Origin of the sequence: Pseudoalteromonas sp. (genome assembly GCF_041613455.1) — a bacterium.
Lineage (GTDB): Bacteria > Pseudomonadota > Gammaproteobacteria > Enterobacterales > Alteromonadaceae > Pseudoalteromonas.
In genome coordinates this window covers 1-41,176 of the sequence record NZ_JBFJHD010000010.1, presented here as the reverse complement: position 1 = coordinate 41,176, position 41,176 = coordinate 1, and the positions used below count along the sequence as shown (strand labels likewise).

35 protein-coding genes are annotated in these 41,176 nt (G+C 43.6%); 12 read left to right on the top strand and 23 right to left on the bottom strand.

Annotated features, from left to right (window positions below):
• Window positions 1-22: 22 nt before the first annotated feature.
• Entirely contained in the window at window positions 23-991 is a 969-nt protein-coding gene (locus ABYB02_RS02310) for a dihydrodipicolinate synthase family protein (protein ID WP_372760669.1), read from the top strand.
• A gap of 121 nt (window positions 992-1,112) precedes the next feature.
• Here the strand turns inward: ABYB02_RS02310 and ABYB02_RS02305 are convergent, their stop codons facing one another.
• The 3 genes from ABYB02_RS02305 to ABYB02_RS02295 are packed head-to-tail and all read right to left on the bottom strand — an operon-like array spanning window position 1,113 to window position 3,852.
• On the bottom strand, window positions 1,113-2,609 hold the full coding sequence (locus tag ABYB02_RS02305; RefSeq protein ID WP_372760667.1) for an aldehyde dehydrogenase (NADP(+)): 1,497 nt from the start codon (window positions 2,607-2,609) through the stop codon (window positions 1,113-1,115).
• A gap of 13 nt (window positions 2,610-2,622) precedes the next feature.
• The gene (locus tag ABYB02_RS02300) at window positions 2,623-3,624 is read right to left on the bottom strand and encodes a 4-hydroxyproline epimerase (RefSeq protein ID WP_372760665.1); all 1,002 of its coding nucleotides are present in this window, start codon (window positions 3,622-3,624) and stop codon (window positions 2,623-2,625) included.
• 3 nt (window positions 3,625-3,627) lie between these two features.
• The gene (locus tag ABYB02_RS02295; RefSeq protein WP_372760663.1) at window positions 3,628-3,852 is read right to left on the bottom strand and encodes a hypothetical protein; all 225 of its coding nucleotides are present in this window, start codon (window positions 3,850-3,852) and stop codon (window positions 3,628-3,630) included.
• A gap of 261 nt (window positions 3,853-4,113) precedes the next feature.
• Here ABYB02_RS02295 and ABYB02_RS02290 point away from each other — a divergent pair, with 261 nt between their 5' ends.
• Window positions 4,114-5,382, top strand: coding sequence for an NAD(P)/FAD-dependent oxidoreductase (locus ABYB02_RS02290; protein WP_372760661.1), 1,269 nt, complete (start codon window positions 4,114-4,116; stop codon window positions 5,380-5,382).
• Between the two features lie 43 nt (window positions 5,383-5,425).
• On the top strand, window positions 5,426-6,646 hold the full coding sequence (locus tag ABYB02_RS02285; RefSeq protein ID WP_372760659.1) for a M24 family metallopeptidase: 1,221 nt from the start codon (window positions 5,426-5,428) through the stop codon (window positions 6,644-6,646).
• Between the two features lie 108 nt (window positions 6,647-6,754).
• Here the strand turns inward: ABYB02_RS02285 and ABYB02_RS02280 are convergent, their stop codons facing one another.
• Window positions 6,755-8,092, bottom strand: a complete 1,338-nt coding sequence (locus tag ABYB02_RS02280; RefSeq protein ID WP_372760657.1) for an NAD(P)/FAD-dependent oxidoreductase — start codon at window positions 8,090-8,092, stop codon at window positions 6,755-6,757.
• Between the two features lie 105 nt (window positions 8,093-8,197).
• On the opposite strand from ABYB02_RS02280, the gene ABYB02_RS02275 reads away from it, so the two are divergent.
• Window positions 8,198-8,764, top strand: a complete 567-nt coding sequence (locus tag ABYB02_RS02275) for a GNAT family N-acetyltransferase (protein WP_372760655.1) — start codon at window positions 8,198-8,200, stop codon at window positions 8,762-8,764.
• Window positions 8,765-8,873: 109 nt separating this feature from the next.
• Here ABYB02_RS02275 and ABYB02_RS02270 read toward each other — a convergent pair whose 3' ends face one another.
• The gene (locus ABYB02_RS02270; RefSeq protein WP_372760653.1) at window positions 8,874-9,767 is read right to left on the bottom strand and encodes a DMT family transporter; all 894 of its coding nucleotides are present in this window, start codon (window positions 9,765-9,767) and stop codon (window positions 8,874-8,876) included.
• 108 nt (window positions 9,768-9,875) lie between these two features.
• On the opposite strand from ABYB02_RS02270, the gene ABYB02_RS02265 reads away from it, so the two are divergent.
• Window positions 9,876-10,784, top strand: coding sequence for a LysR family transcriptional regulator (locus tag ABYB02_RS02265; RefSeq protein ID WP_372760651.1), 909 nt, complete (start codon window positions 9,876-9,878; stop codon window positions 10,782-10,784).
• A gap of 73 nt (window positions 10,785-10,857) precedes the next feature.
• Here the strand turns inward: ABYB02_RS02265 and ABYB02_RS02260 are convergent, their stop codons facing one another.
• Window positions 10,858-12,621 carry an MFS transporter gene (locus tag ABYB02_RS02260; RefSeq protein WP_372760649.1) on the bottom strand — a complete coding sequence of 588 codons (1,764 nt, stop codon included), beginning with the start codon at window positions 12,619-12,621 and terminating at the stop codon, window positions 10,858-10,860.
• Between the two features lie 68 nt (window positions 12,622-12,689).
• On the opposite strand from ABYB02_RS02260, the gene ABYB02_RS02255 reads away from it, so the two are divergent.
• Window positions 12,690-15,167: a hypothetical protein gene (locus tag ABYB02_RS02255; RefSeq protein ID WP_372760647.1), complete on the top strand. Its 2,478-nt coding sequence runs from the start codon at window positions 12,690-12,692 to the stop codon at window positions 15,165-15,167.
• A gap of 122 nt (window positions 15,168-15,289) precedes the next feature.
• On the opposite strand, the gene ABYB02_RS02250 is transcribed toward ABYB02_RS02255, so the two are convergent.
• The 9 genes from ABYB02_RS02250 to ABYB02_RS02210 form a co-directional block, all read right to left on the bottom strand.
• Window positions 15,290-15,982, bottom strand: coding sequence for a cupin domain-containing protein (locus ABYB02_RS02250; protein WP_372760645.1), 693 nt, complete (start codon window positions 15,980-15,982; stop codon window positions 15,290-15,292).
• A 160-nt stretch (window positions 15,983-16,142) separates the two neighbouring features.
• Entirely contained in the window at window positions 16,143-17,615 is a 1,473-nt protein-coding gene (locus ABYB02_RS02245) for a carbon starvation protein A (protein ID WP_372760643.1), read from the bottom strand.
• A gap of 255 nt (window positions 17,616-17,870) precedes the next feature.
• Window positions 17,871-18,785, bottom strand: a complete 915-nt coding sequence (locus ABYB02_RS02240) for a carbohydrate kinase (RefSeq protein ID WP_372760641.1) — start codon at window positions 18,783-18,785, stop codon at window positions 17,871-17,873.
• A gap of 2 nt (window positions 18,786-18,787) precedes the next feature.
• Complete coding sequence (locus ABYB02_RS02235; protein WP_372760639.1) at window positions 18,788-20,311, bottom strand: mannitol dehydrogenase family protein; 1,524 nt, start codon at window positions 20,309-20,311, stop codon at window positions 18,788-18,790.
• A gap of 48 nt (window positions 20,312-20,359) precedes the next feature.
• Window positions 20,360-22,078 (bottom strand): cytosine permease, encoded by a 1,719-nt coding sequence (locus ABYB02_RS02230; RefSeq protein WP_372760637.1) that lies wholly within the window; start codon window positions 22,076-22,078, stop codon window positions 20,360-20,362.
• A 53-nt stretch (window positions 22,079-22,131) separates the two neighbouring features.
• A complete protein-coding gene (locus ABYB02_RS02225; protein ID WP_372760635.1) occupies window positions 22,132-23,097 on the bottom strand; it encodes a sugar-binding transcriptional regulator in 966 nt (321 codons plus the stop codon).
• Window positions 23,097-23,777 (bottom strand): HAD family hydrolase, encoded by a 681-nt coding sequence (locus ABYB02_RS02220; RefSeq protein WP_372760633.1) that lies wholly within the window; start codon window positions 23,775-23,777, stop codon window positions 23,097-23,099. The genes ABYB02_RS02225 and ABYB02_RS02220 overlap by 1 nt, the downstream gene beginning before the upstream one ends.
• Window positions 23,778-24,361: 584 nt before the next feature.
• Window positions 24,362-25,282, bottom strand: coding sequence for an aromatic amino acid DMT transporter YddG (gene yddG / locus ABYB02_RS02215; RefSeq protein WP_372760631.1), 921 nt, complete (start codon window positions 25,280-25,282; stop codon window positions 24,362-24,364).
• Window positions 25,283-25,483: 201 nt separating this feature from the next.
• Window positions 25,484-27,988 carry a S8 family serine peptidase gene (locus ABYB02_RS02210; RefSeq protein ID WP_372760629.1) on the bottom strand — a complete coding sequence of 835 codons (2,505 nt, stop codon included), beginning with the start codon at window positions 27,986-27,988 and terminating at the stop codon, window positions 25,484-25,486.
• A gap of 563 nt (window positions 27,989-28,551) precedes the next feature.
• Here ABYB02_RS02210 and ABYB02_RS02205 point away from each other — a divergent pair.
• Genes ABYB02_RS02205 through ABYB02_RS02190 form a run of 4 tightly spaced genes read left to right on the top strand, consistent with a single transcriptional unit; the run spans window position 28,552 to window position 31,685 of the window.
• Window positions 28,552-30,057: a curlin repeat-containing protein gene (locus ABYB02_RS02205; RefSeq protein WP_372760627.1), complete on the top strand. Its 1,506-nt coding sequence runs from the start codon at window positions 28,552-28,554 to the stop codon at window positions 30,055-30,057.
• Window positions 30,058-30,098: 41 nt separating this feature from the next.
• Window positions 30,099-30,500 carry a curli production assembly/transport protein CsgE gene (locus tag ABYB02_RS02200; protein WP_372760625.1) on the top strand — a complete coding sequence of 134 codons (402 nt, stop codon included), beginning with the start codon at window positions 30,099-30,101 and terminating at the stop codon, window positions 30,498-30,500.
• Window position 30,501: 1 nt separating this feature from the next.
• Window positions 30,502-30,912 (top strand): curli assembly protein CsgF, encoded by a 411-nt coding sequence (locus ABYB02_RS02195; protein WP_372760623.1) that lies wholly within the window; start codon window positions 30,502-30,504, stop codon window positions 30,910-30,912.
• Window positions 30,912-31,685: a CsgG/HfaB family protein gene (locus ABYB02_RS02190; protein ID WP_372760621.1), complete on the top strand. Its 774-nt coding sequence runs from the start codon at window positions 30,912-30,914 to the stop codon at window positions 31,683-31,685. The genes ABYB02_RS02195 and ABYB02_RS02190 overlap by 1 nt, the downstream gene beginning before the upstream one ends.
• Before the next feature lie 118 nt (window positions 31,686-31,803).
• Here the strand turns inward: ABYB02_RS02190 and ABYB02_RS02185 are convergent, their stop codons facing one another.
• The 5 genes from ABYB02_RS02185 to ABYB02_RS02165 form a co-directional block, all read right to left on the bottom strand.
• A complete protein-coding gene (locus ABYB02_RS02185; RefSeq protein WP_372760619.1) occupies window positions 31,804-32,490 on the bottom strand; it encodes a response regulator transcription factor in 687 nt (228 codons plus the stop codon).
• 328 nt (window positions 32,491-32,818) lie between these two features.
• On the bottom strand, window positions 32,819-34,387 hold the full coding sequence (locus ABYB02_RS02180) for an EAL domain-containing protein (RefSeq protein ID WP_372760617.1): 1,569 nt from the start codon (window positions 34,385-34,387) through the stop codon (window positions 32,819-32,821).
• 85 nt (window positions 34,388-34,472) lie between these two features.
• Window positions 34,473-35,087 carry an SGNH/GDSL hydrolase family protein gene (locus tag ABYB02_RS02175; protein ID WP_372760615.1) on the bottom strand — a complete coding sequence of 205 codons (615 nt, stop codon included), beginning with the start codon at window positions 35,085-35,087 and terminating at the stop codon, window positions 34,473-34,475.
• Window positions 35,087-35,611 (bottom strand): DsrE family protein, encoded by a 525-nt coding sequence (locus ABYB02_RS02170; protein ID WP_372760613.1) that lies wholly within the window; start codon window positions 35,609-35,611, stop codon window positions 35,087-35,089. Before ABYB02_RS02170 ends, ABYB02_RS02175 begins: the two co-directional genes overlap by 1 nt.
• Before the next feature lie 119 nt (window positions 35,612-35,730).
• On the bottom strand, window positions 35,731-35,982 hold the full coding sequence (locus ABYB02_RS02165) for a DUF1294 domain-containing protein (RefSeq protein ID WP_372760671.1): 252 nt from the start codon (window positions 35,980-35,982) through the stop codon (window positions 35,731-35,733).
• A gap of 159 nt (window positions 35,983-36,141) precedes the next feature.
• On the opposite strand from ABYB02_RS02165, the gene ABYB02_RS02160 reads away from it, so the two are divergent.
• Window positions 36,142-36,669: a hypothetical protein gene (locus tag ABYB02_RS02160; RefSeq protein ID WP_372760611.1), complete on the top strand. Its 528-nt coding sequence runs from the start codon at window positions 36,142-36,144 to the stop codon at window positions 36,667-36,669.
• A gap of 48 nt (window positions 36,670-36,717) precedes the next feature.
• Here the strand turns inward: ABYB02_RS02160 and ABYB02_RS02155 are convergent, their stop codons facing one another.
• Window positions 36,718-37,260 (bottom strand): carboxymuconolactone decarboxylase family protein, encoded by a 543-nt coding sequence (locus ABYB02_RS02155; protein ID WP_372760609.1) that lies wholly within the window; start codon window positions 37,258-37,260, stop codon window positions 36,718-36,720.
• A gap of 108 nt (window positions 37,261-37,368) precedes the next feature.
• Here ABYB02_RS02155 and ABYB02_RS02150 point away from each other — a divergent pair, with 108 nt between their 5' ends.
• Window positions 37,369-37,953 carry a TetR/AcrR family transcriptional regulator gene (locus tag ABYB02_RS02150; protein ID WP_372760607.1) on the top strand — a complete coding sequence of 195 codons (585 nt, stop codon included), beginning with the start codon at window positions 37,369-37,371 and terminating at the stop codon, window positions 37,951-37,953.
• 84 nt (window positions 37,954-38,037) lie between these two features.
• On the opposite strand, the gene ABYB02_RS02145 is transcribed toward ABYB02_RS02150, so the two are convergent.
• Window positions 38,038-40,158: a methyl-accepting chemotaxis protein gene (locus ABYB02_RS02145; protein WP_372760605.1), complete on the bottom strand. Its 2,121-nt coding sequence runs from the start codon at window positions 40,156-40,158 to the stop codon at window positions 38,038-38,040.
• A 61-nt stretch (window positions 40,159-40,219) separates the two neighbouring features.
• Window positions 40,220-41,176, bottom strand: a 957-nt coding sequence (gene arsJ, locus ABYB02_RS02140; protein WP_372760603.1) for an organoarsenical effux MFS transporter ArsJ, incomplete at its 5' end; no start/stop codon positions are given.

Genomic DNA, 41,176 nt, shown 5'->3' with positions numbered 1-41,176 from the left:
CTTGTTTATAAGAGGAATAATAATGCAAACAAACAGTAAAGATTGGCGCTATACAGTGATGCCGGCTGTATTTACATGGTTAAAAGAATCAGCATCTGGCGATCTTGAAATTGATCTTGCGGCAACACAAAAATACGCGGCAAAAATTTTAAAAGTTCAAGGCAAGGGGGGCACCAGAATGGGAGGGCTAGTCGGCTCTGGTACACTGGGTGAAAACAGCTACCTCAGCACTCAGCAGCGCCTTTCTTTACTCAGCGCGCTTTCTCGTGTTGCCAAAGAATACAATGTTCCATTGATCAGTGGAGCAGCAGCAGAAACCAAAGAAGAGCTTGCCAAAATAGTAACAGAGCTGGCGACAGTGGGTGTAGATACCGTCATGGTAATGCCACCAAAAACCCAAGAAGCGCCTTCTGATGAAGAAATGTATGCCTATTACGCACTTGCTGCATCAGCAGCCAAAGAGGCCGGTATTACAATAATGCCGTATAACAACCCTGACGCAGCGGGCTATCATGCGCTTTCAACGCAACTACTTACACGACTTGCAGCGCTACCTGAAGTGACTGCACTTAAAATATCAACAATCGATGTGTCAATAATTGAAACAATGATGTTAGAGAACAAAGAGTTAAAAATATTGGCGGGTGTTGACACTGTCACTGTTTATGCTGGGCTTGCTGGCGCATGCGGTGGAATTACAGGTGTTGGTTGTATTTTTCCAAAAGCGAGTCTCACTATGCAGGAGCACATAAATAACGGTGAATGGGCCGAGGCAAACAAAATTTCTCAGGCTATGAACTCAATTTCATACCTTGATGCACAGCCGCTACTCATGGAATACCTTAAATTTGCTTTTGGAATTCATCATAATGATGCAACTGGCGGGCTTCGTACCTTAGGTAAAGCATTAACCCCACAGCAAGTTGACGATGTTCACACCCGATATACTTTAGCAAAACAAAGGCTCGAAATTTTGGGTTTAATAGACTGATTACAAACATGCTAAAAGCATATAATTTGAGGTATGAAGCGAACGTGTTCGTTTCATACCTCAAGCTGTGGCGTTAATCATCTACATTAACAATACCGAGTTTAGCGTATCACCTTTAATCTTATGCTTGATAACAAATGGGTCGCATAAATCGCAACATTGCATTTGTGCCCACAGAAGTACTGCGCACATCCGTTGAACTTGGGAACGGCCCGCCGTGGTTCATTGAGGCACACACTTCAACGCCTGTTGGCAGCTGGTTTTTTATCAAACGCCCTACTTTATACTGCAGTGCTTCGATAAGGTTATCGGCTTTATTTAAATCAGCTTCAGTGCCATGAATACTGGCGGTTAGCTGCCCTTGTAATTGATTTATCAATGTCATGAGCTGGTGTTCACTGTCGTAGCGCACCACTAACGCCGCAGGGCCAAATACTTCTTCTTGCAAAGTAGCGGTTGCTAAAAAGTCCTCAGTATTGCATGCGAATACATGCGCATTAGCATGAAACGCATGTTCCAGCTTGCCCTCAGCTAACAAACTGAGCTGTTCAAGCTGTTTACGCTCGGCTATTTGCTGTTTAAAGGTTTTAACAATCTCTGGCGTGAGTAACGTGTCTGATGGCGCATCATTAATGCACGCAGTAATGTGTGCTTCAAGCTCGTCACACCCCGTTGGCACTAACCATAGCCCTGGGCTGGTGCAAAATTGGCCGTTCCCCATAAGCATTGACTGACAAAGTGACTGAGCTATCTCTTTGCTATGTTCAATCGCTTTGTTAGGTAAAATAACTTGTGGGTTAATACTGCCAAGCTCACCATAAAATGGAATCGGCTCTTCACGCTGCGCAATCGTTGCTTGCAGCTTGCTTGCCACATTAAATGAGCCGGTAAAACCCACGGCTTTTATTGCCGGGGCGCTGACCAATTGATGCGAAAGCGCATGCTCTGCACTTTGTAGCATTGCAAAGACCCCTAAAGGCATCGCACATTCTTTAATAGCAGCAAGCGCCGCTCGTGCCATTAACTCACCGGTACCCGGATGGGCTGGATGATTTTTTACAATCACCGGGCAACCCGCAGCGAGTGCTGCAGCCGTATCACCACCGAGTGTTGAAAAGGCGTATGGAAAATTAGATGCGCCAAATACAGCCACGGGTCCAAGCGGTAAGTAGTTAAGCTCTGTGTGTGGTTTTGCTAATGGGGCCCTTGCAGCATCGGCCTCGTCCACTATTTTTAAACCCAGCGGTGATGCTGGGTTTTCGCGTAATGCATTGGCGAATGCTTTAAGTTGATTGACAGTGCGCATGCGCTCGCCTTGTAACCGTGCAAGCGGTAGGTTGGTTTCTTGATGTGTTTGCTCAAGTAACTCATCCCCAAGCACTAATATGTGCTCAGCAATGCACGTTAAAAAATCAGCACGTTGTGCAAAGCTGGTTTTACGATACTCAAAAAATGCCGCTTGTGCGGCCGCTATTGCGCCGTCTAATTCAGTGGCACTGAGATTAAAAAAGCGCGTTGCTAGTGGTTCGTTGCGTGCTGGGGAGAATGCGTTAAATTCGCCATTTTCTGAATCACCCAGCCATTGTCCTGCTACTAAGCTTTGTCCTGTTAATGTCATGTGTTGCTCCTGATTAAATTACTTGAAACCCAAATGCATATGGGTCATCGTCATCTACTGTAATGGCGCTGCTGCCTGTTACCCTAGACCAGCCTTGAATACTGGGCAGAATGGCCGTTATGCCTGCGATTTCTGTTACTTGTTCAATGCAACCAATAAACTGGCTACCGATATAACTTTCGTGAACAAAACTTTGCCCTTGGGCCAATTTACCTTTTGAAAATAGTTGTGCCATACGCGCACTGGTACCTGTTCCACATGGCGAACGATCAATAGCTTTATCACCATAAAAAACAGCGTTTGCGGCGTCTGAGTTGGCATTTTTTGGTGTCCCTGTCCATAACACATGGCTTGCACCTTGAACGGTTGAGTCAAGCGGGTGAACACATTTCATTTTTGCGTTTATGGCATTACGTACCAACGGGCTGTACTGTAAAATTTGCCCAGCCGTTAAATGTTCAATGCCTTTATAATTACCCTGAGGTTCAACAATAATGTAGAAGTTGCCACCATAGGCAATATCTACTTTAAGCTCGCCTAACTCCGGCACTGAAATCACGACCGACTCATGTGCTAAATATGCAGGAACATTATAAATTTTTACCCACTGGACTTTGCCATTACTCATTTCATAGTTGATCTGAATACGCCCTGCTGGGGTGTCTAACAACAAAGTACCCGGCACTTTTGCATGTAGTAAACCGTGCTCTAAAGCAAACGTAACAATGCCCATGGTGCCGTGACCACACATAGGTAAGCACCCTGATGTTTCAACAAATAAAATAGCAGCATCACCATCTGCTGTGGTGGGTGGATATAAAAATCCGCCCGACATCATATCGTGACCACGAGGCTCAAACATCAGCGCTTGACGGATCCAATCGTGATTTTGTAAAAAGTCTTGGCGTTTATCACTCATGCTTAGCCCGTTTAACTGTGGGTGACCACTGGTTATCAGCCTTACAGGATTGCCACAGGTATGGCCGTCAATACAAAAAAAGGTCCCTTTTTGCATAACTTAGTCCCATTTAAATTTTGTTAAGGCAATACGGCTTGCCATCGATTTTGTATAAAGCGAGATAATAGTTGCGTTATCGTCTGGCGTCCCTGGTGCAATAATGCTGGGAACGTCTTGGTTATTAAGTTCAGCAATCATTTTCGCGGTGGCTGCAAAGTTAATGGCGTTGTCTGCATTAAGTTGCGTAGCTACTGCGGGGGAAACGCCTTGCCCATTTACTTTCATTATTATTTTTCCTTATTGATGATTACTCTTGATACAATAAATATATTGTATACAATAAGCAATGTTCTAATGCGAATTTATTGAAAAAAAGGACATAGCGTGCTTTAAAATGCTTAATTAGAGTTATAACTAATTGAAATTAAATTAATTAAAAATAAATAGCGCGCTCTTTTTATCTTGACTCGTTTTAACCGTTACACCGTGATTGTTAACAAACGCAGGTTTACTAATGATCCCGTTTTGCATAGAAGGTAAATTAACTTGCTTAACAACAACCCCCAACAGGTCGCAGTTATAGGTGCGGGTATTATTGGTATTTGCAGTGCTTTGCAATTACAACGCGCTGGCTTTGCGGTGACATTATTTGATCAACACGGCTTAGCGCAAGGCTGCTCCAAGGGAAATGCCGGGCACTTTGCCACTGAGCAAGTGTTTCCGTTAGCAGAGCGGGCGTTATTAAAATCGTTACCCGCTATGCTCTTTAATCCACTAGGGCCGCTGCGAATTGACTGGCGCTATGCGCTCAAGGCCAGCCCTTGGTTTTGGCAATTTGTTAAAAATATGCGCACCGCAAAATATCAGGCGCACACGCGCGCTTTACAAGCACTCAACACACAGGCAATTGAAGCCTACGAACGCCTTGTCAGCGATTATAATCTCAGCCATTTGATCACTAAAAAAGGCAGCTTGCTTACCTTTGAAACCACTTCATTAGTCAATATTAAGCAAGTGTTGGCGCGCTACCAAAGCGCTGGGGTTAAGGTGCGCTTACTCAATCAAGCGCAAATACAGCAATTAGAACCGAGTTTAAGTAAAGCGGTTAACTATGCGTTATTATTTTCTGAGGTGGCGCATAGCGTAGACCCACATTGGCTCTGCATTAATTTAGCCGAACAATTTAGTGTATTAGGCGGGCAATTTTGTCAGCAGCAGGTGAGCGCAATTAAGCCGCAGCAGCAGGGCTATCATATCCTTTGCGGCGCACAGCATTACGTCGCCGATAAAGTAGTGGTTGCTGCAGGGGCATGGAGCGACCGCTTAATCACGCCGTTAGGGTATGATGTACCCCTTGATACCGAGCGAGGTTATCATTGCATGTTAGATATTAAGCATGGCTTATCACGGCCGGTGGCTTCTGCAGAGCGCAGCTTTATTATGACACCGATGAGCCAAGGATTAAGAATCGCCGGCAGCGTTGAATTTGCTGGGGTTGATAAACCAATGAACAACAAACGCGCGTTGGCTTTAATCCCCCATGCGAACGCACTGCTGAGCCAAGGCGCAGCTAGCTCAACACTCAGCAGCACGTGGATGGGTTGTCGCCCTTCATTACCTGACTCGCTTCCTGTAATTGGTGAAGCCCCTTTGCACCCTAACCTCTACTTTGCGTTTGGGCATCAGCATTTAGGGCTCACTCAAGGGGCTATCACTGCTGAGTTGATTGCCGCATTATGTTTAAAGCAGACCCCAGCTATTAATTTACAGCCCTATTCTATCAGCCGTTTTTCGGCGCAAGCCACTTGCAGTTAAGCAATGCAGCAAGCACAATAGCCGCACAAAAGAGGAGAACATCATGACCACAGTTGGTATTGGCACCCAAACCAAAGAGCAAGCCCTCGCAAGTTTAAGTAATATGACTCGCGATTTAACCCCTATTCAGGCCGATGAACATTTAGCGCGCATTGCCAAAGCGCAAGCCTATATGCAAACCCATGGCATTGATGCTATTTATTTAAATGCTGGCACTAACTTGGCTTATTTTACTGGCATGCGCTGGTATGCCAGTGAGCGTATGGTAGGCGCTATTTTACCCGCGCAGGGCGCTGTGCAATACATTGCCCCATACTTTGAAATTGGCTCACTGAATGGCTTCAAAGTGATTGATGGACCTATTCGTGGCTGGCAAGAGCATGAAAACCCATACCAATTATTTGTTGATGTGCTAGCCGAAATGGGCATTGCCGCTAATGGCACCGTAGGGATCGATGAAAGCGCGCAATTTTTTATTTTTGATGGCATTAGTAAAGCACAAAGCGGTTTAACCTTAGTTAATGCGCAACCGGTAACCGCGCATTGTCGCATGCATAAATCGGCCAATGAACTGGCGCTGATGCAACGTGCTATGGATATGACGCTGGCGGTTCATCAAGCAACCGCCAGCATGCTTCACGAGGGCATTAGCACGGTTGAAGTTGAAGAGTTTATTAAACTTGCTCACCAAAAAGTAGGCGCGCCGGGCAACTATTTTTGTATCGTGTTATTTGGCGTGGCAACGTCATTTCCACATGGGGTGAAAGATCCACAAATCCTGAAAAAAGGCGACATGGTACTGATTGATACTGGCTGTAAAGTCCATGATTACCTGTCGGATATTACCCGTACTTACGTGTTTGGTGAAGCAAACGAGCGCCAACGTCAATTTTGGCAAAATGAAAAAGACGCACAATTAGCGGCGTTTGCTGCAGCCAAAATTGGTGCCCCTTGTGAAGCCGTTGATGCTGCCGCACGCAACTATTTAGCCGCACAAGGATTAGGCCCTGAGTACCAAACACCAGGTTGTCCGCACCGTACCGGTCACGGCATTGGGTTAGATATTCACGAATGGCCATATTTAGTGGGGGGTAATAAAACCCCACTGGCAGCAGGCATGTGTTTTAGTAACGAGCCGATGCTGGTTATTCCCGATGAGTTTGGCGTGCGCTTAGAAGATCATTTCTATATGACCGAAAACGGTCCAAAATGGTTTACCGAGCCAAGCCACAGTATTGACAACCCATTTGGTTTAACTGAGTAACACCGCTAGCTAACACTGCCTGTCAGCATGACTGCATGGTCATGCTGACAGGCTGCTTAGCGCTGCAATCTACTCATTCTCTTAATTACCTAGCCCCTACGCAACACGCTAAAACCATTGATCTTTTATTTTTCCGTAATGAAAATACCCCCACTGCCCAACACGACGTAAGGGCGCCAGCGGGAATTTAGGCAAGGCTTTATTATACAAAGGTAAATTGGGTACTGAACGGCCTGCGACTTTTTCAGCTAAGCGTTTACCCGCCTGCACTGAAAATGACACGCCACTGCCGCAATAGCCCATACTGTAAAACACCGACTGCTGCTGGTTTTGATATATATGCGGTAGATCATCAAGCGCCATGCACACCCAGCCCGACCACGCATAACTATAATTAATGCTCGCTAAGGCCGGAAAGCTGGTTTTGAGCACAGCCAGTAATCGCTGGGCATAATAAGGATCCGCGGCGCTTTTGCCAGAAATTGCTCCACGCCCACCAAATAAGAGTCGATTATCTGGCAGCTTGCGGTAATAATACTTCAGGGCGCGAGTGTCCATCACCACATTAGACGTTAACAAGTTGCATGCTGCCAGCTGCGCGTCACTAAGTGGCTCGGTGACGATAATTTGTGATAACACCGGTAAAGTACGGCCGTTGATCAAACCATGAAACCCCTTTGGCGTATAGCCGTTGGTAGCAATCACCACCTTTTTGGCGCTGACGATCCCTTGCGCGGTGTGCAATACTTGTTGTTTACCGTCGCTATGCCAATCAACTACCGCCGAGCCACAGTGCACCTTTGCTCCGGCTTGACGCGCTAAATTTTGATAGCCCCACGCGAGTTTTAAAGGATTTAAACCAAAACCTTGTCGGTAGCGAATAGCCCCATAAGCATTCTGATCGTCCATATATTGCGAGCGTAACTGCTGCTGAGACAATACCTCGATTTGATCGCCAAAGCGGCTTTGTTGCAACTTGGCCTGTTCAATTAAGGCGTTCATTTTGCTCGGCTTATGAGCAACTTTTAAATACCCTTTTGCTTGTTGATCGCACTCTATGCCTTCATTGATCAACGCATTCACCGTATCCACCCCTGCCAGCATTTCTTGGTGAATACCGCGCATCACCTCATCGCCCCACTGGGCTGCCATTTGACTAAAAGGTTTACGCCCAGAAGAAGGTAAAATAAAGCCCGCATTGCGGCCACTGCAGCCCCAAGCGGTTTGATTCGCTTCTAGCACATGGGCTTTAATGCCGTGCTCACGTGCTAAATGCAATGCACACGATAAGCCGGTATAGCCTGCGCCAATAATCACCACATCCGCGGTTAAATCTGCATTAATGGCACCATCATGCGCAGGCGCAGGCCCAGACACATCGGCCCAATAACTAGCTGGATACGGTTCGTTACAACCTGGGGTTAAATCATGTAAAGGATCGTACATTCTGTTCTACCGTTGTAAAAAATACTATAAAGTTAATAACTTGTAGTGCTAAAGTAACTTATACTCAGTAACACAGTACAGTACTTTATAAAATAAGCTAACCCTATGAAGCTAAATCTTAACTACCAAAACCTCACCCCAGCAGACTTTAACGCCGTTATTCGCTTAGCGAATGAAGTGCATGGCGACGGCTATTTAGATAGCAGCAGTATGCAAGCATGGTATGAAAAAGGCTTAAAAAGTAATATTAATGCCAGCTTTGTGGTTTATCATGGCGATAAGTTAGTTGGCTTTCGCATTACCTACGCCGCTGAACAATGGCATATTGACGCTTGGTGTACCCCCGAGCGTTGGTTATTGCCCCGCGAGCAGGTTTGTTATTTTAAATGCAATACCGTTGATGCTGACTACCGTGGCCAAGGCATCGGCAGTGAATTACTACAGCGCTCTATTGTAGCGGTGAAGCAACAGGGGGCATTAGCAGGTGTCAGCCATTTATGGAAACAAAGCCCAGGTAATAGTGCGGTAAAATACTTTACCAAGTGTGGTGGCGTGTTAATCAAAACTCACCCCGACCGTTGGTATAGCCTAAGCTTAGCTGGCTATCAATGCACCGTCTGTGCAACCGAGTGTCATTGCGAAGCCGCCGAAATGTTACTAACCTTTGATTAATGAGGCGCTGTAGTACTTTGTATCATTAAACGCGTTATGCTGAGTCTCCTTCGTTAACAGCATAACTAGCACGCATTACGTCGTCATGCTGTTAACAACTCAATTGCCACTATGGCTCTATTGATTTGGCCTCAGCAAACTGGCGCTTAGCTAAACGTTGGTTATTTTTTTGTAGCTTTGCCAACCACACTAAGGGCAATATAATTAACGACGCCCCTACAATCAAGCTCAGCGTAGGCACCTCGTTAAACCACAACATACCCAGCGCCACCGCTGCCACTAAGCCACTGTATTCAGCACTGGCCACTTGGTTGGCAGCAACGCGCGTATACACATAGACGCAAATACCCGCATAAATTAAAATAAACACGGTAGACGCCAATGCGGTAACTAACGCAGCCCAATGCCAAGGCGCGTTTTCCCACAGTGCCAGTGCTAACCCCATGGGCATACCCACCAAGTTTGTGAGTAACAAGGTTTGCAAGATAGTATGATGCGTGGGTAATTTTCGAATTAATACATTGTTTATTGCCAAGGTGATTGCCACCACAAATGCAAATATGGCAGCCCAATTAATATCGCTAGGTTGGATCACAATAAGCACGCCAATAAAGCCAATTACCGCCACGGCTACACTGGGCACGCTCAGCTTTTCACCAAAGATCATCACTGCTAACGGCAACATCAGTAACGGGGCGGCGTAAAAAATAGCGTTTGCCGTTGCCAGCGGTAAAGCCTGTAGCGCAAACACCATAAATACAATACCAAATAACCACACATGCGCCCGCACGGCATGCCACTTTAACCCTACAAATAACTGTGTTTTACCACGGCTTATACAAAATGGGATTAAAATCAGCACCGCGGTGAGCTGGCGCATAAACACAAACTGAAATGTAGGGCTATCGGCGGGTAACGTTTTGATAATAGCATCAGAAAATACCGCAATTATATTGCCCACCACTAACAGGGTCATGCCTAACCCTAAAGAAATTTTTTGCATAACAACTAACCACTCCTCGTAGCTACAGCCAACTAAAACGCCAGCATAGAGCAATTCATTTAATTATGTATAATGATATAAATATTTTTAGTATGAACTTAACTAATAATGAAATTACCCCCGTTACGCGCGGTACAATGTTTTGCAGAGGTGGCGCGGTTAAATAGCTTTTCTAAAGCAGCGCAGCAGCTTAATGTGACGCAAAGTGCCGTAAGCCACCAAGTTAAACTGCTGGAGCAGTATTTAAACGAGCCGTTATTTAACCGCAATGGCCGCACCTTTTCGTTAACCGATGCGGGCACTCGTTACTATCAAGAAGTTAGTCAGTCATTAACCAGTTTGGCGTCTGCGACACAAAAAATGCGTTACGGCGAGCCGGGTCACCTGCGGTTGGCGTTGTATAGTTCGCTGGCAGTAAAATGGTTAATTCCCCGCTTAGAAAGCTTTAAGCATGCCTCGCCAGATATTGATTTAACGCTAAACATGATTGTTGATGACACTGACTTTAGCGACCGCGTGGCCGACTGCTTTATTACCACCACGCCACCGAAGGGCGAATTTGAAAGTGTGTTTTTATTTGCAGAAAAGCTATATCCCGCCTGTGGTAAAGGGCTGTGGCAACAGTTAAAAAACCAGCCCTTGCCAAGTGAGCTGTTCAAATACCCGTTACTATCGGTGCAATATGATGAGTCAGCGCAACGTACTGCCGATGATTGGCGGCAGTGGTGTAGTAGCGGAGGCTTTGAATTACCTAAAAATGTGCGGATTAATCACTTTAGTCATGTGATATTGGCTGCAGAAGCAGCACGTTACAATTTAGGTATTACCCTAATTGATGCGTTTTTTATTGCCTCACAGCACGATAACCACTTAGTTAAGTTGCCATTGCATGGGGTTGAAACCGGCTGTAAATTTTATTTTGTGTATAAAAAATCGCGAGCCAAACAACACGATATCATCACGCTGAGTCGCTGGCTCAAAGCGCAGTGGGCCGATGTAAAAACCATAACCAGCTAGCCCGTTATGGTTTTTAGCCGCGACTAGTAGGCCGTACTGCGCAGCGTGTGCCGATAGTTACAACAGCAACGACTTAGGCGCTGCTTTTATTGGCATTATTATATTTTGCTAATAAATAAAAGCCAACGCCGGTAAGCAGCGCAATAGCGGCAAATAATAACCACATTAACTCGGGGCGCTGTAACGTTTTTACTAAATAACCATAGCTCCATCCCGATAAAAACCCAGCAAACAAAAAGCCCAACGCCATCGAGACAAAGTAATAGCCCATAAACATCGCGGCGCTGTCTTTAGGGGCAATACTGGCTACATACTCTTGGCTTTTCGGTGAGGTAAGCATCTCACCAAACGCAATCAATAAAATAACGGTGATAATCACTAAGCCACCAAGTTGCGTCATTAATAGCCCCGCACTCATTAACAACAACACTAAAAATGCCGCTGCAGTCACAATCAGGCCGCTGATCAGCACCGATATGACTTTAAAACGTTGGCACTTTAAACTAACAATAATTTGTAATAATACAATGGCGGCAAAATCTAAATTGATCAGGTATTCAGGGTTTACTTGTCGATACACAAGCCAACGCTCGCTTAGCTGTTGCGCTTGCTCAGCAGTCAGTGGAGAATGCGCTAATTCATTGGTAAACATTGCGATTTGCGCTACCGGCACATTCACTTTTAGATGCACCAGCTCTAACCGTATCACTTCTAAATCGATCCCACTTAATGGTGCTGCAGCCCGATAACGCTCAGCAAGCTGAAGCAGTTTGTCAGTTAAGGCACTGTGATCGACATAGGCAAAAAAATCCACCGCTGATTGACCAAAATACGCCAGCAACGTCACCAAATCTTGAGTATCTATATAATCGCGAATAAATAACGGTAAGGTATAAAATAGCTGATTATACACAGTCCAAAAACCGGTCAAAATAGCTAAATATATGGCAAAGTTACGGTTACTGACACGCACGGGTTGTAAATACCAGCGGGTATCGGCACGCTGTTTTAGCTGGCTATCCCACAACCAATTCGCGACCAGCCACAGTGCAATGAGCGAAAAGGCCTGCGTATAGCTCAACCAACTCACTCCCGCGGTCATTAAGAGCATCACACTGGTAAATAACAACAGCGCAAAGCGGCTGTTGCCTAACACATGCTGTGCGTGTTGTAACACCTGTTTTAAGCTAGTGGTTGCTTGTGTGGTAGCGCTTTGTTGACGGTATAACAGCAGCGGAATAAAGTTGAGCAAAATCCAAACCGAGGACATAATAAATACCGCATCCCAACTAATGGCGCGCAAATACCCCGCCACTAAAGGCCCGATAAACCCGCCTAAGTTCACCATAGTATAGAAAATACCAAATCCTAACCCTCGGTTACTGTCGTTGGTACTACGACTAATAGTACCCACCACCACAGGTTTAAAACAAGAAGCACCGAATGCCACCATTAATAAAATCATAAAAAATGCGCTAAACTGCGTCACTTGGCCCAAAAAGTAATAACTGGGCGCCATTAATATAAACGACACAGCAAACATTTTTTTATAGCCATAGCGGTCGGCTAAAGCGCCGGTAAGCACAGGTAATAAATATAAAAAGAAGGGAATAATACCCTGTACCGCGCCGCGCTGTGGTTCAGTAAAACCCACTCCCCCCTGCTCAATGGGGGTGGTCATATACACCGAAGACACCGCAAAAAAACCATACCATGCAAGGCGTTCAAAAATTTCCATAATATTGGCAATGTAAAATGCCAAACCAAAGCCACGTTGGCTACTTTGTGGGCTATACCCGGGCTGGAGTGCTGTAGGGAGTAATTTATTATTGTTCATCGTTTACATTCACAGTTAAACACAGTATTTTATATTGCATACAATATGCATAAAAAACAACTCTAAATATGAAAAACTTAATTCTTACTTTAGCGCTACTATTGTTAGTGGCTTGTCAGCATCAGCAGCCCCCTAACGGCAACGATAGCGAGCATCGCAATACCACCACTGACGCTGTTGCGCCGTCTCCAAAGCATATGCGTGCTGATATCTCAGTGCAGGGATACACCAGCACATTACGCCATATTGACATTGCTTATTTAGGCAAAACAATTCCTTATACCTATAGCGCTGGGAAAATTGGCAACAGTCGTGGTTATAATTGGTGGGTGAGTAAACACTTTGCTTTAAAAAGTGATTTACCCGCGCATAAAGTAACACTGTACCTAGAACTATTAGAAATGGCCTACCCACACTATGTGGCGTTATTTGGTATGCAACCGCCTAATATTGAGCGTCAACGTATTGCAGTGGTGTATGGCAGTAGTCGCGAAAGAGTACGTGAAGCCATGCTGGATGATGGTTTTTTACGTGGTGTACATGCAACCGCAGGCGGCGAAACCATGTTTTATAATCGTGCTGGCTATAATTTTCCCAGCCACCGCCAACATCATCAACGCTATATTGTGATCCACGAAACCATGCACGCCTTTCATATGGCATTAAATGGCCACTCTACCTGGGCGCCAAGTTGGATCACCGAAGGACTTGCAGACTCTGTGGCGCACCATGTTTATGATGCCGATAAAAAACAGCTAAACGTCATGGTGTTTGACCGTGCGCCGATGAACTATATTGAAACCGGTTTAAAACAGTATTACAGCGCCAATAAACCCAGCATTGAACAAATTAACGATGATACTGCGCTTAAGCGCGGGCTTAACTTTTTTATCATTCACTATTTTTTAAGCTCGCCACAACGCGCGCAGTACTTTAGTCATTTTTTAAGCCAATTGCGCTTAGCTAATCCACACAGCGAAGCCACATTAACCACCGCCAATACTCTACTAAAAAAGACCTTTGCTGACTGGGCTGCTGTAGAAGCGGGGTTTGAAGAGTTTGTCACGAGTATTAAGCCGAGCTTTCATATTGTCTCGGGGCCATGGGAGCAAGATGGTAATGCCTATTGGATCCGTAATAGCAAGGCCACACAACTGGCTCGTTTAGATATTAATCCTGCCGATGCAAACACAGTGCCCCACCCTGTGATGGACTTTACGGCGCCCGCGCCTAGCGCATTGATCACGCTAAACGATAATAACCAAGTGGCCGTACTGATTGAATTTGCTGCATCACAACTAGCACGGGGTGAAATTGGCATGGCATTGCAAGGCTCGCTCAGTGCCGCTAATCAACAGTATCGCCGCACCTTTACCAGCCAAGAAACCCCAGAAGACGATCAATTGCTGAAACTGTTAATTGTCGATGCGCAGCGCTTAGTGATCAGCGCCGCTAACATCACCGAGGTTACTGAGCAACAACTCGCCCTCACCCCTGCGCTGCAACAGGCTATTAGCGAACGGCTGCAATTAGCCATCACAGTGAATATTACTGATACTGAATTATTAGTAACATTAACCGCTGATGAGGGGGAAAAGGTCATAGCGCAAACATTTACTATTACGCTTAACAGTCAGCTGTTAGCGCAATTTAATACGCGTAAAATTAGCTTATTAGCGAAAAATAACAATCATAAAATAACGCCGTACTTTGCAACCGGCAAAACGACTGCCACTCCCTCAGGGCAAATAACTAATCCGTGGCTCTTTAACGACTACGCTAAACTCACTCGCTTATTTCAGGCTTGCCAATTAGCCGCTAAACAACTGCCTAATTGTACATCGGAGTTAGCTTCTTTAATGACGCAATTAGATAATACCGCCCAGCATGCCGCGCTCAGTCATTCGCTGCACAACCTGCTGTTGCAGTATAAAAATAACCTAGGCAGTGAGGCAATACAGCAACTGGCGGGAATTAATAGTCAGGTTTATTATCATCAGGATGCTGCCTTTTTACGGGTAGTGAATCCCTCTGATGATGCTTTAAAGCTGACTGCAACGGTGAGTTTATTAGACGCGAGTGGACAAACCTTAAGCCGTGACATCGTTGCGCAACAAATAACCCCGGGGATCGCTAATATTAGTTTGCCGCAGCACCCAGATGCTCACTCTATCGTTATCGAACAGCAATTTAATTGGCAAGATCTCGTTCATCAGCAACGCATTCAGGCAGCTACGAACGCGTTTGACGGAGTACAACTGAAGGTTGCGCAGCAGCTTACTTCAGCGAATAGCTTACAACTTACCGCGACATTATCAGGCCCCTACTCGGGTGCCACACAGGGCACGATTACCTTAACCGCGCTACCGTTTTCGCAGCCAATGACGGTAATACCACAACAACATATGGTGACACTAGCGCCTTATCAGCAGCAAAGTTATCACTTTAGTGTCCCTGTTAGCGCGCAGCAGCAATTATTTACTATCACCGCGCATTTAGATGTTGATGGTGAGGAAATACGATTATTAAAGCAGCTTACTTTATAATCTCTGTGCAGCAATAGAGCAGCCAAAGCAAACACGTTAATGCTTCAACCTTTAGGCATTAACGTGTAGCTCCAGCGATTGAGTGGCGCCTGCCAAAAAGTGCGGGGCACTGCGCAGCTAACCTAGGCGTTTTTTAGTCGTGCAATTTGCTGTTCAACATCACTTAAATAACCGGTTTTTATCCATACTGTTGCGCCATCGCTGCCCGCGGTGGCGTTTATTTCACTATTAACTGGCACTCTAAGCCAGCTGTGTTTTTCAAGTGTGTCGTTATGCTCTTGTAAAGTGCCATCCAAAACCAGCAACTCGGCGCCACCCGCAACCTGAAGTGATAGCGATTCATTGGCAGCAAACTCGATAATACTCACTTCTTCAAAGCTATCCTTATATAAAGGGATCACCGTTAAATTATTAAATGCGGGATTTCTCAGCCCTTGCAGATGCTGTGTTTGCATACACACATGTTGCCGATCTGCTGGTTGAAACTGCCACAACTTTACAAATATTACACAGCCATTTGCCGATCCGGGTTTATGCTGTGACTGCGGAGGGTTACGAATATAACTGCCTACTGGGTAATCGCCGTGCTCATCTTGAAACACGCCCTCAAGCACTAAAAACTCCTCACCCCCATGATGTATATGCGGCGAAAATTCACTGCCGGGTGCATAACGCACAATACTGGTTGCGCGCGCGACTTCGCCCCCCACCCGATCTAAAGGGCGTCTATCAACCCCTGCCATCGGGGATGCCAGCCATTCAAGTGATTCGCTATGTACGACAACACGCTTATTAAAGTCAGCGGCTATTTTCATCTGTGTTACCTAACTTGGTTAAAGCAAGTTGCAAATAATAACAGCTATACCCGTGGCAATAAATTAACTTGTGCGACTTAGCTGTGACTAGGGTCTGTTATATTTGGCATAAAAAAACGAGCAGAAATAGCTGCTCGTTTTTATCAACACTGACGTTAGTTTACTGAGTGACTTTTACTTTGTCTTTGTGTTTAGCATGTACAATCGTCAAGCTAATTAAACCAACCACAGCGACGACAACACCAATTGGCTTGCCCATATCGCTTGATAAGTTAAGACCAATGGCCGCAGTCATAATGTACGAAAGCGTTACGGCTGTCGCTATTACGGCGGGCACGCTGGTGATCCAATGGAATGCACCTCGGTCAAACAAGTACTTAGTGGCAAGCCATAATACGCTAGTTGAAAGCAGCATATTTGAAAAGGCAAAATAGCGCCAAATAACTGAGAAGTCGAGTTTAGTCATAAAGTAAGCAATCACTAAAATAGGCAGTGCTACTAGTAAACGGTTACGCACACTTTGTGGAATACTAAACGCATCAACCACAGTTAAACGCAGTGAGCGGAACGCGGTATCACCCGAGGTAATTGGAAATACAGCCACGGCAATAATTGCCATCACACCACCAAATACACCTAGGTAGCTATTCGCAATATGGTTAACCACTAGCCCTGGGCCACCTAAATCAAGCATCGCTTTTAAGCCTGCATAGCCTTCAGGGAACGCGGCAATACCGGCAAGGGCCCATACACAACCTACAATACCTTCACACATCATCGCGCCATAATACACTGGGCGTACATACTTTTCGTTAGTTAAACAACGGGCAATAATTGGCGCTTGTGTTGAGTGGAAACCACTAATAGCACCACAGGTAATAGTAATAAACAGCAGCGGCCAAGTTGGTAAGCCATCGGGGTTTGGCGCTAAAAAGTCATGGGCATGATCTGCTTCAAAATACGCTAAAAAGTCACCCGCAACCGGTAAGTGCGGTGCATTGATTAATAACGACACAGCAATTGCAACGGTCATTACTATCATTAGTAGACCAAAAACAGGGTAAAACTTAGTAATAATTTTATCGATAGGTAATAACGTGGCTAAAAAGTAATACGCTAAAATCGCCAACACCCAAAAAGTATTGCTAGCTAAAATGGTGCCTTCAAAAAAGTCTAAGTTACTTAATAAACCCGCGGGGCTCATAATGAACACCACGCCAACAAAAAACAGTAGCATGGCTGTAAATATCAGCATAAAGCCTTTAAACACAATGTTATAGTAGTGTCCGGCTATTTCTGGCAGGCTTTTTCCGTCTTCTTTTATGCTCATAACGCCTGAGAAGAAGTCGTGTACAGCACCGCCTAACACGTTACCTAGTACAATCCACACCAGCGCAACAGGACCGTATAACGCACCAAGGATAGGGCCAAAAATAGGACCAACCCCTGCAATGTTTAAAAATTGAATTAAAAATGCACGTACCGGGTGAATCGCTACGTAATCCACACCTTCACTAAAACGCTTTTGTGGTGTATCAAGTGTTGAGTCTAAACCCGCTTGTTTTTCCACAAAGGGGCTATAAAACTTATAACCCAGTATTAAAATAGTTAAACAGATAAAAAAGATGATCATAGAGCACGTTTCTCTTTTTTGTATTTATATTATAGAGCGCCTTGCCGGCCACCCCGCCTTTTCAATCCGTGAATAATCGACGAACATTAACAAAGGATTAATATACTTGCTATAAGACGTTTAGCTAATACTATAGTCGAAGAAAATAATTTACATCATCTTTAAAGTCACTACAGCATGCTAAGTGCACTTTTTAATCGATTTATAGTAACAAGGCCGGCTCACGGATAAACCTGCGAGGATTGCCTGCTGCGGTTATGGGTTCATAAACTCAGTGATCTGCTGATGCGTTAAACTGGGGGTCGCTCCCGCCCTTTCAGCCACCATGGCCCCTACGGCACACGCAAAATCGATGGCAAATTGTGCATCACTTTGACTGCATAACTGATAAATTAACGAGCCTAAAAACGAATCCCCAGCACCAACGGTATCGACGACGTTTATTAAATACCCAGAATTATAATAGTTAACCCCTTTAATGGATAACAAAGCTCCATGGCTACCTTTAGTCACACATAAGTAATCGGTGTGGGTGTGCTGTGCAATAAATGCTAAGTTTTGCTCCAGCGAATGATATTTACAGCCCATTGTTTTGGCTATTTCGTAAAGCTCTTCATCATTTAATTTAATGAAGTCGGCTTTAGTCATTAAATCCACTAACGTTGTTAAGGTGTAATGCGGCGCACGTAAATTCACATCAAACACTTTAAAATTAGCCACATCTACCAGCTTTTTTAAGGTGTTAAGCGAGGTGTCACTGCGACCAACTAGGCTGCCAAACACAAATACATCGCTACGTTTCACTTTGTTAATGAGCGCATCACTCAGGGCTATATTATCCCAAGCGGTATCAGCCACTATGTCATAACGAGCCGAGCCACTGCTATCAAGTGTGACTGCTACCGTGCTGGTTTTTTTAGCATTATTAATTGTAATATAGTCGCAGCTTACGCCTTTGTTGCTAATTTCAGTTAATAACTCAGTGCCTAACTCATCGTTACCCACCGCGCTTAGCATATCGGCTTTGATACCCAATGAATTAATGCGTACACACATATTGAGTGGCGCACCGCCCAAGCGTTTACCTGAATCGAAACAATCCCATAACACTTCGCCAAAGCAACTGACGGTCACGTTTTTATCTGCTGGTTGATTAATTAAAAGGCTCATAATTAGTAACTCTTTTGCTCAATAACGGCCTGCATAATGGCTTTTATTTGACTATTTGCCGTGTATAACGCCGAAATATTATTTAAGTAGGCCGTAGTAAATGCCGGTTGCGCTTTTAAGTCACCAAATAAGCTGCTGATAGCTAAAAAAGCCAGCGGCTGGGTGGCTGTTTTGGCTGCCTGTTTATGTAACTCTGCCTGCATCGCATCAATCATTTTTAGTGCTACACCTTGCTCATTAACCCCTTTATCACAGTAAAAACACCACGCAGCAATAATCAGTGCCGCAAGCGATACATCGCGCCCTTGGGCTAAGTTTTCGTTAATGGTAGCAATGATAAATTTAGGCAGCTTCGCAGAGCTTTCTGAGCAAATACGCGCTAGGCTGTCTTTTATATTCGGGTTAGCAAAACGCTCTATTAAAGTGTCTTTGTAGTTTTCAAGGTCAATACCCGCCAGTGGTGCCAGTAACGGCGTGACTTCTGTATCCATAAAGCGGCGTAAATAACGGGCAAATAGTGGATCGGATATCGTTTCGTCAATTGTGTCATAACCATGTAGAGCGCCTAATAATCCTAGCACCGAATGGCCGGCATTGAGTAAACGGATCTTCATTGTTTCATAAGGCGTGACATCGGTGACAAATTGCGCCCCCACGGTATTCCAATTAGGTCGGCCGTCACTAAATGTGTCTTCTATAACCCACTGGCTAAACGCTTCACAGGTAATTGGCCACGCGTCGCTAACACCATAGTTGTCAACTACATAGTCAATATCGCGCTGTGTAGATAGCGGTGTAATACGGTCGACCATGGCATTGGGGAATGCGACATACTGCGCAATCCACGCACTTAATGCTTTATCTTGCTCGCTGGCAAAGGCCAATAACATGTTGCGCGTTACGTTACCGTTATGCTGTATGTTGTCGCACGACTGTACGGTAAAAGCACTCAGGCCTTGCTCTTTACGCAGTTTTAACGCAGCAGTAAGGTAACCAAACACCGTAATGGGGTCGTGCGGATTATTAATATCGTGAATAATATCTGGGTTGCTATAATCAAACTCACCCGTTGCTGGGTTAAGGTTATAGCCCCCTTCGGTGATGGTTAGCGACACGATTTTAGTGTCGCTGTGCGCCAGCTTATTGATCACCGCTTGTTTATTTTCGGGGGCAAATAAAAAATCGATCATAGCACCAATCACTTTGTGATCAATTTGCCCATTCGGGTGCCTAACCGTGAGTGTGTAAAGGTGATCTTGCTGTTTTAAAATATCACGCAAGCCACGGTTGCTCTCCAGCAGGCCAACCCCACAAATACCCCATTGCTCAGCACCGGGGGTTTTTAATAACTCGTTAATATACACCGCTTGATGAGCCCGGTGAAAACCGCCCACCCCCATGTGCACTATGCCTGCTTTTAGTTGGCTACGGTCGTAGTTTGGCGTATCGATAGAGCGAGGTAAATTTACCAAACTATGCTGATTGAGCCCTGCTACTACGGGGCGAGTGTGTTGTAGTTGTGTCATTGTGCGGCCTTACTAAAATAAAAATAATGTACCAGAAGAGATCTGCGACTAGGCTAAGTTAAGTGCTTTATGGCGTTTTAACGACCAGTAAGCCGTTGCAAAATAACTAACCGTGCAAATAAAACAGGCTATTTCAAATTGCAGTTTATTGGCACTGTAAATAGACATAGTGTCGCTAAAAAACATCACTTGGCAGGCGAAGATAAAAATAATGAGCAGAGAAATAGTTGAGATGCCATTGAGTACTTTGCTAAATACCGAGCTATCTTCAATGGGTTTTGCAATCTCTTTCGCTTGTATTGCTTGGTACGCTTTAATATCGCGCTGATATTGCGCTTCATTAGCCACAGCTTGCGTGTAATCATCTCCGGCCCCATATTTTTTTGCCAATAAGGTGTATATAACAATTGTGAACAGCCAAGTAGGTATGAATAAATAATAAAACGACATTACATCGATGGCGTTGAGTCCAAAGCCAAACAGCAGTGCCAGCGCCCATGAGGCAATGGCCGGTATGCTGCGAGTGATATTTTTGTATTTCGCCCAATAACGCGTTAAACCAAGTTTAGGAAATAATACGTGCTCAGCAAAAACGATGCCCCCCACCGGAACCACCAGTAAACCCGCGTAGGTTAGTAAAGGCAGCATTTGTGAAAATACAAACGGAAAACAAGCAATAATCACCGTAACCACACCAACAATGGCGGTGGTACGCTCACGCGATTGCGCAACAAATATTGATTGCGCGGCAAGACCAGCACGATATAAGTTGGCATTTGCGGTTGTCCAACCTGCAATTATAACAATAACGAAACCAGTCCAGCCTAACGCGTGATAGGCCACATCACCGGGGTCGAGTGATGAAATAGTGGTTTTAAGTAATACCGCCACCCCGGCGCCCATGATACCGGCTGAGATCCACGCTAAATAGTGACCAAAAAACATTCCCACCCCAGATAACAAACCATAACGTTTTCGTTTTGCAAACCTAAAAATCGCCATGTCGATTAAACCAAAGTGGGTTATTGAGTTAGCGGCCCAGGCGAAGCCGATCACTTCTAATAAACCTATGCCCGGCTCACCTTCAGCATTGCTGCCGGTCCAAATAGACGCATCACCAATAGCAATAAAATCAGCAAAACTGGTTAACGAGGTGGCCCCTAGCACGTGATTTGCCAATTCAGGGAATAACACCAGCGATCCAGCAATAAAAATAACAAACAACCAAGGAGCACAGACTTTAGAAAAGTCGGCAACCGTGGAAAAACCATACATAGCGACAACAACAACAATGGAGCCTACCGCCAACACAATAGCCACAAATGACACACTCGTGGGATACCAATTAAGCTGGGCTGGAATATCAAATAAAAATCGCACCGCGGTGGAGGATACCGTGATCATGGCCGCCGATATCACACTAAAAATAACCACGTTAGCCCAGTTATAGAGCTTGGTCATTGAGTTACCGGCAATCTTATTTAAGTAGTTATATAAGCTTAACCGCGTTTCAACCGCTATAGGCGCGGTAATTAACCACCAAGAGCACATGGCTAATAGGTTACCAATTAATAAGCCTAATAAAATATCCATGGTGGCTGCGCCAAGCGCAACAAACGTGGCACCAATAACAAACTCGGTTGCCGCCACATGCTCGCCGGCATATAAGCCTGCAAAGTGCTTCCAACCGTGCAGCTTATTACTGGCAACGGGAAGTTGCTCTTCATTTATATTTTTAAATACATCTGTATGCGGACTTGTCACCATGATCTTTCCTACTTTTGTTGGTCGCTTTAGTTAGGCTTATTAGCGGTGTTATATTAATTATGCATCGTTGCTAAAAGTTGCTCTGCCGTGTGTTCGTTCGTGACTAAGGCATTTATAAGTTGCCCTTTTAAAGCGGCTAAAATAGCGGCCACTTTATTATCACCCGCAGCAATACCGTATACAGGTTTTGCGGGATTCGTCGAAAGCGGCGCACTCACTACGCGTTGAGTAAGCGCGTTATCAAGCAGCTTGCCGTTTTTATCAAATACCCAACTGACAATTTCCCCAAGCCCGCCTTGTGTTTTTAATTGTTCATGCTCGGCATCAGTAATAAAACCATCCACCCACAGCGGTGTGTCATCACTGATGTGGCCGATCCCCACAAATGTGGCATCTGCATTGGCAACCTGTTGATAAATATTAATAATGGGAGAAAGATTTTGCAGCAGTTGCTTATCACTCGCAGACTGTGCAAGCACCGGCAATGGCATAGGAAAATGCGTGGCGTTAACACGGTTGGCCATGCTAACGACTATATCAAACTTAGAGGCTGAGCCATCGTTCATCATGTTGCCCACCAAGGACACCAATTTATGCTGCTCGCACTGCATACTAGGCAGCTCATCGATACACGCCTTTAACGCACGGCCGGTACCAAACGCCAAGGTTTTTGGCTGCGCTGACTTTAAGTAGCGCTCGATAATTTTAGCGCCCGATTGCGCTAAACCAAACCCCGCGCTGGGGTTGGCAGGATCGCTTGGTACAATTTCGCAGTCAACGAGGTTAAAGGTACGTTGTAATTGTTCGGCCAATTCCATACAGCGTGTTATTGGATGATCTAAACGTACTTTAATCAGTCCTTCACTGACGGCAAGCGCCACCAAACGCTGTGCCGATTGGCGAGACACTGCTAACTTTTGTGCGATTTCGTCTTGAGTGTTTTTAGCAACATAATAGAGCCAGGCTGCGCGGGCAGCATCTTCAAGCCGTTTTAATTCTGTATTTGATTTATTATCCATTATTGTTCTACTTGTTTTAAGGTTGGGAACACAGTGTAAAACTGCTGCCAACTGCTGAGGTTAATGATCTCAGGGTAGTGTTTTATTACTGGGTTAATACTGTGCCGTAAGTGTTGCCCGCCGCTGTAATGCAGCACTTGCATTCCTGCACGCAGCGCAGCGCTAATACCTGCCGTGCTGTCTTCTATTACTAAGCAACGCTCAGGTAATACCCCCATCTGTTTCGCGGCATGTAAAAATAGATCGGGAGCAGGTTTACCGTGTTTAACTTCACTACTGGTAAACACGCTATTACTAAAATAACGGCTAAAATTAACCACGTCTAATGCCTTCGCGGTGCGAGCTGGGCTGCTACTGGTGGCAATGCATTTAGCTACTGCTAATTGCTGCAGTACAGCGTCGATACCTGGGGTAGGTTGCAGCGAACTGGCAAATTTTGCTAGTAGTGCCTCTCGGTAATTTTCTTCAAACCTATCAGGCAAAGTGCGTTTAAATGCCTGGGTTATTTTTTCACTTACCGTTTTAAAGCTGCAGCCTAAAAAATGCTGTTGAACATAGTCACTGTCAATATCAATTTGCTGCTGATGCAGCAGCTCAATAAGCACGTGGGCACTGAGTACTTCGCTGTCGATCACGACACCATCACAGTCAAATATAACGAGTTCAATTTTATCTTTCATTCGCCACCCTTAATCACTAGTTAACCCGTTGACCCAAGTTGGTGAGCATAAGCCCAACAAGTGAGCATATTCTCTTTATTAATTTATTATGTCAATAAAAAGTGAACAAAAAATAGTTTGAACTGCGGCGAATAAAACAAAATTAATTAAATTCAATTGGTTATAGAATAAGTATTTATAACCATTATTTTTATAAACGCCTATTTATAATCTGACTTTGCTTGTTCTTCAGATCTGAAGCTTTAATAAGCTGTTATAACAGTGTTTAGCACAGCAGCGTTGCACTTAAACCGTGCAGCGAATACACATAAGTTGAGGCAGCGGGAGGGATTAAACCTGGTGATAGCCCAGCAATTTAACAGTGTAGATCCGTTCGCCGGCGTGTAACGAACCGTGACTAGAAGCACAGGGATATTAGCGACTCTCCACTAAAGGTGAATACGCTGCATCCGGTTTTCGATTAAAAGCGTGTCATATTCGGCATAACGCTCCATCAGCGGTAGTTAAAATAGCGGCAAGAGACGCTCTCTGCTCTCAATTATTTACTTTTTGTCACGCATAGCGAGTATTACTCAAAACCAGCATTAAGTTACTGCCTTGGCACCCTGTTGTTGCGGATTATCTTTGGTCAACAGGTAGCAAACTAACGAGCCCAGTGTAACCAATACCACCCCTTGCCAAAAAGAGGCTGTGAGTGTAACGGACAAATAGAGCGCTGAGATAATTGTTGAAAATACCGGGGTAAAATACGACAGCGTTCCGAGTAACATTAAGTTACCGCCAATAATGGCTTGGTTCCATAACGCGTAACCACTGCCAACCACCACGCCCGCTAATAACAAAGTGATTGATGAATCTAGCGTAAAGCTTAATTCTGGCTCATTACTGAGCCCATATTGCAGCCATAAACTAATCGCCGTTACAGTAAAAAATAAGCTTATCGCATTGTTACCGTTACTTAGCTTTTGCGTTACAACACAATACAGCGCCCAAATAAATGCGGCGGCCAAGGCCATTAAATACGTACTGGGGTTAGCGGAAAAGTTAACCATTAAGCTATCAATTGCCAGCCCCTGTTCACCGGCAATGCACCACGCCACACCTAAAAAGGTAATAAACATGCTGGGATACACCCAAACACTGACCCTTTTGCGCGCCACAATAATGGTCAATAACAGGGTAAGTGAAGGCCATAAATAGTTAATTATCGCCATTTCCATGGCTTGCTGACGGTTATTGGCCATGCCAATTGACAGTGCTAAACACACCTCATATGCCACAAATAACACAGTGCCTATAATTAGATAACGTGGGGAAAAGTCTTTAAGCTTTGGTAAACCCATCACTAAAATTAAAAACACTGCACTGACCGAGTACATCAACGCTGCGCCGCCTATCGGGCTAAAAAGCTCAGACACATCTCGAAGTAACGCCACCAAGCAGCTCCACAGTAAAATAGCCGCGACACCGTAAAATGTGTATTTATTTTTATTGATAAAGTCCATTTGTCGACCCAAGTGCTGCTTAGAAGTTTGACGTCACGCTAGCAGCAATTTTTTAATTTAACAATAACAAGCAACTAAGTAATATTAAATACAAGACACAAAGCCTTATTGAGGTAGCTGCATCAAACAAGGTGGCTGTTTTTAAAGCTGCAATAAAAAAAGCCCAGCAGGCTGGGCTTATTGTTTATTAACAAATAACGCTTAGTTAAATGTTACGGTTACAATATTTGAACACACATTCTCAGTCACACACAGTTGATAGTCGTACGCTGGTAGTGTTGCACCACGTACATAATCACGATAACGGCCGTTATCTGACGTTGTGTCTATTAGCTCACCATTACGGTAAACATTAAGCGCGTCGGCACCGACGCTGCCCCAACTTAACTCAACACGCATTGTGCCTAAACGTGACTTATTAGCACGCTTTAGGCTTAACTCAATTTCAACATCACTCACTACCACGGTTTGCGTTGATGTATCTGTATTGCCTTCGCTGTCGGTAACCGTTAGCTGAACCTCGTAGCTACCCGCTACTGCATAGGCATGTACTGGGCTGGCATCCGTTGCTGTTGCACCATCACCAAAATTCCACTGCCACTGCGTTATGTCGTTATTAGCATCAGTACTGCTGTCGGTAAACGAAGCCGTTAACCCTTGGGTTTCAACACTAAAGCTAGCACGAGGTGGCTGCGGGCTGACTTCACCAATGGCGCTTAAAGTAAGTGACCAGCCATTAATTGTGCCGACATCAGATCCAGCCGTATCTTCAACGTTAAGTGTCCAATCGCCAGTAGCTACTTCGCCGTTAAACGCAGCAGAAGTAAAGCGTTTAACGATATCATCGTCACTACCGCCTTGCTTGTTTTGCAAAGTGACAACCGTACCTTGTGCAGAGATAAGCCTTACAATTAAATCCCCTGACCACGTGTGGCTAATATCAACATCGGCAACGGTATCAAAAATAGTTAGACTATCCGCAATCGAAATTACTGAATTTGCACCTTCTGGTGAATTATCTGGAATCGCTACACTTTCATTACTACTGTAGGTAAAGTCGTTTAAGCCCAGCGGTTTTACCAGTAATTTTACCGTGTACTCTTTTACCTTTTCAGTTGATGTTGCCGTGACGGTAAATTCATATTCACCCCACTGTGTATCCTCAGTAGTATTAACCGTGAGTAACACGTCATCACCAGGGCGAGCTGAGCTGTGAGACAATGATGCAGAGTCTAGGTTAGCAGCCAAGGTAAACTCGACATCGCCGTCCCAATTGGCAATTGAGCCGACACTAAAGGTATAAGTGGCGACTTCGCCTGCGGTGATCTCTTGCGCCAACGGACTAACACTGAGCTTAAAGCCAGGGGTTGGATCAGCATCAATCAGTGCTTGGTTTACGTTTAACCGCGTGCCAGCCACTGTTTTACCTTCAAGAGCTGCATTAGCGTCACCACTGGTCATCAATAGTTCTTTTAATTCTAGCGTGGTTAAATCTGGGTTAACAGATAAAGCAAGCGCTGCAGCCCCTGCTACATGAGGCGTGGCCATCGATGTGCCTGAATAACTGCTATAACCATTTCCTGGCACTGTTGATAAAATGGCACTGCCGGGTGCGCCTAAATCAACACTGGTTAAGCCCCACTGTGAAAAGCCCGACATCGCATCGTTACGGTCAGTACTTGCCACAGATAACACACTGTCGTGTTCATAGTTTGAAGGATAATGCGGGTTTTCATCATTATCTACTGCACTGTTACCTGCCGCCGCAACAAACAGGATATCTGCCGCTTCACTGGCATCAATAGCTTCTGCAAGTGCTTGGCTAAAGCCACCGCCCCCCCAGCTATTGTTTAATACGCGAAGATTCACACCCGCATTTTTAAGGCCAACCATATAATCAATACATTTAATTGCCCCAGACGTGCTGCCAGAGCCACCTGCGTCTAAAAACTTACAGCCAACAATCGAGACTTCGTGGTTTACGCCAACAACACCTGTAGAATTGTTGCCCGCCGCACCAATCGTACCTGACACATGCGTACCATGACCTTGGTCATCCATAGGATCGCCACTATCGGTAATAGCATTAATGCCGTGCATATCATCTACATAACCATTACCGTCATTATCAATACCATCGCCGGCAATTTCTGCGCTATTTACCCAAATGTTGCTGGCTAGATCGCTATGGTTATAATCAACACCGGTGTCAATTACCCCCACCACTACGTCGCGGCTACCAGTAGAAATAGTCCATGCTTCAGGTGCATCAATATCTGCATCAAGGGTACCGCCTGACTGGCCTTCGTTATGTAAGCCCCACAGCTCATCAAAACGTGGATCATTGGGTACGCTAGCAATACTTACTTTGTAATCAGGCTCAACATATTCAATTGCTTGATGTGACTTTAAGCGTGCAATAGCTTCTTTAGTGCTTATGCCTGACACGGTAAATTTGGCTAGGCGTCCTGACAGTAAAGACTGATAGCTATCATCAATTTCATCGTTATTTAAATCTGAAATTTTAGCTTTCACTAAAGACCGTGCATGCTTGCGCATTTCTGCTGTAGCGTTCTTTTTATATTTGACTATCAGTGAGTCACTGCTTGCTGCATGGTGTTGTTGCAACATCCCCATATCAGGTACTTTAGCCGCAGCTAGGCAAGGTAAAAGTGCAAGTGTAATAATAGATAATTGTGTTTTCATTGTTATATCCATAGTTTGGTTAACTTAGTAACACTAAGCAATTTTCTTTACTACTTTCAGTACAGCGGATCACATGGCAAGTTATTAGGGAACCGCTAAAAAAAAGATTAAACAAGTCCGAATATGAAAAACCATCTGTTATGACCAGATTTTCAGCAAAAAAAACACTAAACACAGCCCTTAATATGAGATTGTTAAATCAAATCATTCACGTCCGACACTCATCCTTTTTTACTGGTTTTAATACTTAGCACAAAAAACGGCTATGTAAAAACACAAGTCATTGAAAATGGTAAGTTTTTAAAATGGTAAAAAATGATGATTTTACAATGTCGAATTACCACCTAGAGTAACACCATGATTATGAGTTCATTGTTGAAGCGCATTTGTAGCTGTCATGCATCACCCTAATGCACTCATAGTCATAATTTACACTTTACTTACTGCAAAGTTATTAAGTGGATCACAAAACTTTATATCAGCACGGCATGCTGAAACAGCAAATACCTAACTCACTCAGGTCATACCTAGGTATTTGATTATATTATTCAAGGAGAAAAATAATGAAGTTATCTAAATCAATCTTAAGCTGTGCAATTGCAATTGCAATGGGAACTAATTTTGCTGCATATGCTAATACTGATTCTAAACCCACATCAACGTCAGAGTTAACAACAGCGGTTACTGTACAAGCGGCTTCAAACAGCATGACTCTGGTACAAAAACAAAATATTAACGACGCACTATTAGCACAAGATGGCGATTACAACACCATCAATGCAAATATCGATGGTAATGAAAACGTCACCGTAAGCACTCAAACTGGGCTTTTTAATTGGGCTCAAGCAACAACAGTGGGTAACAATAACAACGAAGTAAACACTCAAGAAGGTTCAAGCCACGCGTTATTATCACAAGTAACAGGCGATTATAACCAGTTAACGGTAACGCAAACGGGTCAAGGGTTCTTGGTTAATAATGAAGCTATCAATGTTATCAGCGGTGACGATAACTTGGTAAATGTAGAGCAAGGCGCTGGCGGGCATTGGTTTTATAACCTTGACATGCAAGGGAATGGCAATGAAATTAATTCACTACAGAGCGGTGAATGGCATGAAGCTGAATTCACCTCAGTATCGGGTGATGACAATATCATAGATATCTCACAGTCTGGTGTTTATTGGAATGAAGTTGTTGTAGGCGCATTAAACGGTAATGCCAATGAGGTTGATTTTGAGCAAAATGGTTCGCGTCATGAAATCACTTTTGATGAAGTGATAGGTGATGAGAATGAGCTAATCGTGGAGCAAGATGGTGAATATCAAACTGTCAACTTTGCAGCTGTTGTCGGCAGTGGCAACGATATTAACATAGATCAAGAAGGTAGCAGTAACACAGCTACATCTAACTTGTTTATGGGTAGCGATAATAAAGTAACCATTACTCAAAGAGATGCAGACAATACCACAACAGCAGAGCTTATCGGTAACAATAACGAACTAACAGCCACTCAAGCGGGCACTAATAATGAAGCGTATATGGGTGTTATTGGCTCAGGTAATGAGTTTGATATCAATCAATTTGGTGATGCAAACGAAGCGCACTTAGTGAACTTTAACGGGTCTGATAACGATGTCGATGTGTTTCAAAGCGGTGATGAAAACATTGCGGTTGTCGAGTCTTCTTTCCCCAATTCGGCACTCACTTCTAATGAAAACGATATTGATATCAGACAAGCCGGCGCTTTAAATGAAACGCTGGTTACCCTTGCGGGTATTTTAGATAGTAACGTAAACCAAATTGATATTGCGCAAAGCGGTGATCTGAACTTAGTCGACATTATGGTAGAAGGTAGCAACCATAGTATTGATATTGATCAAACAGGTGAAGGTAACTGGGTTACCGGTATGGATCAGTCTGCGTTTTTAATCGGTGGTGACAGTGTTTCATTTACTGTTAATCAAATCGGTAACGATAACTTGGTTCAAGGCGGCGTAATCGGCTATAACAGCATGGTTTCTGTGACCCAAATTGGTGATGGCAACACTGCTACAGTGACGCAAATGTAATTGCGAAGGAAGGGGGGAGCCACTCCCCCCTTAACTAACCTATGAAAAGTAATAACAGCAAATGTATTAGTTACTTATTATCACTGTTTTTGTGTTGTTCACCTGCAGTAAATGCAGCTGATGAGCTAGAAATAGATGGTCTATTACTGGACAGAAGCATTAGTCGCTTTGGTCATCAGTTTTATTACCAATTTTCAAACTACTGGCGAGATTTACCTTCAACAGCAGGATTTAACATAGAAATAAAAGAAACGGTGCTGCCTAAGGCTGGCACGAAACTTTCTTTAATAATGAATAACCAAGTTATTTATGCAACCTATTTAGGTCGCAGGTTAGAGCCGCTTGATGAACGTGTTGAACAAGCTGTTTTTATAGTAATAGATGCGATGGCTCGCTCAAACATGGCGGTATCTTCCCCAGATATGGCTATAAACGGATGGTAAAATGAAAAAAATACTACTTATAATAACAACATTCGCTTTTTCAGCAGGCGCAACCGAATTAATTTATACACCAATAAACCCTAGCTTTGGTGGTAACCCACTCAATGCAAATATGCTGCTGAGTAAAGCGCAAGCGCAAAATAAGCATAAAGCCCCAATTATAGAAAAAGATTATGCTGAACAATTTCAAGATTCATTACAACGCACTTACTTAAATCGCATGGTCAGAGAAATTACCAATATGGCATTTGGTGAAGACTCTGAGGACAGTATTTTTAATCAAGATTCTATTTTTATGAGTGGCGACTATCAAATTGAAGTGATCACCAGTACCACAGATACAATCACCGTAAAAATAACAAATATTCTCGATGGCACTGTGGTGATCATTGATGTACCGAGGTTTGGCTAATGTATAAATTATTAATAATAACAATTTTGCTTACGTTAACGGGCTGCTCAACCATGGGGAATTTAATTCCACCATCACAACAAAAAGCGACCAGTTTGAAACCCACAGAAATTTTTGCTGATTTAAAAAAGCTACCCAAACCGGTCGGCAGTATTCCCGTGTCGGTTTACTCATTTAGAGACCAAACCGGGCAATATAAACCGCAAACTAATGTTAGCTCGTTTTCTACTGCGGTTACGCAAGGTGCCAACTCTATTTTAGTACAAGCTTTACATGAATCAGACTGGTTCACGCCCGTCGAGCGCGAAGGGTTACAAAATATTTTGACTGAGCGAAAAATTATCCGTGCCGCCCAGTCAGAAAACCCCAATCAAGCCGATTTACCACCACTAACTACGGCTAAAATCATTTTAGAAGGCGGTATTATTAGTTACGATACTAATGTAAAAACCGGTGGCCTGGGTATGGAATACTTTGGCATTGGTGCCTCTGAGCTATATAGAGAAGATGCCATATCTATTTATTTACGTGCGGTAGACGTACGTACAGGTCAGGTATTACTCTCAGTGGCAACCAGTAAAAAAGTGCTTAGCCAAGAAATGCGTGCAGGCTTTTTTAGGTATGTAAGCTACAAGCGTCTTGCCGAAGCCGAAGCCGGCTTTAGTGATAACGAACCAATGAGTATTTGTGTTACCCAAGCGATTGAAAAGGCACTCACCGACCTAGTAACGAAAGGCATTGATAAAGGTTTGTGGGCTAAAAAAGCCAGTTGATAAACTAACCGCTCTCTGAATAATAAAGCTATCTCAAGTAGCTACTTGCAGCGCTAACTAAATACTAAAAAGGCTACTTAGGTAGCCTCTTTTATTTATGGGAAATTAAAAATGAATATTATCTTTGCATAGGTAATAAAACCGAAATATAGCGCTGCGCCCAGTTGGCCAGTTCGATTCGATTGCGTGAGTTGGTTTTTTTAAAGGCACTGTATAAATGCGTTTTTACTGTGTGATCGCTGATGTTTAACTTATCGGCAATAGTACTGTTACTCGCTCCTTGCGCTATTAGGTGTATTACCGAGCGTTCACGTTTAGTTAACTGCTCATAATCACTTTGTTTTAACTCTATCCCTTGATGCAAAGTGTTAAATGATGAGGTTGCTTCTAAAATATCCCTAAATGCTTGCGATAAAATCATACGGTTAAACCACAACTCACCGGCAGTGACTCTGAATAGCCCTTTAAAAATGGCTTCCGTAGGCGTTGACTTATAAAAAACGCCATTGATATGGTTGAGCATTAAGTTTTTTTCGCACACAGCTTCACGTTCGACATTGAAGAGCACCACATTATGCTCCTTTGCTAAGCAGATTAAATCTGCAGGAAGCAGGTCGTGCCAATTGTGCTTTGCACCATCAATTAAATATAAATGGTGGGCACTACGTTGTGCTGTGCTTGGCAAGCTATCATCCATTTTAATATCGCCAAATATAGCGCGCACAGTTCTTAAAATATTCTCATAAGGGTTTGAATAAGTAGATGTTTGAAAGTTAGTTTTAATAAATACTGATTTTTGCTGCATAATCTTCTTCCTTTGAAAACTTATGTAACATTAAGTAGTTATAAATAGATTACAATATAACCAAAGTCATTTTCAAGCTGTTATACAACACTTTGTAAACACATGTTAACAAATAACTTTGCAGTATATTTTTACGCCTATTTATATTCCTTGCACTATGCATTTGAGTTGCACACTAGTCGCTTTTTAACTCAGCGACAAGGTAATTTCCTGATGAGGGAATGAATGGCACAGGCTGCTTGCAGCCCTGTAATAAACTTAGCGCTCGCCACCGCGCCTCATATTATAATTAATTTAAATATTTTACCTTACTAACTTAGGTAAATCACTACAATATCGATCTGCCGATAAAGTTGTTAAATTCCACAATCGCCATTGGTCTGCCATACTTCCAACCTTGCCCATACTGTACACCGGCTGCTTTTAAAATCACTTCTTGTTCCAACGTTTCGATCCCTTCTGCCACACAGGTATACCCAAACTTATGCACCAGTTCCATAATATTAGGGATCATCGACGCTTTAAGGCCTTCAGTCGCAATATCTTGTACAAAAGAGCGGTCAATTTTTAATTGCTGAAAACTCAAGTGATGTAAGTTCTTAAGGTTAGAATAGCCCGTGCCAAAATCATCGAGCGATAAATTAAAGCCCGCTGCAATAAGCGTTTTAAAGTGCTCGTGAGCAACGGCTGAATCTAAATATTCATCTTCGGTGATCTCTAAAAATATTTTAAATTTAGATTGCGTTAGTGCCGTTTCCTTACACAGTAAAGACACATTACCTTGCTCTACATCATAAGGAAAAATATTGAGTGCGACCTTAAAACCGCTCGGCAGTTGTTCCACTGTTGCTAATTCTTTAAGCACCACCGCGATCATTTTTTGCGTAAAATGCCAGGTTAAATTAGTTTTTCTTAATGCAGGAATAAACTCATCGGGTGTCAATGTACCGTAGTTATCTTCAAAGCGCGCTAATACTTCACAACCTATTACCGTGGAGTTTTTTAAATTCACAATTGGTTGATACACCCAATAAAAACGGTCTTTTTTCAATCCCCTTCGCACGCGGCTTATTAATGAGCGGCGCGAGGTGATGTAATCGTCAATAACTAACCCTGATGAAACGCTCACTAAGCAAATTAAAATAAAGGAGATAATAAAGAGTTCTTTGTTATCAGAGAGAAAGAGCGCCCAAGGTAACTCTACCGCAACACAATAACTAGGGTAAAGACTGCTACACGTGGTGTCGGTTTCGTAATGGGAAAGGTTATTGCTTGCAGTAGCGTCGTAGAGCCCTTGTTGTCCGGCTAAGTGATATAGCGCATCAGGCTCTTGGTAAAAAATTTGCCAATTGGCTGCAACAACACTGTCGGCACCGAACACAGCTGATTTCAAAATTAGGTTATAACTTGCTTGACGCACAATAATGACTTTTAGAGAACGCTGAGTAAAGAGTAATAAATAAAGCTCAGGTTCAAAACGCACGCCTATTTGTGAGTGCTGATCCTTATCGATAAAATAGTCTGGTTGATTATCGGGTATCGGTTTAGCAAGGACGCCAGCCCCTGTAGTGCATATCAGTTTATTATCTTTGAAAAAGCCAATATCTATCACAAAGTGGGCATCAAATAATTGTTGGCGCATTGCGAGCAAGTTAGCGTCGTTACAGTCTGCAAAGCCCATGCTATTCAAGCGCTTTAAAATAGCAGTGCTTTCCTCAATGGCTTGATCAACTTGTGCAAGTAAATACTGTGAGTCTGAGCGCGTTTGCTCTGTTAGCTTTTGACCAGCAAAGTACATCAAGATAACACAGCCGATAGCAAATATAACGCCACCCGATAACAGCACTACGAGCAATTTTTTAGGGTGTTTTTTTATGGTCGCTTGCACTGTTCCCATTCAGACTGAGTCCTATAATAATTGTATAAGCAACTGAAAATAAACGTTACCCATAATGTGAACATAAAATATACTACACTAGTTTTTAGTGCGCATCTACACGTTGCTTAACTGCTTGGCTAATTTTTTGCTGTTGTGTTTCATCTAAGTGTACGCCATCAACAGGTGACACGTGCGCCACTGTCGCTAAATCAAAAAATAAACAGCCCTTCGTTTGAGCCACTTGGGCGAATACTGTCGCGAGTTGCGCTGACTTTTTCGCGGCACCATCATAAATTTTTGTGTAGTGGCCGACTTCTCGTACTAAGGGCGGGCTCAATAACAATAATTGTGGGAGTTTATTGCCACTATAAAATGCAGTTATTGAATCAACTAAACTCGCTAACCCTTGTGCAATCTGTGCTGGGGTTAAATTATAACGCTTTTTAAGATCATTAGTACCCAGCGCAATAATAATTAAATCTACATTATGCTCAACGAGATACGGCTTTAAATAACGCACCCCAGACAAGCTTCCTGAGAACGGGGGATTGTGCACCAGACAACGATTAGGTTGCCCTGCTGCTATCACTTTGTAGTCAGCCCCTAGCTGTTGTGCTAGCAACGTGGTCCAACGACATTCAGCAGCAAAACGCGTGGCGGTATCAGGGTTCAATCCCCAGGTATTTGAATCCCCAAAGCATAAAATTGTTTTTAGCATTAAAAAGGATTCAGCGTATAGCCCTGTTGCTGTAATTGCGCATGTGCCGTCATTGCCGAAAGTGCCATTTTAACACCGGGTATAAGCTGTTCAGGGGTCACTTTAAAATGTGTGGCAGATTGTCCACAAACAAATACCTGAGTATTATTGTTGAGTAATTGTTGAATTAACGGCTGGTTTTTATTAACTGCATCAAAACGACTTTGGTAAAAATTATTTTCTAGCACGTCAACGCTTGCTTTACCATGAATAACCAAAGCCAACTCAATGTTTTCCGGTTTGATGCCATGCGCTATATGCATATTTATAAAGCGCGCCAGTGAATTTATATTATGGTTTTGCTCACCGGGTGTGGCTGCATCGCCCACATCAAAGGCTATTTTAAAATGAGTTGCTGGCGCAATAGGCGCATGTGCCGGCACGCTATAATAATTACCAAAGTGCTTTATCGGCACCACTGGCGCTGTCGCTAAAACCGTTAAACTGGTCAATGCTAAACTTAGCCCTAAAAATATTGCTTTCATTTCCCGCTCCGCGTGTTCTTAAAAGTTCAGTCGTAATTTTAACACTATTTTGCTGCGTGTTATTATCTTTAAAATTAAATTGCGCCCAACAGCAAACATGGCTCACCTAGGGGGTTATTTTATTGCCACTGCCAATGATAAATATAGCTCAATATTAAACTATTAATAATAATTGTTACCCATAACACTATAATAAACGAGCGCTTTTTAGATTTATGCCGAAACCATTGCTGAGCTATAATAGCCCCAGGCCACCCGCATAATAGTGCTAAAAGGTGCAGTATTCGCTCAGGAATTCTAGCAACTTGGTGCGTTTTACGCATCGCTCGCTGTTTATCCCACTTGTACATTATAAGCGTAACACTACTCATAACTAGGTAGACGCTGGCGATAACACCATGCCAGTATTGATATAACCCACTTAAGGTGAGTGCCATTAAAAAACCCACGGCAAACAATAATAATAGTTTTTTAATCAAGCCACTCTCTCTTATACTCTAAACTTAGTAATTAAAAGATAGGTATTAAGTATGTCATATATAAAAACACTGCTGTTAACTTTTTGCTTGGTAAGTGGCGTGGTAGCTCATGCTCAACCCACTGAACTGGCTGCAGAACTTCAGGTATTTAAGCCTTACTTAGGCACGTGGCAGACAAATTTTGATGTGCCTGAGGGCACCAAAGCAATGCAAGATGTGGGTAAATGGGAACGAGCATTAAACGGTAAAGCAATACGTACTACTCATTCAATAAATGACGGTGAGTATGGCGGCGAGTCAATGATATTTTACGATACCAAAAAACAGTCGCTGGTGTTTTACTACTTCACGACCGCAGGGTTTTATACTAAAGGCACGATGAAAGTATTAAGCCCCACACAATTTGTGGCTTACGAAGAGGTGACGGGTAATAAAGACGGGATCACTAAAGTTAAATCGACCAGTGAATTTATCGACGATCAATTTGTTGTGGCTACCTCGTACTTAAAAAAAGGCGAGTGGACCAAGCCACAACAGCGGACTTACACACGCAGCAACAAAACGGTTAAGTTTAAATAACCGCTTTACATCACCAGGCAGCCTAAGCGGCCTGGTTAACGCTGTAAATTATTTTACAAACTTTTTAAACGCTTCATCTATCGGCGTATCAGCTAAGTGATTAGTGTAATTACTCATAACTTTTTGCGATAAGCCTACAATAATTTCAAGTAGTTGCTGTTTACCATAACCTGCTGCAAAAAACTTTTCTAGTTGCTCATCACTGATCACTCCACGCTCGCGCGTCATTGCCAAGGTGGTTTCACGCAATACTTCTAACTTAGCATCGGCCAGTGGGGTTTGATTCACCAACGCATCAACAATATCTTGATCAACTTTCATTGCCGCTGCAATCGCACTGTGGGCAGGCACACAATAATGGCACTGGTGCTCAACGTTAATTGATTGCCAAACAACCGTTAACTCTGCTGCGTTAAAGGAAGTGTTTTGAAACAGTTCATGCAGTACTTGATAACCTTTAAGTAATGTTGGCGCTTCAGCCATAACCGCATGTAAGTTTGGTAGCATACCAAATGCCGCCACTGAATCGGCCAATAGTGGCTTTGCTGCTTCTGGTGCACTTTCTGTTGTGTATAACGTAAATTCTGCCATGTTTAGCTCCAAAATTATTAAGATGACTCACTTCAAGACACATACTATTTGATTTTGAGCACTTGCTCAAGTTAAAATTGAGCATCTGTTCAAATAATGGAAAATGGTATGGCGAATAAAATTAAGTTTCAGCGTGAGGCGGTGGTTCATCGCGCAAGTCAGCTATTTTGGCAAAAAGGGTTTCATGCCACCTCTACGCGCGATTTACAACTCGCTATTAATATGCGACCAGGCAGCATCTATTCAGCCTTTGGTTCTAAAGAAGGGCTTTATATTGAGGCACTTAAAGATTATACAGCGCAAATAAAACAGCAAATTACAGACTGCTTAGCAACAGCCGATAGCATTTTGAGTGGTTTACAGCTGTTTGTTGAAAACGTTGTTATACACAAAGCAAACGCGCCGAGTGCCATTTGTATGTTGGTAAAAGCCAATAGTGAGTTTGCCGATAAAGACAGCAGCTTATACCAACTTAGTGTGGAGTTACTTAATAAGTTTGAAAATTACTTGTCGTTGCTTTTTCAGCAAGCAATTGACAATAAAGAGCTAAATAATTCTGTGCCGGCACAACACTATGCACGACTATTTGTGGTGCAATTTACCGGGCTGCGTGGTTATTTTAATCGCCCCGGAGTTGAATCATTAGCGCCAGCTATGATCGAGCAAATGTTTAACATCATAAAAAGCTTATAAATTTCTTATTGTAGTTAGTTGAACAAAAACGGCAGTAATTTTAAATTACTGCCGTTTTTATTTTGTCTCAGTACTAAATAACCATTAAGTTTTAAGTTTATTAAGCTCTGCGTCTTGCTGCGCAACTAATTGATTAAGCATTTCACTGCTGTCACCTGCTTGGGCAGATAAATCAGAAAGCTGCGACGCCGCATCGGAGATCAGCGTTAAATTACGGTTTATTTCTTCTGTTACTAAGCTTTGCTCTTCAGCAGCCGTCGCTATATGGGTAATTTGATTAGTAATTTCATCTACTTTTACCACCACACTATGTAATGCATCAAACGCAACTTCGGTTTCGTCTACAGCACCTTGTGCGCGTACTACTCCCTTCTCTATAACTGTTGATGCGTTACCTACTTCATGTAATAAACTATCAATTAATTGACTGATATCGTCAGTTGAGGAGCGAGTTTTTGACGCCAATGCCCGCACTTCATCAGCAACAACTGCAAACCCCCGTCCGTGCTCACCGGCGCGCGCAGCTTCAATTGCCGCATTAAGTGCTAATAAATTAGTTTGCTCGGCTATGGTGCGGATCACATCTAAAATTTGCGTAATATCTTTACTACGCAACGCGACTTTTTCTACTGCTTGGTTCGCTTCTTTGATCTCTGCCGACATAGTCTGAACTTGATTCATTGCTGATGACAAACTCGATTCGCTGCTAAGCACTAAGTTGTTAATTTCACCGGCTTGCTGCGCTGACTGCTCCGACGCGCTGGCAACTTCAAGTGCCGTAGCACTCATTTCGTTCATTGCGGTCACTACGCTTTCAATTTCCTGAAATTGCGCCTGTACATTATGCTTGGTCTCAACCGCAATATTGGCTGTTACTTCACCTTGCTGTTTAGTTTGCTCTGAAACGTGTTTTAATTGGCTGATCAGCTCTCGCAGTTTTGTTAAAAATTGATTAAAACCACCCGCTAACGCAATTAGCTCTGCATGCGCGTCAACATGCAAAGTCTGGGTTAAATCGCCCTCAGCACTGGCTAAATTATCAACCCGGTGTTGAATTTGTTGCAGCGGCGCAACAATGCTGGCAATAACAAACTTCATCACCATAAATGCCACCACGGCAATAACCAGCCCGGCAACCAAGATAATCACCCGCAGTGACGCTGCACTTTGCTGCATATTACTAGCCAGCGCTTGCGGCCCCGCCAGCGCTAACTCGGTAGGGACTTCGATAATGATTGACCACTGCTTATTCGCCAGCTTGATATTAATCGGATAATTTACTAAATATTCATCTCCAATGTTAATGATGCCACTGCGCGCTTTTAACTCGGTAATATTATTAGCGGTTGCGGGGCTAACAGCCTCTGCAAAAGGACGGCCTAATTTAGACTTGTAATGACTGCTGCCCACCACAAGGCCTAAGTCGCTCAATAGCGTTACTTTTGCTTGGCCATTATAAAGCTCGGAAGACAGCTGCTCGGTCATCGTTTGAAACGTCGGTAAGGTTAAATCAACGCCAGTAATACCGATAAACTGACCTGCATTAATAATAGGTACCGTCAACGACGTTAACATAACCGTATCGCCGGAAGGAATATCGTAAAGGTAGGGCTCCATAATACACGGACGCAGCGTTTCTTTGGCGCATAAATACCAATCTGCTTCGCGAATACCAAATTCATTGCGTGTGGTAATGTATTTATCCGCAGCATTAGCCACTTTTTGTTGTTCAATGACACCGTTTTGATCGCGGGTAAGGTACACTTCTAAAGTCCCCGCGCCATCGACTGAATGCGTGTAGCCACGCTGATAACGAGCATCTTGGCCATCAAACGCATTGGCTTCAAACTGTGAATACACCGAGGATAAAATAGTGTTTTGTTCGAGTATAGAGCGATTGAGTTTAACTACAGTGTCTCTGTCTAGGGTGTTTTGCTGCGCCGCATCACCGAGCATAGCCGCTAACGAAAAAGGCACGCGGTACGCTTCATTAATAAAGCCGGCTATTTTTTCGCCATACACAGCCGCGTTGGCAGTGAGTTTTTCTTCAACTTCAGCGGTAATATAATGCGCTGATTCTGCAGCTTGTTTTTTGTTACTGAGTGACAGTTGCCACCATAAAACACTTGAAAGCACCAAAACCGTAATAAATATACTACCTACTGTAAGCCAAAGTAACTTTTTTGCTAACGCTGTTTCTCGCATTCAATACACCTTTTTAATTAATATAACGCCACCAGTTTAGATGATTTGCACAGCGAAACCATTATTTTTCTAATAAAATCGGCCGCTTTGCTAAGCACATCGTTATTAGCGATGCCATTACCAATAAACATACACTTACCCATAAACAGGCGGTAAACCCGTATAGCTGAAACACAGCCCCCGACAAAACAGTACCCAGTAAGCGCCCCATTGCATTGGCCATGTAATAAAAGCCGACATCAAGCGATACCCCATCATTTTTAGCCAGCCTGACGATTAAAAAGCTATGTAGCGATGAATTAACCGCAAATACGCCACCAAACACCAGTAACCCGATAATTAATGAGTAACTTAACGCGATATTTAATTGCATAAACAATGCCAACAGCGCTGTCACAGCTGCGAGGAGTATGACCCATACAACGGCTTTGTTAAACGCCGCAGTGTGTGTCGTAAATTGGCCCGTTATTTGCGGCGCTTGCGACTGCACTACCCCATAGGCGATGACCCACGATGCCATAAAGCCGCTTACCCACCAATAATCCCAATTAAATTGCGCGGCTAAATAAACCGGTAATGCCACCACAAACCACACATCGCGTGCTGCAAATAAGCATAACCGCGCCGCACTGAGTAAGTTAATTGCTGCCGATTTAGAAAACAGCTCGGTAAATTTAGGCTTATTTTTAGCTTTGCCAATATCACCTTGTAAAAACACTAAACTTGTAAGCCAAGCAAGCGCTAATAACGCGATTAACGCCGTTAATGCCCCTACAAAACCAAACAGCGTCAATAATACTCCGCCTAAAAAGAAGCCCACTCCTTTTAACGCATTTTTAGAGCCGGTTAGGCGGGCAATCCATTTATAAAGTTGCTGGTGTCCTTGCTGATCGTTGGGTACTAAATATTTAATCGCGCTTTTGGCACTCATTTTATTCAGATCTTTGGCGATACCACTGAGCGCCTGCGCGGCCATCACATAGCTAACCGTTAACCAGTCGGCGGGGACACACAGCAT

Bases quoted from the DNA above. Each gene is read 5' to 3' on its own strand.
- ABYB02_RS02310 (WP_372760669.1), top strand. From the start codon at position 23: ATGCAAACAAACAGTAAAGATTGGCGCTATACAGTGATGCCGGCTGTA.
- ABYB02_RS02305 (WP_372760667.1), bottom strand. From the start codon at position 2,609: ATGACATTAACAGGACAAAGCTTAGTAGCAGGACAATGGCTGGGTGAT.
- ABYB02_RS02300 (WP_372760665.1), bottom strand. From the start codon at position 3,624: ATGCAAAAAGGGACCTTTTTTTGTATTGACGGCCATACCTGTGGCAAT.
- ABYB02_RS02295 (WP_372760663.1), bottom strand. From the start codon at position 3,852: ATGAAAGTAAATGGGCAAGGCGTTTCCCCCGCAGTAGCTACGCAACTT.
- ABYB02_RS02285 (WP_372760659.1), top strand. From the start codon at position 5,426: ATGACCACAGTTGGTATTGGCACCCAAACCAAAGAGCAAGCCCTCGCA.
- ABYB02_RS02280 (WP_372760657.1), bottom strand. From the start codon at position 8,092: ATGTACGATCCTTTACATGATTTAACCCCAGGTTGTAACGAACCGTAT.
- ABYB02_RS02275 (WP_372760655.1), top strand. From the start codon at position 8,198: ATGAAGCTAAATCTTAACTACCAAAACCTCACCCCAGCAGACTTTAAC.
- ABYB02_RS02270 (WP_372760653.1), bottom strand. From the start codon at position 9,767: ATGCAAAAAATTTCTTTAGGGTTAGGCATGACCCTGTTAGTGGTGGGC.
- ABYB02_RS02265 (WP_372760651.1), top strand. From the start codon at position 9,876: ATGAAATTACCCCCGTTACGCGCGGTACAATGTTTTGCAGAGGTGGCG.
- ABYB02_RS02260 (WP_372760649.1), bottom strand. From the start codon at position 12,621: ATGAACAATAATAAATTACTCCCTACAGCACTCCAGCCCGGGTATAGC.
- ABYB02_RS02255 (WP_372760647.1), top strand. From the start codon at position 12,690: ATGAAAAACTTAATTCTTACTTTAGCGCTACTATTGTTAGTGGCTTGT.
- ABYB02_RS02250 (WP_372760645.1), bottom strand. From the start codon at position 15,982: ATGAAAATAGCCGCTGACTTTAATAAGCGTGTTGTCGTACATAGCGAA.
- ABYB02_RS02245 (WP_372760643.1), bottom strand. From the start codon at position 17,615: ATGATCATCTTTTTTATCTGTTTAACTATTTTAATACTGGGTTATAAG.
- ABYB02_RS02240 (WP_372760641.1), bottom strand. From the start codon at position 18,785: ATGAGCCTTTTAATTAATCAACCAGCAGATAAAAACGTGACCGTCAGT.
- ABYB02_RS02235 (WP_372760639.1), bottom strand. From the start codon at position 20,311: ATGACACAACTACAACACACTCGCCCCGTAGTAGCAGGGCTCAATCAG.
- ABYB02_RS02230 (WP_372760637.1), bottom strand. From the start codon at position 22,078: ATGGTGACAAGTCCGCATACAGATGTATTTAAAAATATAAATGAAGAG.
- ABYB02_RS02225 (WP_372760635.1), bottom strand. From the start codon at position 23,097: ATGGATAATAAATCAAATACAGAATTAAAACGGCTTGAAGATGCTGCC.
- ABYB02_RS02220 (WP_372760633.1), bottom strand. From the start codon at position 23,777: ATGAAAGATAAAATTGAACTCGTTATATTTGACTGTGATGGTGTCGTG.
- yddG (WP_372760631.1), bottom strand. From the start codon at position 25,282: ATGGACTTTATCAATAAAAATAAATACACATTTTACGGTGTCGCGGCT.
- ABYB02_RS02210 (WP_372760629.1), bottom strand. From the start codon at position 27,988: ATGAAAACACAATTATCTATTATTACACTTGCACTTTTACCTTGCCTA.
- ABYB02_RS02205 (WP_372760627.1), top strand. From the start codon at position 28,552: ATGAAGTTATCTAAATCAATCTTAAGCTGTGCAATTGCAATTGCAATG.
- ABYB02_RS02200 (WP_372760625.1), top strand. From the start codon at position 30,099: ATGAAAAGTAATAACAGCAAATGTATTAGTTACTTATTATCACTGTTT.
- ABYB02_RS02195 (WP_372760623.1), top strand. From the start codon at position 30,502: ATGAAAAAAATACTACTTATAATAACAACATTCGCTTTTTCAGCAGGC.
- ABYB02_RS02190 (WP_372760621.1), top strand. From the start codon at position 30,912: ATGTATAAATTATTAATAATAACAATTTTGCTTACGTTAACGGGCTGC.
- ABYB02_RS02185 (WP_372760619.1), bottom strand. From the start codon at position 32,490: ATGCAGCAAAAATCAGTATTTATTAAAACTAACTTTCAAACATCTACT.
- ABYB02_RS02180 (WP_372760617.1), bottom strand. From the start codon at position 34,387: ATGGGAACAGTGCAAGCGACCATAAAAAAACACCCTAAAAAATTGCTC.
- ABYB02_RS02175 (WP_372760615.1), bottom strand. From the start codon at position 35,087: ATGCTAAAAACAATTTTATGCTTTGGGGATTCAAATACCTGGGGATTG.
- ABYB02_RS02170 (WP_372760613.1), bottom strand. From the start codon at position 35,611: ATGAAAGCAATATTTTTAGGGCTAAGTTTAGCATTGACCAGTTTAACG.
- ABYB02_RS02165 (WP_372760671.1), bottom strand. From the start codon at position 35,982: ATGAGTAGTGTTACGCTTATAATGTACAAGTGGGATAAACAGCGAGCG.
- ABYB02_RS02160 (WP_372760611.1), top strand. From the start codon at position 36,142: ATGTCATATATAAAAACACTGCTGTTAACTTTTTGCTTGGTAAGTGGC.
- ABYB02_RS02155 (WP_372760609.1), bottom strand. From the start codon at position 37,260: ATGGCAGAATTTACGTTATACACAACAGAAAGTGCACCAGAAGCAGCA.
- ABYB02_RS02150 (WP_372760607.1), top strand. From the start codon at position 37,369: ATGGCGAATAAAATTAAGTTTCAGCGTGAGGCGGTGGTTCATCGCGCA.
- ABYB02_RS02145 (WP_372760605.1), bottom strand. From the start codon at position 40,158: ATGCGAGAAACAGCGTTAGCAAAAAAGTTACTTTGGCTTACAGTAGGT.